This is a genomic window from Klebsiella sp. CN_Kp104 (genome assembly GCF_040064515.1).
Taxonomy (GTDB): Bacteria; Pseudomonadota; Gammaproteobacteria; order Enterobacterales; family Enterobacteriaceae; genus Klebsiella; species Klebsiella aerogenes.
Map to the genome: position 1 here is coordinate 341477 of NZ_JBEAII010000001.1, position 57671 is coordinate 399147.

At 56.7% G+C, this 57671-nt stretch carries 49 protein-coding genes and 1 pseudogene (2 of these 50 running past the window's edge); 19 read left to right on the forward strand and 31 right to left on the reverse strand.

Going from position 1 to position 57671, the window contains the following annotated elements:
- The 3 genes from ABLU80_RS01605 to ABLU80_RS01615 all read right to left on the reverse strand — a co-directional run.
- Positions 1–1016: the 5' end (the start) of a TonB-dependent receptor gene (locus ABLU80_RS01605; protein WP_348849623.1), read on the reverse strand. Its footprint begins 1207 nt before the window's first position; 1016 of the gene's 2223 nt are visible here — the first part of the coding sequence; its start codon is at positions 1014–1016; its stop codon lies beyond the left edge, outside the window.
- Positions 1017–1185: 169 nt separating this feature from the next.
- The gene (locus ABLU80_RS01610) at positions 1186–1977 is read right to left on the reverse strand and encodes a TonB family protein (RefSeq protein ID WP_348849624.1); all 792 of its coding nucleotides are present in this window, start codon (positions 1975–1977) and stop codon (positions 1186–1188) included.
- Complete coding sequence (locus ABLU80_RS01615) at positions 1974–2837, reverse strand: ChaN family lipoprotein (RefSeq protein ID WP_213796357.1); 864 nt, start codon at positions 2835–2837, stop codon at positions 1974–1976. Before ABLU80_RS01615 ends, ABLU80_RS01610 begins: the two co-directional genes overlap by 4 nt.
- A gap of 453 nt (positions 2838–3290) precedes the next feature.
- Here ABLU80_RS01615 and ABLU80_RS01620 point away from each other — a divergent pair, with 453 nt between their 5' ends.
- The 3 genes from ABLU80_RS01620 to ABLU80_RS01630 are packed head-to-tail and all read left to right on the forward strand — an operon-like array spanning position 3291 to position 6902.
- The gene (locus ABLU80_RS01620) at positions 3291–4274 is read left to right on the forward strand and encodes an iron ABC transporter substrate-binding protein (protein ID WP_227504742.1); all 984 of its coding nucleotides are present in this window, start codon (positions 3291–3293) and stop codon (positions 4272–4274) included.
- 23 nt (positions 4275–4297) lie between these two features.
- Positions 4298–5872: an iron ABC transporter permease gene (locus ABLU80_RS01625; RefSeq protein WP_348849625.1), complete on the forward strand. Its 1575-nt coding sequence runs from the start codon at positions 4298–4300 to the stop codon at positions 5870–5872.
- A gap of 1 nt (position 5873) precedes the next feature.
- Entirely contained in the window at positions 5874–6902 is a 1029-nt protein-coding gene (locus ABLU80_RS01630) for an ABC transporter ATP-binding protein (RefSeq protein ID WP_047041772.1), read from the forward strand.
- A 202-nt stretch (positions 6903–7104) separates the two neighbouring features.
- Here ABLU80_RS01630 and ABLU80_RS01635 read toward each other — a convergent pair whose 3' ends face one another.
- The gene (locus ABLU80_RS01635) at positions 7105–7938 is read right to left on the reverse strand and encodes an AraC family transcriptional regulator (RefSeq protein WP_045386382.1); all 834 of its coding nucleotides are present in this window, start codon (positions 7936–7938) and stop codon (positions 7105–7107) included.
- Between the two features lie 258 nt (positions 7939–8196).
- On the opposite strand from ABLU80_RS01635, the gene ABLU80_RS01640 reads away from it, so the two are divergent.
- On the forward strand, positions 8197–8964 hold the full coding sequence (locus tag ABLU80_RS01640; protein WP_032711363.1) for a phytanoyl-CoA dioxygenase family protein: 768 nt from the start codon (positions 8197–8199) through the stop codon (positions 8962–8964).
- Between the two features lie 13 nt (positions 8965–8977).
- Here the strand turns inward: ABLU80_RS01640 and ABLU80_RS01645 are convergent, their stop codons facing one another.
- The 5 genes from ABLU80_RS01645 to ABLU80_RS01665 are packed head-to-tail and all read right to left on the reverse strand — an operon-like array spanning position 8978 to position 13941.
- Positions 8978–9319 (reverse strand): PTS fructose-like transporter subunit IIB, encoded by a 342-nt coding sequence (locus ABLU80_RS01645; RefSeq protein ID WP_032711365.1) that lies wholly within the window; start codon positions 9317–9319, stop codon positions 8978–8980.
- Positions 9320–9334: 15 nt separating this feature from the next.
- Positions 9335–10210: a [formate-C-acetyltransferase]-activating enzyme gene (locus ABLU80_RS01650; protein ID WP_047080207.1), complete on the reverse strand. Its 876-nt coding sequence runs from the start codon at positions 10208–10210 to the stop codon at positions 9335–9337.
- Positions 10176–12473, reverse strand: coding sequence for a formate C-acetyltransferase (locus ABLU80_RS01655; RefSeq protein WP_086630922.1), 2298 nt, complete (start codon positions 12471–12473; stop codon positions 10176–10178). Before ABLU80_RS01655 ends, ABLU80_RS01650 begins: the two co-directional genes overlap by 35 nt.
- A gap of 50 nt (positions 12474–12523) precedes the next feature.
- Positions 12524–12844 (reverse strand): PTS fructose-like transporter subunit IIB, encoded by a 321-nt coding sequence (locus ABLU80_RS01660; protein ID WP_032711368.1) that lies wholly within the window; start codon positions 12842–12844, stop codon positions 12524–12526.
- 20 nt (positions 12845–12864) lie between these two features.
- Positions 12865–13941: a PTS fructose transporter subunit EIIC gene (locus tag ABLU80_RS01665; protein ID WP_086630923.1), complete on the reverse strand. Its 1077-nt coding sequence runs from the start codon at positions 13939–13941 to the stop codon at positions 12865–12867.
- Positions 13942–14250: 309 nt separating this feature from the next.
- Here ABLU80_RS01665 and ptsP point away from each other — a divergent pair, with 309 nt between their 5' ends.
- On the forward strand, positions 14251–16752 hold the full coding sequence (gene ptsP, locus ABLU80_RS01670; RefSeq protein WP_348849626.1) for a phosphoenolpyruvate--protein phosphotransferase: 2502 nt from the start codon (positions 14251–14253) through the stop codon (positions 16750–16752).
- A 37-nt stretch (positions 16753–16789) separates the two neighbouring features.
- Here ptsP and ABLU80_RS01675 read toward each other — a convergent pair whose 3' ends face one another.
- The 5 genes and pseudogenes from ABLU80_RS01675 to ABLU80_RS01695 form a co-directional block, all read right to left on the reverse strand.
- The gene (locus ABLU80_RS01675; RefSeq protein ID WP_047058251.1) at positions 16790–17755 is read right to left on the reverse strand and encodes a PDR/VanB family oxidoreductase; all 966 of its coding nucleotides are present in this window, start codon (positions 17753–17755) and stop codon (positions 16790–16792) included.
- 57 nt (positions 17756–17812) lie between these two features.
- A pseudogene (locus ABLU80_RS01680) lies at positions 17813–19261 on the reverse strand (NAD-dependent succinate-semialdehyde dehydrogenase).
- 18 nt (positions 19262–19279) lie between these two features.
- Entirely contained in the window at positions 19280–20404 is a 1125-nt protein-coding gene (yeaW, locus tag ABLU80_RS01685) for a carnitine monooxygenase, oxygenase subunit YeaW (RefSeq protein ID WP_032711373.1), read from the reverse strand.
- Positions 20405–20441: 37 nt separating this feature from the next.
- On the reverse strand, positions 20442–22049 hold the full coding sequence (locus ABLU80_RS01690) for a BCCT family transporter (protein WP_047080202.1): 1608 nt from the start codon (positions 22047–22049) through the stop codon (positions 20442–20444).
- A gap of 763 nt (positions 22050–22812) precedes the next feature.
- A complete protein-coding gene (locus tag ABLU80_RS01695) occupies positions 22813–23898 on the reverse strand; it encodes a tartrate dehydrogenase (protein ID WP_260841747.1) in 1086 nt (361 codons plus the stop codon).
- An 82-nt stretch (positions 23899–23980) separates the two neighbouring features.
- Here ABLU80_RS01695 and ABLU80_RS01700 point away from each other — a divergent pair, with 82 nt between their 5' ends.
- Positions 23981–24976, forward strand: coding sequence for a LysR substrate-binding domain-containing protein (locus ABLU80_RS01700; protein WP_260841748.1), 996 nt, complete (start codon positions 23981–23983; stop codon positions 24974–24976).
- Here ABLU80_RS01700 and puuE read toward each other — a convergent pair.
- The 5 genes from puuE to puuD all read right to left on the reverse strand — a co-directional run bounded on the left by puuE (position 24963) and on the right by puuD (position 30630).
- Positions 24963–26228 carry a 4-aminobutyrate transaminase gene (gene puuE, locus ABLU80_RS01705; protein WP_045386357.1) on the reverse strand — a complete coding sequence of 422 codons (1266 nt, stop codon included), beginning with the start codon at positions 26226–26228 and terminating at the stop codon, positions 24963–24965. The genes ABLU80_RS01700 and puuE overlap by 14 nt on opposite strands.
- Before the next feature lie 46 nt (positions 26229–26274).
- Complete coding sequence (locus ABLU80_RS01710; protein WP_348849627.1) at positions 26275–27555, reverse strand: FAD-binding oxidoreductase; 1281 nt, start codon at positions 27553–27555, stop codon at positions 26275–26277.
- 2 nt (positions 27556–27557) lie between these two features.
- On the reverse strand, positions 27558–29045 hold the full coding sequence (puuC, locus tag ABLU80_RS01715; RefSeq protein WP_063444458.1) for an aldehyde dehydrogenase PuuC: 1488 nt from the start codon (positions 29043–29045) through the stop codon (positions 27558–27560).
- A 249-nt stretch (positions 29046–29294) separates the two neighbouring features.
- The gene (gene puuR, locus ABLU80_RS01720; RefSeq protein ID WP_002898590.1) at positions 29295–29852 is read right to left on the reverse strand and encodes an HTH-type transcriptional regulator PuuR; all 558 of its coding nucleotides are present in this window, start codon (positions 29850–29852) and stop codon (positions 29295–29297) included.
- 25 nt (positions 29853–29877) lie between these two features.
- The gene (puuD, locus tag ABLU80_RS01725; RefSeq protein WP_161798760.1) at positions 29878–30630 is read right to left on the reverse strand and encodes a gamma-glutamyl-gamma-aminobutyrate hydrolase; all 753 of its coding nucleotides are present in this window, start codon (positions 30628–30630) and stop codon (positions 29878–29880) included.
- Between the two features lie 225 nt (positions 30631–30855).
- On the opposite strand from puuD, the gene ABLU80_RS01730 reads away from it, so the two are divergent.
- The 8 genes from ABLU80_RS01730 (at position 30856) to ABLU80_RS01765 (ending at position 41977) form a co-directional block, all read left to right on the forward strand.
- Positions 30856–32274 (forward strand): glutamine synthetase family protein, encoded by a 1419-nt coding sequence (locus ABLU80_RS01730; protein WP_015367262.1) that lies wholly within the window; start codon positions 30856–30858, stop codon positions 32272–32274.
- Positions 32275–32625: 351 nt separating this feature from the next.
- Positions 32626–34017, forward strand: coding sequence for an APC family permease (locus ABLU80_RS01735; protein WP_015367261.1), 1392 nt, complete (start codon positions 32626–32628; stop codon positions 34015–34017).
- A gap of 264 nt (positions 34018–34281) precedes the next feature.
- Entirely contained in the window at positions 34282–36792 is a 2511-nt protein-coding gene (vgrG, locus tag ABLU80_RS01740; protein ID WP_348849639.1) for a type VI secretion system tip protein VgrG, read from the forward strand.
- Positions 36792–38933 (forward strand): hypothetical protein, encoded by a 2142-nt coding sequence (locus ABLU80_RS01745; protein ID WP_348849630.1) that lies wholly within the window; start codon positions 36792–36794, stop codon positions 38931–38933. The genes vgrG and ABLU80_RS01745 overlap by 1 nt, the downstream gene beginning before the upstream one ends.
- 9 nt (positions 38934–38942) lie before the next feature.
- Positions 38943–39638: a hypothetical protein gene (locus ABLU80_RS01750; protein ID WP_032710191.1), complete on the forward strand. Its 696-nt coding sequence runs from the start codon at positions 38943–38945 to the stop codon at positions 39636–39638.
- A gap of 2 nt (positions 39639–39640) precedes the next feature.
- Entirely contained in the window at positions 39641–40327 is a 687-nt protein-coding gene (locus ABLU80_RS01755; RefSeq protein WP_045411907.1) for a hypothetical protein, read from the forward strand.
- A gap of 13 nt (positions 40328–40340) precedes the next feature.
- Positions 40341–40598 carry a PAAR domain-containing protein gene (locus ABLU80_RS01760; protein ID WP_045412213.1) on the forward strand — a complete coding sequence of 86 codons (258 nt, stop codon included), beginning with the start codon at positions 40341–40343 and terminating at the stop codon, positions 40596–40598.
- Positions 40598–41977, forward strand: a complete 1380-nt coding sequence (locus ABLU80_RS01765; protein ID WP_045411904.1) for a hypothetical protein — start codon at positions 40598–40600, stop codon at positions 41975–41977. The genes ABLU80_RS01760 and ABLU80_RS01765 overlap by 1 nt, the downstream gene beginning before the upstream one ends.
- A gap of 96 nt (positions 41978–42073) precedes the next feature.
- Here the strand turns inward: ABLU80_RS01765 and ABLU80_RS01770 are convergent, their stop codons facing one another.
- Positions 42074–42196 (reverse strand): small membrane protein, encoded by a 123-nt coding sequence (locus tag ABLU80_RS01770; protein ID WP_015367255.1) that lies wholly within the window; start codon positions 42194–42196, stop codon positions 42074–42076.
- 265 nt (positions 42197–42461) lie between these two features.
- On the opposite strand from ABLU80_RS01770, the gene ABLU80_RS01775 reads away from it, so the two are divergent.
- Together ABLU80_RS01775 and agp are read left to right on the forward strand one after the other, a co-directional pair.
- On the forward strand, positions 42462–42686 hold the full coding sequence (locus ABLU80_RS01775) for a hypothetical protein (protein ID WP_015704988.1): 225 nt from the start codon (positions 42462–42464) through the stop codon (positions 42684–42686).
- 443 nt (positions 42687–43129) lie between these two features.
- Positions 43130–44377 carry a bifunctional glucose-1-phosphatase/inositol phosphatase gene (agp, locus tag ABLU80_RS01780; protein ID WP_015704989.1) on the forward strand — a complete coding sequence of 416 codons (1248 nt, stop codon included), beginning with the start codon at positions 43130–43132 and terminating at the stop codon, positions 44375–44377.
- Between the two features lie 66 nt (positions 44378–44443).
- Here agp and ABLU80_RS01785 read toward each other — a convergent pair whose 3' ends face one another.
- Positions 44444–44671, reverse strand: a complete 228-nt coding sequence (locus ABLU80_RS01785; RefSeq protein WP_015367252.1) for a YccJ family protein — start codon at positions 44669–44671, stop codon at positions 44444–44446.
- A gap of 20 nt (positions 44672–44691) precedes the next feature.
- Positions 44692–45288, reverse strand: a complete 597-nt coding sequence (gene wrbA, locus ABLU80_RS01790) for an NAD(P)H:quinone oxidoreductase (RefSeq protein WP_015367251.1) — start codon at positions 45286–45288, stop codon at positions 44692–44694.
- Between the two features lie 391 nt (positions 45289–45679).
- On the opposite strand from wrbA, the gene ABLU80_RS01795 reads away from it, so the two are divergent.
- Both ABLU80_RS01795 and ABLU80_RS01800 read left to right on the forward strand, forming a co-directional pair.
- Positions 45680–45853, forward strand: coding sequence for a general stress protein (locus tag ABLU80_RS01795; RefSeq protein ID WP_015367250.1), 174 nt, complete (start codon positions 45680–45682; stop codon positions 45851–45853).
- Positions 45854–46010: 157 nt separating this feature from the next.
- Positions 46011–46937: a DMT family transporter gene (locus tag ABLU80_RS01800; protein ID WP_032707741.1), complete on the forward strand. Its 927-nt coding sequence runs from the start codon at positions 46011–46013 to the stop codon at positions 46935–46937.
- A gap of 37 nt (positions 46938–46974) precedes the next feature.
- Here the strand turns inward: ABLU80_RS01800 and rutG are convergent, their stop codons facing one another.
- From rutG to rutA, 7 genes are read right to left on the reverse strand one after another with little or no spacing between them, the layout of a single operon-like run.
- A complete protein-coding gene (gene rutG, locus ABLU80_RS01805; RefSeq protein ID WP_213796348.1) occupies positions 46975–48297 on the reverse strand; it encodes a pyrimidine utilization transport protein G in 1323 nt (440 codons plus the stop codon).
- Between the two features lie 21 nt (positions 48298–48318).
- Positions 48319–48813, reverse strand: coding sequence for an NADH-dependent FMN reductase RutF (gene rutF, locus ABLU80_RS01810; protein ID WP_020079167.1), 495 nt, complete (start codon positions 48811–48813; stop codon positions 48319–48321).
- A gap of 10 nt (positions 48814–48823) precedes the next feature.
- Positions 48824–49414 carry a malonic semialdehyde reductase gene (locus tag ABLU80_RS01815; protein WP_032714244.1) on the reverse strand — a complete coding sequence of 197 codons (591 nt, stop codon included), beginning with the start codon at positions 49412–49414 and terminating at the stop codon, positions 48824–48826.
- The gene (gene rutD / locus ABLU80_RS01820; protein ID WP_063445811.1) at positions 49411–50214 is read right to left on the reverse strand and encodes a pyrimidine utilization protein D; all 804 of its coding nucleotides are present in this window, start codon (positions 50212–50214) and stop codon (positions 49411–49413) included. The genes ABLU80_RS01815 and rutD overlap by 4 nt, the downstream gene beginning before the upstream one ends.
- Complete coding sequence (gene rutC / locus ABLU80_RS01825) at positions 50211–50603, reverse strand: pyrimidine utilization protein C (protein WP_348849632.1); 393 nt, start codon at positions 50601–50603, stop codon at positions 50211–50213. The genes rutD and rutC overlap by 4 nt, the downstream gene beginning before the upstream one ends.
- On the reverse strand, positions 50596–51306 hold the full coding sequence (gene rutB / locus ABLU80_RS01830; protein WP_032711383.1) for a pyrimidine utilization protein B: 711 nt from the start codon (positions 51304–51306) through the stop codon (positions 50596–50598). Before rutB ends, rutC begins: the two co-directional genes overlap by 8 nt.
- Positions 51306–52397: a pyrimidine utilization protein A gene (gene rutA, locus ABLU80_RS01835; protein ID WP_032707746.1), complete on the reverse strand. Its 1092-nt coding sequence runs from the start codon at positions 52395–52397 to the stop codon at positions 51306–51308. The genes rutB and rutA overlap by 1 nt, the downstream gene beginning before the upstream one ends.
- A 284-nt stretch (positions 52398–52681) precedes the next feature.
- Between rutA and rutR the strand changes: the two genes are divergently transcribed.
- On the forward strand, positions 52682–53320 hold the full coding sequence (rutR, locus tag ABLU80_RS01840; RefSeq protein ID WP_015367241.1) for an HTH-type transcriptional regulator RutR: 639 nt from the start codon (positions 52682–52684) through the stop codon (positions 53318–53320).
- Here rutR and ABLU80_RS01845 read toward each other — a convergent pair.
- Complete coding sequence (locus ABLU80_RS01845) at positions 53317–53712, reverse strand: lysozyme inhibitor LprI family protein (protein ID WP_015367240.1); 396 nt, start codon at positions 53710–53712, stop codon at positions 53317–53319. The genes rutR and ABLU80_RS01845 overlap by 4 nt on opposite strands.
- Before the next feature lie 166 nt (positions 53713–53878).
- A protein-coding gene (putA, locus tag ABLU80_RS01850) for a trifunctional transcriptional regulator/proline dehydrogenase/L-glutamate gamma-semialdehyde dehydrogenase (protein ID WP_015367239.1) crosses the window boundary here: on the reverse strand, positions 53879–57671 show its 3' portion. Its footprint extends 170 nt past the window's final position; the window shows 3793 of its 3963 coding nt (coding positions 171–3963); the start codon falls outside the window, past its right edge — the gene reads right to left on this strand; the stop codon is at positions 53879–53881.

Here is a 57671-nt window from a genome sequence, read left to right on the forward strand (position 1 = left end):
GACTTATTGGTGGTCGAGGAGTCGTTAAAATTATACAGCGACTCCGGTTTATATGCCTGATTGCCGCGACTGGTGCTGGCTAATACATTGAACTCGACCAGTTCATTGAGCGGCGCGTAGTTATAGCGCAGATAGTAGTCGTCGCTGCTAATATCGCGACGGGTAAAACTATTGCGGTAATTACGCCCGGAAAACTCGAAGCGGTTAAATTGATCGACGTTGAAATTGATTTTATATAGCTGCGAGCGCGGCTCCTGACGCAAATATTTATTATCCTCGCCGATAAACTCTTCGCTGCTGCGTCCGCCGCCGTTTTTATAGGTCGCATAGGTGCGGGTGCCGCTGATGCCGAGTAGCGCGCCAAGGCCGCCGCCGTTATCGAAGGTGTCGGTTTTGCCGGCTACCGTTACCATACCGGTGCGGCCGATTCCGTTATCGCCCACGGAAAAACGCGACAGCAGGCCGACCTGATGCCCCGGTTTTAACACGTCATCGATGCCGATCGTGCGCAGGTTGGCGCTGCCCGCCAGCGCGTTGACGCCTTGCGAACCGGCGCTGTTGCCGCGGGTGATATCCACTTCGGCCAGGAAGTTGGGGTCCAGCGGCACCCCGGCGGCGGTATTCGCCCCGCCGTGGTAGTTAGCTGGCGCCATGCCGAAGAAGGTCTGGGTGACACCATCCACCATGGTGTTTACCCGGCCCAGCCCGTTCATGCCGCGGATATTGACGCTGATGGTGCCCTGCAGCGGGTCGATTTGCGTATAGGTGCCCGCCATGCTGCGCAGCGAGGCATCGAGGCTTTGCAGATTCTTATTGAGCGTTCGCGAACTGTAGGCGCCGGGACGGGTATAGCTCTCCTCTGAGGAGCCAACCTGGCCGGCATTTTCCGCCAGCGGGTTATCGGTAATGGTGATAGGAGAGAAAACCGATTCTCCTTCGCTTTCGGCGGCGAAAGCCTGGCCGTTGACGATAAGTAGCCCAGTAACGAGCCCCGTGATTATTTGTGATTTTTCCATAATCCAATCCTGAGGTAATAAATAGTTAACGCACAAAAAGGGCAGCAGCGTGCATCGCTCTTATTGCTAAGTGCGATGACACATTGCCCAAAATAAAAAATTATTAGCGGTCAGTGACCGTTATAAATAACATCCAGGGTGCCTGAATAAATAACAGGGAACCCTGGGTTTATATTTTTAATAAGCCGAACTCCACCGGCAGGGTGACCTTATTAATACCGTTACGCAGCAACTCTTTTGGCGGTGGCGGAAGCGGACGCGCATTTTCCAGCGCCATCAGCGCGGCGCGATCCAGCGAATGGGTCCCTGACGAGTTCGCCAGCTGCGATTGCAACACCTCGCCGCGTTCGTTGACGCTGAAGGTAATAATGACGGTACCGGTACGTTTACGGCGGCGCGCATCTTCCGGGTAGTGGCGCATTTTGTTGATTTTGCCTTTCACCAGCGATTCCCAACTGATCTTATTGTCGCTCAGGCGCGCGGCATCGCTATCGAGCGGCGCGGTGGTGCGCTGAGTGAGGACGGCCGGCGCCGGGGGCGCGGCGAAGCTGGTGATGGTTGAGTTACCCTTTTCCTCTTGCTGCTGGCGGCGGGACTGTTTTTTTACCTCGATTTTCTTTTTACGCTGCGGTTGGGGTTTGCTGGCGGAGAGCTTTATTTGCGCATTGTCGTGAATGAGCAGCTTCGGCGCCTCTTTCACCGCGGCCGTTTCCTGCTCGGTCATCGCCTCGACTTTGCGCTGCTGGGTGACGCCCGGCGGCAGCTCGGGATGAATCAATGACACTTCCAGTTCCGGCGCGTACTCCACCATCACCGCGGCAGGGGGGGCGGCATCCGGCGGCGAGGCGAAATGAATGATAAAAGGCACCGCCAGCGCCAGGTGGCCAAGCACGCTGGCCGTTGTTCCCGTGAACCAGCGGGGGCGCGACGCTATCAATGGCGTGGAGAGAGGGATATTCATTTTTCCGCCGCCACCGACCAGATGTAATCAGCCTGCTTCGCCGTCGGCGTGGTGCCGTCGGTGGTCAGCAGTAACACCAGCGGTTTTTCCGCCTTGAGATCGGCCAGATGCAGCGGTACGCCAATATCTTTCGCCGCATGATAACCGCCGGCAATCAGCAGCGCCGGGCGCGGCGCGGCTTGCATTTGCGTCGCCATCAGGCGATCGCGCTGCTGCTGAATAGCGAGCATAGAGGTGACCTGCTCGCCATCTATTTGCCCGTTATGCATCAGATAGATAATGGCCGATAGCGATTCATGTACCTGCGGGCTGTTGGAGAGCGTTCCGCGGGGAAACGTGGGATGCTGATAGATGTCGCTCACCTGCTGGCGGCTAAGGTTGGCTGCCAGCAGTGGATAAGGTGCTTGCAGCGCGGTCATCACGACGTCGCGATAAAGCGCCCACGGCCAGCCGGGGTTCCAGCGCAGGGTTTCCGCCGCGCGAGTGGCGCTCACGGTCGTCCCGCTGAGGCTGGCCCGTTTGACCCGATTGACCGCCTCCTGCTGGCTTAGGTCGATCATCTCCATCAGCACGCTGCCCTGCGGGCGAAGGGTGTGGAGGTTCTGCAGCAGCCAGCGCTCAATCTGGTGATGCTGAGCGTTGGTATGTTCTTCGCCAACAATAACCAGCGGCGCCTGGGCGAGTTGGTTCAGCAATTGTTGCGGCGTCAGGGTGCGCCCGCTGGCGGTATCACGAATATTCGCCTTCTCTACCAGCGCGTGCTCCCCGGCAGGAGAGAGGGGGTGAACCGGGCTGTGACAGGCGCTCAGTAACCACGCGCAGCCTATAACCAGAGTCTTTAAAAGGGGTTCCTTAAACATAAAATATCCATTTTCGGCTTTTTAGTCGTCTTTTCTTCGTATCTTGCTGCTGGAACAGGATGATATGTGATGTTGAGAATGATTATCAAGATCATTCTCATTTAAAATTATTGGCAAGGGTGATGATTTCACCCGGCAAACAGCTGGCCGTTGCTGTGTCGCGGAGAGAATCTGTGAAGACGATCAAGATTTTAAACAGCGATAATATTTAAATCTGCTGGCTTAATGTTGTCTTAATATTTGTTTCGGTCGCGCGTTGAAATAAGCATTTTGTCATCAGGAAATTCTAATTGGCGGTGTTTTTCACTTTTTTAAAATGATGGTAATTGTTTTCATTATCATTCACATTCCTCTGTGATTTAATCCGTGCCAACCCGGTTTCTCCACGGCTTTTCGACTACCCATACTAAGGATTAGCTTATGAATTTCCGCTTATCGGCATATTGCGCGGCGATGCTCGCTGCTTCGGCTCTGTTTACCGCTCCGCAGGTTATGGCTGCTGACAATGGCGACGGCATCGTGGTGTATAACGCCCAGCATGAAAACCTGGTGAAATCCTGGGTTGACGGCTTTACCAAAGAAACCGGTATTAAAGTCACGCTGCGCAACGGCGACGATAGCGAATTGGGTAATCAACTGGTGCAGGAGGGGTCAGCCTCGCCGGCGGATGTCTTCCTGACCGAAAACTCGCCTTCAATGGTGTTGGTTGATAATGCCAAACTGTTTGCGCCGCTGGATGCCGCGACGCTGAATCAGGTCGCGCCGCAGTATCGTCCTGAGCACGGCCGCTGGATTGGCATTGCTGCCCGCAGCACCGTTTTCGTCTATAACCCGGCGAAAATCAGCGAATCTCAGCTGCCGCATTCGCTGATGGACCTGGCGAAACCTGAGTGGAAAGGGCGCTGGGCCGCCTCTCCATCGGGCGCAGACTTCCAGGCCATCGTCAGCGCCATGCTGGCATTGAAAGGCGAAAAAGCGACGCTCGACTGGCTGAAGGCGATGAAAACGAACTTCGTGGCCTACAAAGGCAACAGCACGGTGATGAAAGCGGTCAACGCCGGACAAATCGACGGTGGGGTTATCTACCACTATTACCGCTTTGTCGACCAGGCGAAAACCGGCGAGAACAGCAAAAACACCAAACTTTATTATTTCAAAAATCAGGATCCGGGCGCTTTCGTGAGTATCTCCGGCGGCGGCGTACTGGCGTCCAGCAAACATAAAGAGCAGGCGCAGGCCTTTATCAAATGGATCACCGGCAAGCAGGGTCAGGATGAACTGCGTACCAATAATGCCTTCGAATATGCGGTGGGCGTGAATGCCGCCTCTAACCCGAAACTGACGCCGCTGAAAGAGCTGGACGCGCCGAAGGTAGAGCCGTCAACGCTGAATAGCAAAAAAGTGATCGACCTGATGACCCAGGCTGGCCTGCTGTAATTTGATGCTGAAGTGATTTATCTATGTCTGTCCTGAGTCTGGTACTCGGAAAGAAAACAGGACGCCTGCCCGAGCGCAGGCGTCCTGCATTTCCGATGGTTGCCTTAGCTGTACTGTTTTCAATAATGGCGTTACTGCCGTTAGGTTTTGTGGCCGCGGTGGGGATTGAGACCGGCTGGCCGACCATTAAAGCACTGGTGTTTCGCCCGCGGGTAGCTGAACTGCTCAGCAATACGCTGTGGCTGACGCTGCTGGCGGTGCCCATCTCTATCGCACTGGGCGTGACTGTGGCCTGGCTCACTGAACGCACCGCGCTTGCCGGGCGTCAGCTGTGGTCGGCGCTGGCGGTCGCGCCGCTGGCTATCCCGGCATTTGTCCAGAGCTATGCCTGGGTCAGCGCGGTTCCCTCGCTGCACGGCCTGTCCGCCGGGGTGTTCCTCTCGGTGCTGGCCTACTATCCTTTTATCTACATGCCGGTGGCGGCGGTGCTCCGTCGTCTCGATCCGACGCTGGAAGATGTTGCCGCCTCGTTGGGTACGCCGCCGTGGAAGGTTTTCTTCCGCGTGGTGCTGCCGCAACTGCGGTTGGCTATCTGCGGCGGCGCGCTGCTGGTGGCGCTGCATCTGCTGGCGGAATATGGCCTGTATGTGATGATTCGCTTCGACACCTTCACTACCGCCATTTATGACCAGTTCCAGTCCACCTTTAGCGGCCCGGCGGCGAATATGCTGGCGGGAGTGCTGGCGCTGTGTTGTCTGGCGATTCTGCTACTGGAGAGCGTCTCGCGCGGCAAAGCGCGTTACGCGCGCATCGGCGCCGGCGCGGCGCGCGAACAGAAGCGTCGTCCGTTGGGCAACGTGGCCGCATGGGGCGCGCAACTGCTGCTGTTGACGCTGGTGATGCTGGCGATGGGGGGCCCGCTGCTGGTGCTGTGCCGCTGGCTATGGCTTGGCGGGGTGGAGAACTGGCTGCATGCCGATCTTTGGCATTCGCTGCGCCAGACCCTGCTGCTGGGAGCGGGCGGCGCGCTGCTGACCACCGCCTGCGCAATTCCTATCGCCTGGCTCGGCGTGCGTTATCCGCGCCGGCTGTTTCGCCTGCTGGAAGGCTGTAATTACATCACCAGCTCACTGCCGGGTATCGTCACCGCGCTGGCGCTGGTGACGGTCACCATCCACTATGCCCGTCCGGTGTACCAGACCGAGGTGACCCTGTTCCTCGCGTACCTGCTGATGTTTATGCCGCGAGCGCTGATTAACCTGCGCGCCGGTATCGCCCAGGCGCCGGTTGAGCTGGAAAATGTCGCCCGTAGCCTTGGGCGCAGCCCGGCCCGCGCCTTATGGAGCGTCACCATGCGGCTGGCCGCGCCGGGAGCGGCCGCTGGCGCCGCGTTGGTGTTTCTTGGCGTGAGCAACGAGCTTACCGCGACGTTGCTGCTGTCGCCGCTAGGCACCCGCACGCTGTCGACCGGTTTTTGGGCGTTAACCAGCGAGATAGACTACGTCGCCGCGGCGCCCTATGCGATGCTGATGATCGTGATTTCGCTGCCGCTGACGGCGGTTCTTTATGTGCAGTCGAAAAAAATTGCAGGGTTGTAACATGCTGGAATTGTCTTCTATCTCGAAATCTTTCGCCGACGCGCTGGTGCTCGATAACCTTAATCTGACCGTGGCGCCGGGAAGCCGTACCGCCATTGTCGGCCCGTCGGGTTCCGGTAAAACCACGCTGCTGCGGATTCTTGCCGGTTTTGAAACCCCCGACAACGGGCGAATCGTTCTGCAGGGCAATACCTTGTTTGCCGAAGGCGTGTTTGTGCCGGCGCATCAGCGCGGGATCGGTTTCGTGCCGCAGGAAGGGGCGCTGTTCCCCCATCTTAACGTCGCAGATAATATTGCCTGGGGACTCGATTGCAGTCGCGAAGAGAAACGCCGTCGGGTGGCCGCACTGATGGAGATGGTGGCGTTAGATGCGACATTAGCGAACCACTGGCCACATGAAATTTCCGGCGGCCAGCAGCAGCGGGTTGCGCTGGCGCGCGCGTTGGCCCAGCGGCCATCCCTGATGTTGCTGGATGAACCTTTCTCGGCGCTGGATACCGGGCTGCGGGCGGCGACGCGCAAAGCCACCGCCGATCTGCTGGCCGAGGCTGGCGTAGCCTCGATCCTGGTCACTCACGACCAGACGGAGGCGCTGTCGTTTGCAAGCCAGGTCGCGGTGATGCGGCAGGGGCGTTTCGCTCAGGTAGGGACGCCGTTCGAGGTCTACTCGCGTCCGGTTGACGAGGCCACCGCGCTGTTTCTTGGCGATGCGCTGGTGCTCGACGCCGAGCTCATGGAAGGGCGCGCCCGTTGCGCCATCGGCGAGTTGCCGACCGACGATCCTCACGCCAGCGGCCGCGGGCGCGTGATGTTGCGCCCGGAACAACTGCGGGTGTCGTCGTGCGCGCCGCAGGAGAGCGCCTTTCGCATCGTGGATGTCGATTTCGCCGGCCATATCTCGACGCTGACCGTGAGCGCGGCGGGGCAATCGATGCCGCTGGTGCTGAAAACCGTCAGCCAGGCCGCCTGGCAAGCTGGCGCCGCGGTTCGCCTGGACGTTATTGGTCAGGCGCGGATATTTTGCGCATAGCGGTGAAAAGCTGAACGTTCAGCCGGGATAAAAATTGATTTGGCGCGGAGATGCGTTAATTAGCTGCTGATGTAGCACATTGTGCTAATTACACTACCAGCGAAGGCTTTAGTATCCGCGCCACTGATCTCGTCGCCATGGAGTGGTAGGTCGTTGGAATATTTCCGCGGGGTCAGTCCATTCTTATTTCCCCTGGGGATGATTATCGTTGCTGCGCGCTACGGCAGTGCCGACGATATTCCGAGGGTGAACGTTCGGTATTACGTTTAAATACCCGGCAAAAATAGTTGCTATCGATAAAGCCGCAATTATGCGCAATTTCTTTTACTTTTAAATCGTAACCGCGTAATAGCTGCTTCGCTTTTTCCAGCCGCACGGCGGTTAAATATTCATTAAAGCCCACCGAGCCCGATTTCTGAAATATATGCGAAAGATAGTTCGGAGTAATATGAAAACGTCTGGCCACCGATTCGCGGGTCAGCGGCTGGCTAAGATTTTCCTGGAGATAATCCTGAACCGCTAAAAACAGATCGCGGCTGCGGCTAACGCGCATTTCCAGACCAACGAGTTGTTCAAGACAGTGGCTTAACAGCGCGGAAACCACCAGCCGGGCGGTGATTGGGTCTGGTTGCAGGCAGACCTCGTTTAGCGCCAGCAGCAGATAGGAGCCGACGCGTGGGCCCAGTCGGGCGACGTTCTGCTTTTCAGTATGCAGTTTTTTACCGTCCCAGCGCTGGATGCAAAAGCCGAGCTTTTGGCGGCCAAATAAAATGCTGAGGGTAGCCGCTGGGCCGGTCCATTCCGGCAGCGTCCACTTGCCCGCCTGTACGTAGAGTACCTGTGAAGTGGATAAGACCGCCGCGGATAGCGGTAGACCCTGTTCATGAAGCTCACCTTCAAGGACGATCTCCAGGCGCGGGAAGGGCACCTTCAGTGCCAGCGCCGGAACGGGAATATCCGGCTCCGGAAAGCGGACCTGCAGTCTGTCTTTTTGATTCACCAAACGATTTAGAATGCCCGCCAGATCATCAATCATCCTGTAGCCCCCGAGTTAAAATTATCTCGTTGATTATAATCTTTTTTATCCTGATGTTCCGCCTTACGGCGCGCTGTGGATGCATTATTTAATAGGTGAATATTTTCGACGAATTCACCCGCCCTCAATTATTGATAATGTTCACATTTTTGTAGCTGGCGTACGGATATCCAGTTTTTCGTAGTTTTTCCTTCCTGCCAGTTCGTGAGCCGCATCGTAGAGTTTGATTGTGTTATCTAAAAGTTAAAAGGAAGGCATATGGACTCACAATCGACGGTTTATCTGGCTGCGCTTGGCGCGAATCTGACGCTAAGCGAGCAGATGAAACATGAACTTGATACGCTTGGCTATACCGTGGCGCACAACGTCGTCGATCCCCAGTGGTTGAGCGAGATGCGCGAACGCATTGACGCGCTGGTGGAACAAGAAGGCGAGAACCTGGCAATGGAACACCATCAGGAAGCGACGGCGACGCGTATTGCCAACCTGATTAATAAGGGCGCTATCTGGGAGAAGGTGTGGTCGCATCCGCTCATTCTTTCTGCCTGTCGTTATATTTTCAATGGCGCTTTCAAAGTTTCCAGCCTCAATGCGCGTGAGGCGCTATATAACGGCGGTCATCAACCGCTGCATGCCGACTGGAAAAAGCCGCGGGTAGACTTCCCGAAAGTGCATTTGGTCAATACGATATGGGCTATTGACGACTTGAGCGCCGCCAACGGCGCGCCGCGGATTATTCCGTCGACCCATCTGCGCCCGGAGCTGCCGGAAGAGGTGCTGGAGGATCCCGAAAAGACGCATCCTGATGAAATTGTTTTTGCCGCGCCGGCCGGCAGCGTGATGATTTACAACGCGCACGCCTGGCACGGCGGCACCCGCAATCGTGAGGGCAGCAGAAGGCGCGTACTACATGGCTTATATATTGACCGTGCTGATACCGCGCAGCAGGACCAGCAGCGCTGGCTGACGCCGGAAACGGCGAGCCGCCTGACGCCCGCGCAAAAGTGGCTGCTCGACGTGCAATAAGCGCCATGGCCGGTCAGGGAATTTCCAGATACACGACCGGCTTTTTCATAATACTTTTGACGGCTTCAACAATCAGCTGCGGCTGCAGTAGAACAGTCTTAATGCTGGTTTTAATGGTGCGGACGCCGCTAAAACGCTTCGGGTCATCAATTTCGATATCCGTCACCAGTAGCACCACTTCGGCGCGGGCAATATCTTCAGCGGTGATCCGGTTTTCAACGCCGAGCGCGCCCTGTGTTTCGACTTTTAGATGCCATTTTTCATGATGTCCCACTTTCTCCAGCCGTTCGGCCGCCATATAGGTATGCGCAACCCCGCTCACGCAGGCGGTTACGGCAACAATGTTGAAGTCCATAACATCCTCCAGGCGTTAACCGCCGATAGTGACGTGATATCCTGCAGCTTCAGCCAGCGCTTGATAAGGATGAACATCAGCGTGCTGGGGGGCGCTGACGCCGGCCAGCGGCCAGGTTTTACCCAGCAGACGGTATTTTGACTCGCCATATTGATGAAACGGCAACAGGTGAATCTCCGCCAAACTGAATGGTGCGAGGAAATTTAAGATCTGCTTAAAATTCTCCGTGTTCATGGTGTAGCCAGGGATCAGCGGTACGCGTGGGATAAGATTCATTTTGCGGCTGGCCAACTGACTAAAGTTGTCCAGCACTCGCGGCTGATTCATCTGCAGTAGTGAATGGGCCCGCTCGCTATTCATGATTTTTAAATCAAACAGTATTTCGTCGCAGGCTTCGGCCACCGGGAGGAAACGGTTAAAGGCGCAGTCGCCCGCGGTTTCGATTGCGGTGCGGATCCCCCACTGGCGTAGGTGCTGGAGGAAACTGGCGGCAAATCCAGCCTGCATCAGTACTTCGCCTCCTGACAGGGTGACGCCGCCGCCGGAGGCGCGGAAGAAGACCTCGTCTTTAAGTACCTCGTGCAGCAGGGCATCTAACGTGACATCCCGGCCAATCTGCTCCCATGCGCCGGAGGGACATTCGGCGACGTCCTGCAGGCAGCGCGTGCAGCGCAGGCATTTACGCTCCCGGCGCACGCTCTGAATCTTTGGCGAGATCGATTCAGGATTGGCGCACCACGGGCAGGTATGAGGGCAGCCTTTGAAAAAGACTACCGTGCGGATCCCTTGCCCGTCGTTAAGAGAGTAGCGTTGGAGGTTAAAAATACGCGCCGTCCCGGCGCGCGTTTCGATAACCTCACAGCTGATGCGTGGTGCGGCGGATAATGTCATCCTGAATCTCCTTTGACAGCTCAACAAAGAAGGCGCTGTAGCCCGCGACGCGCACCACCAGGCCTGCAAAGTCCTGCGGCCGCTGCTGTGCTTCACGCAGGGTGTCGGCGTTGACTACGTTAAACTGGATATGCTGCAGCTTGAGCTTGCAGAAAGCCTGTAAAAAGTCGGCCAGTTTGTTCAGACCGCTGTCGCCGGCAAGCGTTGCCGGGGTGAATTTGACGTTTAATAGCGTACCGTTCGACAGCAGATAGTTATCCAGTTTACTCACCGATTTCAGCACCGCCGTCGGCCCCTGGGCATCCTGCCCAACCATTGGCGACAGGCCGCCGTCCGCCAGCTGTTCGCCGGCCAGCCGGCCGTCCGGCGTCGCGCCGACCACCGAGCCCAGCGGCACATGCGCGGAGACGGTATAGGAGCCAGGGGTAAAATGACCGCCGCGAGGGTTCAGATATTGTTCTACCTCTTTACAGTAAAAACGCAGCAGATCGGCGCTAATATTATCGACTTCGTCGATATCGTTGCCGTATTTCTCGTAACGGTTGATAAGCCTGGCGCGGATTTTTTCTCCTTCCGGCGTGCGGAAGTTGGTTTTTAGCACCGCCATCAGCTCGGTAAAACTGAGGCGCTGTTGCTCGAAGACCATGCCCTTCAGCGCGTGCAGCGAATCGCTCAGGTTCGCGATACCGATGCCCTGAACGCCGGAGAAGTTATAGCGCGCGCCGCCTGCGGTGATATCTTTGCCGTGCTGCACACAATCTTCGATAAAGGATGACAGCAGGGGCACCGGCGCCCAGTCGCGGTGGCCGATATCGCAAATGTTGCTGCCCTCGACCATCAGCTTGATGTAATGGCGGATTTTGTCGCGGATCTGGCTGATGAGGCCGTCCCAGCTGACTTCCGGCTGCTGTTCATTTTCCTGCAGGACAATTTCCATCACCTTCAGCAGATTAAACATCGCGATATCGTGCAGGCCGTAGGTACGCCCCGGAATAGAGAGCTCCACGCAGCCGACCACCGCGTAATCGCGGGCATCTTCCAGGGACACGCCGCGGTTGAGGAAGGCCGGGACGACCACCTCATCGTTGAAAATCTGCGGGATCCCGGTGCCCAGGCGAATGGTCTCAGCGGTTTTGCGCAGGAACGGACGATCAATCAGTTCATTGACCCGTACGCCCAGGTTCGGCTGCGGTAGCTGCACATTCTGGTAAGCATCGAGAGAAAGAAAGGACAGTACGTTTACCGCGCTACGTCCGGTTTCCGTCAGTCCGCCAAGCAGGGCGGTGTAACCGGTGGGGAAACCGGCGAAATAGCGTGCGCTGCTGGAAGATCGCAGCAGAACGATATCGTTGCATTTTACCCACAGCGACTCCAGCAGCTCCTTGAGATACGCGGGATCCTGGCCCTGATTCAGCGACGCCTGATAAAAAGGCAGCATGTACTGGTCAAAGCGCCCGAGCGAAATCGAGCTGGCGTTGGATTCATACTGCAAAATAATGTTCATGTACCAGAATAGCTGGCAGGCCTGGGCAAAATCCTGCGGCCGATGCTGGGCGTTATGGCGTGAGATGGCGGCGATGGTGGCCAGTTCCTGCTGACGCTGGGCATTTGCGCAGTTCGCGGCCATCTCTTCCGCCAGCGCGGCGTAGCGCAGAATATGGCGCTGAGAGGCTTCAAGTAAGATCAATACCGCCTGATAAAAGTGGTTATCAGGCTGCCGGGCACGGTGTGAATTTAGCTCGGCGATCAGCGCGTCAAGGCCATGATTCAGCAGCCGGGGATAGTCAATAATAATATGGCCCTGGCCTTTATCCGTCTGGTTAACGCTGAAAATCTGCGTGCTGATAGCGGCCTTTACTTCCTCGGTCATTTGACCGTTGATGAAATCTTTCATTGAGCGCTTTTCCCAGTAAGGGAACAGCGTTTTGCGGTAAATTCGTTTATCTTCTTCGCTTATTTCGAAGCGGTCCTGCGGGCGGGTCGGGAAGGTGTCGAGCTCGTTGAGCAGCCAGTAAGGGTCCATTTCCGGTGACATAATTCCCGCACGTGGTTTGACGGTGCGATTACCGGCAATCAGTTCATCCTCACGAATCGAAATAGCCACCTTATCAAGGATCCATGCCGTCGCTTTCGCCCGGCGAATAATCACCGGTTCGCCCTCCGTCTGCCGGTGGCTGGCGGTATAAAGTAATGCGCGTTCGAGGGAGATTTCGCGCGGCTGGGCGAACAGGCTGGCTTTCAGGCGTTGTGTACGATTCGTCATGACAAACTCCGTGTTGTGGCGAAGAGGCGCGTAGGCGCCTCTTTTGGGCTTCAGGCGTTCTGGGAAAGGTGGCTATCAATCTTGTTCATGATGGCGTCGGCGCGTTTTACCGCATCGCTGATATTGACGCGCACAATGGTTTTCCCGGCAAAACGTTCTTCAAACTTAATGCCGATATCTTTGGTCAGAATGACCATATCGGCCGCGGCGATCTCCTCCGCCGTCAGTTCGTTCTCAATGCCGATGGAACCCTGGGTCTCTACCTTAACCTGCCAGCCTTTGGCTTTAGCGGCGCTTTCCAGCGACTCGGCGGCCATATAGGTATGGGCGACGCCCGATGGGCAGGCGGTAACGGCGATAATGTGGGTCATAAGGTGTTCCTTCCAGTCTGTTAGTTAATTTCGAAATCAAGATCTAATTCATCGTCGGCTTGGGAGTCGGACGGTTGCTTTTTGGTGAAGGCTTTCAGGGCGATGACGCAGGCAGCGCTGACGCAGGCGCCGACAAATAAAGCGGTGACGAAGCCGAGTTTGCCCTGGACCACCGGCAGCACAATAAGCCCGCCCCAACCGGCATAGCACTGTGCACCCATCAGCGCGGCGGTGACGCAGCCGCAGGCGGCGCCAATCATGTTGGCGGGAATAACGCGCAGCGGGTCGGCGGCTGCGAAGGGAATCGCGCCTTCGGTCACCCCGACGCAGCCCATCACCAGCGCGGCTTTGCCGGTTTCACGCTCTTCGGCGGTAAAATATCTGCGGCCAATTAACGTCGCCAGCCCCATGCCCAACGGTGGTACGGCGATGCCGACCGCGGCGATAGCCACGACGCTATAGACACCCTGAGAGACGCAAATCAACATAAAGGCGTAGGCCACTTTGTTGACCGGGCCGCCCATATCAAAGGCCAGCATCAGGCCCATAATGACGGCCAGCACCACGATGCTCCCTTCGCGCATTCCCTGTAGCCAGCTGGTCAGGTTTGCGGTCAGCGCGCCAACCGGCTCGCCAAGCCCCCACATCATGATCCCGGCGGTGATAAAGGTGCCGACGATGGGAATGATGAAAATCGGCATCACCGAACGCAGAACCTTATGTACGGGGATTTTTTTCAGGTAATAGACCACCAGACCGCCAATCATTCCGGCTATCAGCGCGCCGAAGAAACCGGCGCCGAAGCCGTTACCGACCCAGGCGCCAATGGCGCAGGGGGCCAGCGCGGCGCGGTCAGAAATGGAGTAGCCGATGTAGGCGGCAAGAAAGGGCACCATTAGCGTCAGCCCGGCGACGCCGATATCAAAGAGCTTCTTCAGATTAGGGTCGGTGGCGGCATCGGGCACCGCGCCTTTGCCATATAACATGACGGACACCGCCAGCAGGATCCCCCCGGAAACGACGAAGGGGATCATGTGTGAGACGCCGGTCATCAGATGCTGGCGAGTATTTTTTAGTATGTGCACCAGTTCGTTCATTGCTTGCTCCTGAGCGCTGTAGGGCCCGTGACAGTATTGATGCCTCAACATTAGAAAAAGGGCCGGGCATTAAATAGTAGAGAAAAAGGGCATTTACTGGATATTTGTAAGGTGAGAAAAGAATTGCGATCCATCTCAAATCTTAGCTGTGACGGGAATCAGACACCTTGAGGCTGATGAATTGTGATGGTGAGCATAAAAAAGATGTATGTGTACAATAGTCCAGTAATTACCAGTTTTATCACGTAGTTCATCGCGCTCTCTTTCATTACCTTTGGCTGAAATAACGCATTGCTCAGGAGGAAGGCGATGGCACTGGTAATTGAATTCATATGTGATTTGCCAAATGGCGTGCATGCGCGCCCGGCAAGCCTGGTCGAAACGTTGTGTAACCGTTTTTCATCGGCGGTTGAGTGGCGGAATCTGCGTAGCGACGGTCGCGGGAATGCGAAAAGCGCGCTGGCGATCATCGGTAGTAACACCCTCAAGGGCGACACCTGTCAGCTGATTATCAGCGGGGAGGATGAAGACGAAGCGTTAGCCGCGTTAACCGCGTTTATTGAAAATGAGTTTCCGCACTGCGATGCGCCGCTGCCTGCCGCACAAGCGCTGGATATCCAGCCGGTGCCGGAATCGCTGTCGCGGCTGAATCCAACGCTATTTCCTGCGCACCCGGTGTGTGCCGGCAGTGCGGGCGGTAAGCTGGTTCATCTCAAATCACGCGATCTTCACGACCTTGGCGAACTGCCCGTCGCCGCCAGCCTTGAACAGGAGCAGGCGGCGCTGGATAACGGTTTGCGTCTGTTGGTGCAGGATATCGATCTGCGGTTACTGGACAATGACGGCACCGCCAGCGCGATTCTGCAAGCTCACCGTTCGCTGGCGACCGATGCTTCGCTGCGCCAGCACCTGCTTGGCGGTATTCTCACCGGCCTTAGCTGCGCACAGGCTATTGTCGCCACCGGCGAACACTTCTGCACCCAGTTCCGCGATTCCGGCAACAGCTATCTGCAGGAGCGAGTGCTGGATGTCCGCGACGTCTGCTTCCAGCTATTGCAGCATGTCTACGGTGAAGACCGCTTTCCGGCTCCGGGACAACTGCGGGAAGCGGCTATTTGTCTTGCTGATGAACTGACCCCAAGCCAGTTTCTGGAACTGGATAAGTCGCAGTTGAAAGGGCTACTGCTGCGTAGCGGCGGCACTACTTCACATACTGTCATTCTGGCCCGTTCGTTCAATATTCCTACCCTGGTAGGGGTTGACCTGCCGGCGCTGCTGCCGTGGGTTGATACTCAGGTACAGATAGATGGTAATGCCGGGCTGCTGGTGGTGGATCCCAGCCCAGCGGTGGCGCGCTATTATCAACAGGAGGCCTGGCTACAGGAGAAAATTCAGCAACAGCAGCAGGTATGGCTCAATAAAGCCGGACAGACGCAAGACGGCATCCGCGTCGAGATTGCCGCCAATATCGCGCATTCGGTGGAGGCGGTGGCGGCATTCAATAACGGCGCGCAGTCGGTTGGGCTGTTCCGCACCGAAATGTTGTATATGGACCGCCCTGGCGCGCCGTCGGAAAATGAGCTCTACAACATCTTTTGTCAGGCGCTGGAGCCGGCCAACGGGCGCAGCATTATCGTGCGGACCATGGATATCGGCGGCGATAAGCCGGTGGCGTATCTCAACATTCCCGCGGAAAACAATCCGTTCCTCGGCTACCGCGCGGTACGCATCTATGAAGAGTATCAGGCGCTGTTTCATACTCAGCTACGGGCCATTTTACGCGCCTCGGCGCACGGCTCGCTGAAGATTATGATCCCGATGATTTCATCAATGGAGGAGATTCTGTGGGTGAAAGAGCGGCTGGCGGAGGCCAAGCAGTCGCTGCGCGCCGAACAGATCCCGTTTGATGAAAAGATCCCACTCGGCATCATGCTGGAGGTGCCGTCGGTGATGTTTATCATCGATCAGTGCTGTGAAGAGGTCGATTTCTTTAGCATCGGCAGCAACGATTTAACGCAGTATCTGCTGGCGGTCGATCGCGATAACGCTAAAGTGACGCGTCATTACAACAGCCTGAACCCGGCCTTCCTGCGCGCGCTGGACTATGCCGTGCAGGCGGTGCATCGGCAGGGAAAATGGATTGGCCTGTGCGGCGAGCTGGGGGCGAAAGGGTCGGTGCTGCCGCTGCTGGTTGGCCTCGGTTTAGATGAATTGAGTATGAGCGCGCCGGCAATCCCGGCGACCAAGGCGCGGCTGGCGCAACTGGATAGCCGCGCCTGCCGCCAGCTGCTGAATCAGGCGATGCAGTGCCGTACCTCACTGGAAGTCGAGCATCTGCTGGCCCAGTTCCGTATGCGCCAGCAGGATGTTCCGCTGGTGAGCACCCAGTGCATTACGCTTAATAGCGACTGGCGCAGCAAGGAGGAAGTGCTGAAAGGGATGACTGACAATCTGCTGTTGGCCGGGCGTTGCCGCTATCCGCGTAAGCTGGAGGCAGATCTGTGGGCCCGCGAGGCGGTGTTCTCCACCGGTCTGGGCTTTAGCTTCGCCATTCCGCACAGTAAATCCGAGCATATTGAGCAGTCGACCATCAGCGTCGCGCGGCTGGCGCAACCGGTGATGTGGGGCGATGAAGAAGCGCAATTTGTCATTATGCTGACGCTGAACAAGCACTCGGCGGGGGACCAGCATATGCGTATTTTCTCACGGCTGGCGCGGCGTATTATGCATGAAGCTTTTCGTACCGCTCTGGTTAATGCGGCAACCCCCGAGGATATCGCCGAACTGCTGCGGTGCGAGCTGGAACTGTGATTGTCTCTCCGGCCAGCGCCGCTGGCCGGAGAGCGAGCTATAAATCCAGCACTAACCGGCCGCCTTTAGCGCGTGAGCAGCAGATCAGCATACTCTGCTGGCTGGCTTTCTCTTCATCGCTGTAATACTGATCGCGGTGGTCGGCTTCGCCCTCCAGAATCATCGTTTCGCAGGTGCCGCACACCCCTTCGCGGCACAGGCACTCCACCTTCGCCGCTTTGTTATTCTCGATCACCTGCAGAATGGTCATATCCTGCGGCACGGTAAATTCGCGTCCGGAACGCGCCAGCACCAGGGTAAATGCCTCTCCGCCTTTATCTTCAACGATAAATTGCTCAAAGTGCAGCTGGCTGGCGGGAACCTGATACCGTTCGGCGGCGGCTTTCACCGCCTCGTTAAGCGCTGCCGGGCCGCAGGTATAGATGTGGGTGCCGGGTTCGATATCGGCGAACAGGCGCGACAGGTCGAGACGGCTGCCGAGCGCTGATATGTGAATATCGACCCGGTCGCGCCACGGCGCGGCGCTGAGCGCATCGACGAAAGCATTATTGTCGGCGTCGTGGAAACAGTAGTGCAGCTGCCAGTCAGCCTGCTGCTGTTCCAGTTCAGGAATATGCGCTAAAAACGGCGTAATGCCGATGCCGCCGGCGATCAGCAGATGCTTGCGCGCCTGCGGTTCGATGGCGAACAGGTTGTTGGGGGTGGACACCGTCAGGGTATCGCCCGGTCGCACCTGCTGATGCATAAAACGCGAGCCGCCTTTGGAAGGCGACTCAAGACGCACCGCAATCTGCCAGCTGGTGGTATCCAGCGGCGAGCTCATGAGCGAATAGGCATTGCTGTAGCGCTGCTCGCCATCCTGCATCTGGACGATAATATGGCTACCGCCGCTGAATCCCGGCAGCGGGGCGCCGGTCGGCGACACCAGCGTAAAACGCTTAACCTGGGCGGTGATCTGTTCGACATCGCGAACGATCGTCTCAAACATTTGATAATCAGACATCGCGGAACTCCATCAAAAAATCCCGGCGTGGCCAGTGCCGTCGCCGGGAGAGGATATTTACAACCCCTGGCAGAGATACTTCATCTCCAGGTAATCTTCGATTCCGTGTTCCGAGCCTTCGCGGCCAAGACCCGACTGTTTCACTCCGCCAAATGGCGCGACTTCATTAGAAATCAGCCCGGTATTGATGCCGACCATGCCGTATTCCAGTTGCTCGGAGACGCGCCAGATACGGGCGGCATCGTTGCTGTAAAAATAGGAGGCGAGACCGTAGATGGTGTTATTCGCCTGCTCGATGACCTGCTGCTCATCCTCAAATTTCACCAGCGCGGCCACCGGGCCGAAAATCTATTCCTGCAGCAGCAGTGACCCCGGCTGTACGTCGCCGATAACCGTAGGGGTGAAGAAATTACCGCTCAGCGGATGCGCTTTTCCGCCGGTTAACAGCGTGGCGCCGCGGCTCATGGCGTCGTCGAGCAGGGACTGCACTTTGCGCCCGGCGTCGGCGTTGATAAGCGGGCCAATCTGGACATCGGACTCGCTGCCATCGCCGACTTTCAGGGCGGCGACGCGGGCAACGAACTTATCGCAGAATTGGTCGTAGACGGCGCGATGAATATAGAAGCGGTTGACGCAAACGCAGGTTTGCCCGGCGTTGCGGAACTTGGCGATCAGCGCGCCCTCGACCGCTTTATCGATATCGGCGTCGTCAAAGACGATAAACGGCGCGTTACCGCCGAGCTCTAAAGAGAGCTTTTTGATGGATTCCGCGCACTGGCGCATCAGCACGCGGCCGACTTCGGTCGAGCCGGTAAAGGAGAGCTTACGCACCCGCTCATCACCGGTGAACACCGCGCCAATCTCACGCGACTGGCCGGTGACAACGTTAATGACGCCCTGCGGGATCCCGGCCTGATTCGCCAGTTCCGCCATCGCCAGCGCGGTAAACGGCGTTTCATTGGCAGGCTTAATTACCATCGTACAACCCGCGGCCAGCGCCGGGCCGGCCTTACGGGTGATCATCGCCGCCGGGAAGTTCCACGGGGTGATCGCCGCGCAGACCCCCACGCCCTGGCGGAACACCATCAGGCGTTTATCGGCGCCGGGGGAGGGGATTATTTCGCCGTTGGCGCGTTTCCCTTGTTCGGCAAACCACTCGATAAACGAGGCGGCATAGGCGATTTCGCCTTCCGCTTCCGCCAGCGGCTTGCCCTGCTCGGCGGTCATTATCTGCGCCAGCGCGGTCTTGTTTTCGAGGATCAGGTGGTGCCAGTTCTTCAATAACGCGGCGCGCTGGGCGGCGGTAAGCACGCGCCATGCCGGCAGCGCGGCAGTAGCGGCATCCACCGCCTGCTGCGCTTCCGCTCGTCCCATATTGGGGATTTGGCCGAGCGTCGCGCCGGTGGAGGGATTGCTGACGGCAAGCGTCGTACCGTCGGCGGCATCGCGCCAGCTTCCGGCAATCAGCGCCTGCTGGCGAAACAGATTTGAGTGAAATACGGACATGGCCAACTCCTTCAATGATTACGGCTGGAATACCTGGGCGACCAGATTGTGGAAATGGGCGATCCCGTGCTCGGAGATCCCGCTGCCGCTGTTATCCGCCATAATGCGCCCCTGTCCGCGATAGCCGCGAGACTTCAGCCCCTTCTGCACGCTTTCTACCAGACGTAAATCTTCCGGGCGGAACACGTCGCGATACCATTCAATCAGCGCTTTCTGATCGTCGGTCAGCTCTTCGTTGGTGAAATAGATGTCGTAATTCTGCAGGGTGGTCTCTTCATCTACCGGGAATTCATAAATGACGGTCATCATGCCCTTGATTGGTGTAACGTTGAGCATAGTGCACGGCCACAGCCAGAAACCGTGAAACGCGGCGTCGGTGCCTTCTTCGAATTTAAATGACTGCTCGGACGGTTTGGCGAAGCCATACTGCAGCGTCCATTTGCCGTGCATGGTGTGCCAGTAACGGTCAACCTGCACGGAATCCGAGAAGCCCGGGTGCGCTGGGCCGCAGTGGTAACATTCCAGATAGTTATCGACGATATTTTTCCAGTTCGCCGGGGTCAGGGTGGTAAAGCGCGCCGCCAGCTTCAGCTCATGAACATCCGGGCAGGCTTCCAGCACTTTGTCCTGCAGCCCCGGTAGCTGCGTTTCCACGCTCTCCGCTTGCGGGTTCATATTGATAAACACAAAGCCGGCATACTCTTCAAGGCGAACCGGCACAAGCGTTGCCTTATCGCTATCGAAATTCTCCACGTTTTCGCAGTTGCGGGCGTGGGCGAGATTGCCGTCCAGCTTGAAGGCCCAGGCGTGATAGGGGCAGGTAATCACGTTTTTGGCTTTACCCTCGCCGCTCAGCAACTGGTGGCCTCGGTGCGGGCAGACGTTATAGAAGGCGCGCAGAATGTTGTCGCGCCCGCGGACGATAACGATATTTTCGCCGATGATCTCCCGGGTAATGTAGTCGTTCGGCCTGGCGACTTCGCTGCCGTGGGCGACGCAAATCCAGCTATTGGCGAAGATACGCTCTTTCTCGTGCTCAAACGCCTGGCTGTCGGTGTAAAAACGGGCCGGAATGGTCCAGGCGTCCTGTGGATTGGCGCAAAAGTTAATCGGCAGGGTAAAGTCAGGGCTTAAATTGCTCATGTAGGGTCACCTTGTGATTATTGTCAGTAAGCGTTTTTTACAGCGACTGGCCGTCGCCTTTGAGTACCGCGCCAACCGGCAGCGTCTCGGCTTTAACGATCGGCTCGGGCGTATGGGTTTCTATCTGATGCACAGGCACGTGGGCGTAGTCCTGTTTTAGCCAGCGTACGAAGCCGCCGGTCTTGATCAGTAAAATGGCAAGGAACGGTAAGGCGGTTAGCACCACGGTGGTTTTCATGGTTTCCAGCGAAGCGCCGGTAAACAGAATCGATAGCGGGATAAGGGTGATCACCACGCACCAGAACAGGCGCATGCCGCGATCCGGATCCTCGCCTTCGCGCAGGTTACGGGTACTGGTCGCCGCCATGGTGTAGGCCACCGCATCCATATGTGAAGCGAGGAAAACAATCATCACAAACAGATAGGCGGCGAGGAACAGTTTGCCCGCCGGCAGCGACATCAGCACCTGCTGGACGGCGGTTTCGCCGCCGAGGGTCTGCATGACCTGCGGCACGTTAATCACGTCGTTGACGAACTGATGCATGGCATAGCTTTCCATCACCCCGAAGAAGAACCAGCAGCCGGCGGTGCTGCCGAGGATGAGTCCCCAAATGACCTCTTTGATTTTGCGCCCGCGGGAGACGCGGGTGACGAACATCGCCACGCCAGGGGTATAGGAGATCCACCACAACCAGTAGAAGACGGTCCAGTTGCGGGTAAAGGCGCCGTCGCCGAGCGGGTCGGTAAACAGGCTCATCTGCAGGAAGTTTTGGCTCGTCAGACCGATGGCGTTGATGATGTTATTGGTGATGAATTCGGTCGGGCCAACCAGTAATACCACCAACGGCAGCAGGAACGCCCCCCATCCGACCATTTTGCTCAGACGCTGCAGGCCGTTGTTGATACCAATCCACGAACTCATGCAGAAAATACCGCCGGAGAGCAGGATCACAAACGCCTGGACGGTGAAGTTATCCGGCAGTCCGGTGAGAGCTGACAGGCCGCGGGTGAAGGTGGCGGCAGTGACTACCAGCGAAATGGTTAACGCGCCGACGGTGGCGATCAGGAACATCAGATCGACCAGACGGCCCCAGAAACCCTGCGGATTAACGCCGGTGATCGCCGAAATGATCCCGGAGAGGCTGAGGCCTTTATTTTTCCGCACGTGGAAGTGATAGGCCATGATCAGCGAGGCGAGGGTGTAGGTCGCCCACGCGCTAATGCCCCAGTGGAAGAAAGAGTACGGGATGCTGTATTCCAGCGCTTTTGCCGAATGCGGCGCAATATTCAGGCCAGGGGTCTGGTAGTAATAAGCCCACTCGGCAACACCCCAGTACAGCGTAGAGGAGCCGAGTCCGGCGCAGATAAACATAAACAGCCATGAGAGAGTGCTGTACTCGGCTTTGCCTTCGCCGAGCCGGATATTGCCGTATTTGCTGGTGGCCAGATATAACACCAGTCCCAGCGCCAGCAGCACCAGCACCTGTACCGCGGAACCCAGCAGGCGGGTGACGCCGTTAAAAATCGAATTAGCCGCCTGCGCGGTTTGTTGGGGGAAGAGACTTAATGTAGCGGCGATGAAAACAATGGCCGCCAGGCTGATGACAATCAGCGGCACATCTTTTTTCTTTACGTTGCTCAACATGAGTGATCTCCTGGGCACGGTTGCCCGTCGGTGGCTTTAGCCTGTCGTTGTTATCACGCTGTAGGGTCAGGGTTCGTAGCAAAATGCTATTAACAATTGGATTATTTCTTCGTTACATGAATTAAACAATTGGCCGATTCGTGAAGCAATAAAACACGGAACGGAAATAATAAAAGGTGAATTGGCGCAGGTTCTTTCCTTTCAGGAATCAATAAAGTTCGCCGCTGTGATGCGGTTCACTTGTCAATTGTGGGGTTTTCTGCATTCAGAGGAGAGAGGAGTTGGCGCGAGTTTTCCCGGGTAGCGGCTACGCCTTACCCGGGCTACGGTCCGAGCGACCTGCCTTTTATTTATTCACCACGCTGGCTGAAACTGCTGGTGTTGGTGGCCTCAAAATCGCTGAGACGTTCCCGGAAGGCCGGGGCAGCCCGCATGGATGCGGGCTGAGGGCCGTGTTTTGCAAGGACGCTGCCTCGGCCCGACCCGAAGCCTGCAGGGATAAGTCGAAGGTACCACGAAGTGGCGATTTTGGCGGCCAGAGCCCGGGAGTACAGAGGGCGGCGGCGACTGGCCGCCCTCTGTGCGCTCCCTGCGCCATGAGAGACATAACGCAGAAGAAATATCGGGAGCGCAATGTGCTCTGAATTAACACAAAGCACATGTTTTTCCCGGACCAAAACCGTTGCAAACCGATGCGATATCTACATGAGCGTGCCATTGTAGCCCCGGTAAGCGCAGCGCCACCGGGGGGCGGCCGGAGTAATTACGCCAAAATGGCCTTGCAGATAGCGTCGCTGACCTGCTGCGTTGAGGCGTTGCCTTTCATGTCCGGGGTTTTCGGCCCGCTGGCGATCACCTGCTCTATCGCCGCCAGAATGCCGTTGTGCGCGGCATGGTAGCGCTCGTTGCCGTTTCCGAGGAAATCGAGCATCATCGCCCCGGCCCAAACGGTAGCGATCGGGTTGGCGATATTTTTACCGTAAATATCCGGTGCCGACCCGTGAACCGGTTCGAACAGCGACGGGAAGGTCCGCTCTGGGTTCAGGTTAGCCGACGGCGCAATACCGATAGTGCCGGTACAGGCCGGGCCGAGATCCGACAGAATATCGCCAAACAAATTGGAGCCGACGACCACGTCGAAACGTTCCGGCTGCAGCACGAAGCGGGCGCAGAGAATATCGATATGCTGCTTGTCCCAGCGAATTTCAGGATAGCTTTTGGCCATCTCTTCCACACGCTCATCCCAGTAGGGCATGCTGATCGCCAGACCGTTGGATTTGGTGGCTGAGGTCAGCGTTTTACGCGGGCGGCTTTGCGCCAGCTCAAAGGCGTAGCGCAGGATCCGGTCAACGCCGCGGCGGGTGAAGACCGACTCCTGAATCACCACTTCATGCTCGGTGCCTTCATTGGCGCGACCGCCAAGGGCGGAATATTCGCCTTCGGTATTTTCGCGCACCACGTAAAAATCGATATCGCCGGCCTTTTTACCCGCCAGCGGACAGGGGACGCCGGGGAACAGGCGCACCGGGCGCAGGTTGACGTACTGATCGAACTCACGGCGGAACTTCAGCAGCGAACCCCACAGGGAGATATGGTCGGGGACGGTATCCGGCCAGCCGACGGCGCCGAAATAGATAGCATCGAAGCCCTGCAATTGCTCGCGCCAGTCGTCCGGCATCATCTTGCCGTGATGGGCGTAATATTCGCAGCTTGCCCACTCCATCTGTTCGAAGCTCAGCGACAGATCCCAACGCTGCGCGGCGGCTTGCAGCACGCGAATACCTTCAGGCAGAACTTCTTTACCAATTCCGTCACCGGGGATGGCGGCAATACGACAGGTTTTTTTCATTCCGGTTCTCACTTTTTAGCGATGATGTTTGACCACCTGCCTATCCTATAATTGACTGGTTCATAATTAATCACGCTAACTGGTGAAACATAAAACACAGATCATGAATAATCTGCCGCTGCTAAATGATTTACGCGTGTTCATGCTGGTCGCTCGCCGGGCCGGTTTTGCCGCCGCCGCCGAGGAGCTTGGCGTCTCACCAGCGTTCGTCAGCAAGCGGGTTTCGCTGCTGGAGCAAACCCTGCATGTGATGTTGCTGCACCGTACCACCCGCCGGGTCACCATTACCGAAGAGGGGGAGCGGATCTACGAATGGGCGCAGCGCATTCTGCAGGATGTGGATGAGATGATGGACGAGCTTTCCAACGTGCGTCAGGTACCGCAGGGAACGCTACGGATTATCAGCAGCTTCGGCTTTGGTCGCCGGGTGGTCGCCCCCGCGCTGTCGGCGCTGGCCCGCCAGTACCCGCAACTTGAGCTGCGCTTCGATGTCCAGGACCGGCTGGTGGATTTGGTCAATGAAGGGGTGGATCTCGATATTCGCGTCGGCGACGATATCGCGCCGAATCTGATTGCCCGCAAGCTGGCGACCAACCACCGTATTCTCTGCGCGTCGCCGCAGTTCCTTGCCCGCCACTCGCCGCCGAAACAGCTAAGCGACCTGGCAGCCTTACCCTGTCTGGTGATTAAAGAGCGCGATCATCCGTTTGGCGTCTGGCAACTGCACAGCAAAGAGGGCCAGCACGCGATCAAGGTAACCGGGCCGCTCTCCTCCAACCATGGTGAAATTGTGCATCAGTGGTGTCTGGATGGGCAGGGGATTGCATTACGTTCATGGTGGGATGTCAGTGAAAATATCGCCAGCGGCCATCTGGTACACGTGCTGCCGGACTATTATCAGCCCGCCAACGTCTGGGCGGTCTACGTGTCGCGGCTGGCGACCTCAGCCAAAATTCGCACCACCGTGGAGTTTCTGCGCCACTATTTTCAGCAGCACTATCCCCAGCAGTGTATCGTCAGCAGCGAGGAAAACAGCCGGCGACCAGCGCCGCCGGCGGAGGGCGTTACAGACGAGTGACGCTCTGCAGGATCGTCAGCGCGCGTGAGAATTGAGCATCCGGGATGGTCAACGGATAGAGGAAGCGAATGACGTTGCCATACTGGCCGCAGGTCAACAGCAGCAGGCCCTGCTCCAGCGCCTGCTGCTGGATTTTCTGCGCAATCGCCGCCGACGGTTCGCCGGTCGCCGGATCGAAGAACTCGGCGGCGATCATCGAACCCACGCCGCGCGCTTCCACCAGCGCCGGACACCAGCCCTTAACTTCCTGTAGCGTCGCCAGCAGGCGCTCGCCGAGGAACTGCGCGCGCTCGCACAGCGCTTCGTTATCAATGATATCCAGCACCGCATGCGCGGCCGCCACCGCCAGCGGGTTACCGGCGTAGGTGCCGCCTAAGCCGCCCGGCGCTGGGGCATCCATAATCTGCGCGTTACCAACCACGCCGGAAAGCGGCATGCCGCCCGCCAGGCTTTTGGCCATCGTCATCAGATCCGGTTTATCGGCATAGTGATCCATGGCGAACAATTTACCGGTGCGGGCGAAGCCGCTCTGTACTTCATCGGCAATCATTACGATGCCGTGCTCATCGCAGAGGCGGCGTACTGCGGCAACCAGCTCTTTCGGCGCGACGTTAAAGCCGCCTTCGCCCTGTACCGGTTCGAAAATAATCGCCGCCACCTGTTTGGCTTCGATATCGGCTTTGAACAGGCGTTCAAGGGCGGTAATCGAATCGGCGGTGCTGATACCGTGCAGCGCTGACGGGTACGGCACGTGGTATACCGAGCCGGGGAACGGCCCGAAGCCCAGTTTGTACGGCGCGACCTTACCGGTTAGCGCCATCGTCATATAGGTACGGCCATGGAAACCGCCGCCGAAGGCGATAACGCCGGGGCGTCCGGTATGGGCACGGGCGATTTTCACCGCGTTTTCTACCGCTTCCGCGCCGGTAGAGAAGAAGGCGGTTTTTGCCGGGCCTTTCACCGGCGCCAGTTCGTTGAGCTTCTCCGCTAGCGACACATAGCTTTCATAAGGCACGATCTGATAGGCGGTATGGGTAAATTGCTGTAGCTGCTGTTCAACCGCGGCGACCATCCGCGGATGGCGATGGCCGGTATTCAGCACCGCGATGCCGGCGGCGAAATCGATATATTCATTGCCTTCGACATCGGTCAAGGTGGCGTTTTGCGCGCTCTGGGCAAAGAAGTTGCACATAACGCCCACCCCGCGCGGGGTAGCGGAAAGACGACGCTGATGGAATTCATTGTTGCTCATAATAAACACCCTTTAGCAAAAGTTAATCACGGAACCGAACGGCAAATCAGACCCCAAGGCGATCGCGCAGGCTGTAGTAGGCGGCGCCCATGGCGGTAAAAGGAATTCGCAGGCTGCGCCCGCCCGGGAACGGGTAGTGCGGCAGTTTGGCGAAGGCATCGAAGCGCTCGGCATCGCCGCGCAGCAGTTCTGAAATCAAGCATCCGGCCAGATGGGTACAGGTCACGCCGTGACCGCTGTAGCCCTGCATGTAGTAAATATTGTTATCCAGACGGCCGAACTGCGGCATACGCGACAGGGTCAGCAGGAAGTTGCCGGTCCAGCGGTAGTCAATTTTCACCCCCTGCAGCTGCGGGAAGGTTTTCAGCAGCTTCGGCATAATCAGCCGCTCTACGTCGTCCGGGTCACGGGCGCCGTAGACCACGCCGCCGCCGTACAGCAGGCGGTTGTCGCCGGTAAGACGGTAGTAGTCCAGCAGGTAGTTACAATCTTCCACACAGTAGTTTTTCGGGATCAGCGAGCGGGCGAGCGCTTCCGGCAGCGGTGCGGTCGTCACGACCTGAGTGCCGCACGGCATGCTGCGTTTTGCCAGTTCCGGCTCAAGCTTGTCGCCGAGATAGGCGTTACCGGCGACGATCACGTAGCGCGCGGTTACCTGGCCGCGAGCGGTACTGATCACCGCCGGACTGGTGTGCTGAATTCGGGTCACCGGCGACTGCTCATACACCCGGCCGCCGTTAAGACGAATAGCGTCCGCTTCGCCGATGGCGAGGTTCAGCGGGTGAATATGGCCGCCGCTGTGGTCGAGCAGGGCGCCGACGTAGCGGTCGCTGTCTACTTCGCGACGAATGGCATGGCTGTCGAGCAGCTCCAGTTGGGTATTGCCGTAGCGCTCCCAGTTGGCTTTTTGCTCTTCCAGCGTTTCCATTTGCTTATGGTTCATGGCCACAAACAGGCCGCCTGGGCGGTAATCGCACTGGATCTGGTAGCGCTGGATGCGCTCGCGAATAATATCGCCGCCTTCAAACATCATGCTGCCGAGCATTTTGGCCGCATCCGGGCCGTAGTTCTTCTCAATAACGTCGATATCGCGGCTATAGGAGTTAACCAGCTGTCCGCCGTTACGGCCGCTGGCGCCAAAGCCGATACGCGCGCCTTCCAGCACCACCACGTCGTAACCCATTTCGGCCAGATGCAGGGCCGAGGAGAGGCCGGTGTAGCCGCCGCCGACGACGCAGACATCACAGGTGATTGATTCCTCCAGCGTCGGGAACGGTTCATATTTATTGGCGCTGGCGGCGTAGTAGCTAGTGGTATGTTCAGTCATGATCAAGACTCCAAAGCAATCCAGATGGTTTTCAGTTCGGTGAATTTTTCCAGCGCGTGCAGCGATTTATCGCGCCCGTTGCCGCTCTGCTTATAGCCGCCGAACGGGACGGTCATATCACCATCGTTGTAGTTGTTGACGAAGACCGAGCCGGCCTTCAGGCGGCGACTCATGCGGTGGGCGCGCGACAGATCGCGGGTCCACACCGCGGCGCCAAGACCGTAGTCGCTGTCGTTGGCCAGCTGCAGCGCCTGTTCTTCGCTTTTGAAGCGCGTGACGACCAGCACCGGGCCGAAGATCTCTTCGCGGCTGAGGGTTGAGGCCGGGTCGACATCAACGAAAATGGTCGGGCCGACGGCGGCAGGCCACGGATTTTTCCGCCCGTCGAGGAATAGCGTGCTTTTGGTCTCACCGCCGCGGATAAAGCTGTGTACGCTGTCGGCATGGGCGTTATCAATTAACATTCCCATGGTGGTTTCAGGATCAAGCGGATTACCCGGCTGCCAGTTTTGCGCCTGTGCTTTCAGTAATGCCAGGAACTCGTCGGCGATGCTCTCTTCCAGCAGCAGGCGGGTGCCGGCGATGCAGACCTGCCCCTGGTTATAGAAGATACCGCCGGCGGTGGCGTTGACCGCTTTTTGCAGATCCGGACAGTCGGCGAAGACGATATTGGCGCTCTTACCGCCCGCTTCCAGCCACACGCGCTTCATATTGCTGTCGCCGGCATCTTTTAGCAGCTGTTTGCCGGTACGGGTGGATCCAGTGAAGGTGATGACTTCAACGTCAGGATGCAGCGCCAGCGCCTGCCCGGCCTCGTGGCCAAAGCCGCTGACCACGTTTAACACCCCGTCCGGGAGTCCGGCTTCTTTCGCAAGCCCTGCCAGACGCAGGGCGGTGAGCGGCGATTTTTCCGAGGGTTTGAGGATTACGCTATTACCAGCCGCCAGCGCCGGGCCGAGTTTCCAGCAGGCCAGCAGCAGCGGGAAGTTCCACGGCACCACCGCGGCAATCACGCCAATCGGTTCACGAACGATCATTGCCAGCTCGTTGCCGCCGGTGGGCGCGACTTCGCCATAAACTTTATCCAGCGCTTCGGCGTACCAGCGAATGGCGCGGGCGGCGCCGGGAATATCGTCGCGCAGGCTGTGGCGAATCGGTTTGCCGGTATCGAGCGTTTCCAGCAGCGCCAGCTCTTCACGATGGGTTTCTATCAGGTCGGCAAATTTCGTGAGAACTGCTTTACGCCGGGCCGGAGAGGCCTGCGACCAGTCGCCGTTATCAAAAACCTGACGCGCGGCTTTCACCGCCCGTTCGACATCGGCTTTTTTACCGCGGGCGACCTGCGCTAATGTCTGCTGTGCGGCAGGGTCGATAGTCTCGAAGGTGGTATTATCGGCCGCGGCGCAATATTCGCCGTTAATAAATAAGCGCGTTTCAATGGCCAGGTTTTTCGCTTTTTCCTGCCAGTAAGCCAGGTGCTGAAAATTCATCATGACTCCTTAAAAACATCATCGGCAAAATATAGGGTTCGGCGTTTTCAGGGGCTCAGGGCGCAGGGCGTCCCCGGGGTAGAAAACCGTCTCTTCGCCATTCACTGGCGTTAATTATCTTTGGGCCGGCAGGAAATAAGATTTCCGCGCTGCGCAGGTATTATTACTGCGAGTTCTTCGCCGCGGCGGAAATATTACATCCGCCGCGACAGGCCTGAAGAAAGCCTGAAACCTGCTCAGGCTAAGAAATCAGAATGTGGTGGGGGTGTGGGCACTGATAATGCGGCAGATTCCTGCCGAGGTGTTGCTGAAGCTATGAGGGATGCCGGTATTAATGGCATAGCTCTGTCCAGCCACCAGGTGGTACGACTGACCGTTAATCGTCAGCACGATCTCACCTTCCAGTATGGTGCCTATCTCCTCACCCTGATGCTTAATTCTCTCCCCGGTTGTGGTCCCAGGCTGGTAAGTTTCAAAAATCATCGCCAGCGTACGGTTCGGATTTCCGTTATGAACCAGTTTCATTGAAACGCCCTGACTCCCCATTTCGATAAGATCGTCCTGATTAATGACGACCTGCGGTTCATCCGGCTTTTCGGGTTCAGAAAAGAATTCCGAGAGCGACAGCCCATATACTTTCAGCAGCTTTTGCAGCGTACTGATGGCAGGACTGACTTTGTCCTGCTCTATGGTGCTGATGGCACTATGTGTTAACCCAGACAGTTCGGCGGCACGACGCTGTGAAAGACCCAGCTGTTGGCGGATCTCTGACAGACGTTTCCCTGGCGCCAGTCCGTCATCGCTCATATTTGCATTTCCTTAACTGTAGTGGTCAGAGCCGCCGCTTTTCGGCGACATGGCTCTGACAGGCGGTGATAAAACCATCAAACAACATACGCGACAGGGCGTATTCGCTACTGTTCCATTCAGGATGCCATTGCACGCCCAGCGCGAAAGGGTGGTCGTTGACGCTGACCGCCTCAACCAGCCCATCCGGTGAACGGGCCTCCACGCGCAGACGCGAACCCAGCGTTTTTGCGCCCTGGCCGTGTAGCGAGTTTACCCAAAACGTGTTGCAGCCCGGTATTAACTGAGAAAGTAAACCTCCTTCCTGCACCTCCACCTGGTGGGACGGCGCATACTGCTGCTCCACCGGTAGTTCAGGATCTTCGCGATGCTCCAGCAGTTCCGGCTGTTCAAACAGACGACGATACAGAGTCCCGCCGGTGGCGACAACCAGTTCCTGCAGCCCTCGGCAGATGGCGAAAATGGGGATGCGCCTTTCGAGCGCGGCGTTAATTAGCGCCATGCTCAGAAGATCACGCCCGGGGTCGGCGTCAGGCTCATCGCCGTTTTCACCATAAAGGTGCGGCTGCACGTTGCTGGGGCTGCCTGGCAGGTAGATCCCGTCCAGTTTATCGACTAACGCATCCAGCAGTTCCGGCTCGGCCAGCGCGTGCGGCAGGGCAATCGGCAGTCCGCCAGCGTTAACAATGGCATTCAGGTACTTTTCTTGCAGAGTCTGGGTCTGGTGACCCTTAAGCCTGTTTCTACACATCACGACGCCAATAACTGGCTTGTACATTATATTTTCCATGATCGCCCTCACAAAGTGGACTAAATTATGACCGCCTGTGGCTGATAAACGGCCATATCGTTCAATATTTTCTCAATCTAGCAGTGGAAATAGCCGTTTGCAAACTTAATTTAACATTTGACAAACATTTTGTTTGCATACACATTCGAAGGGTGGACATTATATTTGACGTTTTCAGTCAGGGTCCGAAAACTAAAACAACGGCGGTGAATCATGGATACCAATATCGTAGAAGTTGAGAATTTTGTTCAGCAGACGGAAGAGAGACGGGTAAGCGCGTTCGCTAAAGAAGTGAAGCGCTACCTCGAAACCTACCCCAACACTCAGTATGTCGATGTACTCCTCACAGACCTGAACGGCTGCTTCCGCGGCAAACGCATTCCGGTCGCCAGCCTCAGCAAGCTGGAGAAGGGCTGCTACTTCCCGGCGTCCGTTTTCGCGATGGATATTCTCGGCAACGTGGTGGAAGAGGCCGGGCTTGGCCAGGATATGGGCGAACCGGACCGCAGCTGCGTCCCGGTATTGGGCACGTTGACCCCTTCGGCAGCCGATCCGGAATACATCGGCCAGGTCCTGTTGACCATGGTTGATGAAGATGGCGCTCCCTTTGACGTTGAGCCGCGGAACGTACTCAACCGCCTCTGGCAGCAGCTCCGCCAGCGCGGATTGTTCCCCGTGGTAGCGGTAGAGCTGGAGTTCTATTTACTCGATCGCAAACGCGATGCCGAAGGCTACCTGCAGCCGCCGTGCGCGCCTGGCACCGACGACCGTAATACCCAAAGCCAGGTCTATTCCGTTGATAACCTCAACCATTTTGCCGATGTACTGAATGATATTGACGAACTGGCCCAGTTACAGTTGATCCCGGCGGATGGCGCGGTGGCCGAAGCCTCTCCGGGACAGTTCGAAATCAACCTCCACCACACCGATAACGTGCTGGATGCGTGCGATGATGCGCTGGCATTAAAACGTCTCGTGCGTTTAATGGCGGAGAAGCATAAGATGCACGCCACTTTTATGGCGAAACCTTATGAAGAGCATGCGGGTAGCGGGATGCATATCCATATCAGCATGCAAAACAATAAGGGCGAAAACGTGCTGGCGGATGCGGACGGCGAGGATTCAGCCCTGCTGAAACGCGTGCTGGCCGGGATGATTGATCTGATGCCGGCGTCGATGGCGCTGCTGGCGCCGAACGTGAACTCGTATCGTCGCTTCCAGGCGGGCATGTATGTGCCGACGCAGGCGTCATGGGGGCATAACAACCGTACGGTAGCGCTGCGCATTCCGTGTGGCGATCGGCATAACCACCGCGTTGAATACCGCGTAGCCGGGGCGGACGCCAACCCGTATCTGGTGATGGCGGCGATTTTCGCCGGTATCCTGCACGGGCTGGATAATCCGCTGCCGCTGCAGGACGAGGTGGAAGGTAACGGTCTGGAACAAGAAGGCTTGCCGTTCCCGATCCGCCAGAGCGACGCCCTGTGGGAGTTTATGCAAAACGATCATCTGCGGGAGCGTCTTGGCGAGCGTTTCTGCCACGTTTACCACGCCTGTAAGAATGATGAGTTACTGCAGTTCGAGCGTCTTATCACAGAAACGGAAATTGAGTGGATGTTGAAAAACGCCTGATGTTCGCCCCGTAAGGGGCGCATTAGTTTAATCGGTAGCATCATACGGCCTGAGCGGAGCCTGGTCGTTCTTTTTTGCTGGGAGCCCAGCCATTTCCCGGATGTCGCGTTAAGGAGCGCAGGCGGCAACGGGGCTTCAGTTAACGACACAGTGTGTGACGAGGAAATGAGATGATGCAGATGTTCAAATATCCGCAGGGAGAAGGGGGCCTCTTTGGCCGCATTGGATGCCAACTTACCGCCGTTCATCGGTCCGTCTTACCCTTTTATTTACGCCTTACCCCCTTGCTAAGCAGGTTTGTTACCCGGTCTTTGTGCCCGCAAACTGTCGTCGGCATGGGGGGAATGCGTCATGGCTGCTAATCTTCCTGCAGAAAACGCCGCTCAGGCGGGAAAACCGCGTCTGCGTAAATCGCTCAAACTGTGGCAAGTGGTGATGATGGGGCTGGCTTATCTAACCCCCATGACGGTGTTTGATACCTTCGGCATCGTTTCCGGCATCAGCAATGGCCACGTTCCGGCCTCGTATTTGCTGGCGCTGGCTGGAGTGCTGTTCACCGCCATCAGCTACGGCAAGCTGGTGCGCCAGTTCCCGGAAGCGGGCTCGGCCTACACCTATGCGCAAAAATCAATTAGCCCGCACATCGGTTTTATGGTCGGCTGGTCCTCGCTGCTCGACTATCTGTTCCTGCCGATGATTAACGTCCTGCTGGCGAAGATCTACCTCTCCGCGCTGTTTCCGGAAGTGCCGCCGTGGGTGTGGGTGGTGACCTTTGTCGCCATTCTGACCGCGGCGAATCTGAAAAGCGTTAACCTGGTGGCCAACTTCAATACCCTGTTCGTGCTGGTGCAGATCTCCATCATGGTGGTGTTTGTGATTCTGGTGGTACAAGGGCTGCATAAGGGCGAGGGCGTTGGCACCGTCTGGTCTCTGCAGCCGTTTATCAGCGAGAATGCGCATCTGATCCCGATTATTACCGGCGCGACGATTGTCTGCTTCTCGTTCCTCGGCTTTGACGCCGTTACCACGCTTTCTGAAGAAACCCCGAATGCCGCGCGGGTGATCCCGAAGGCCATCTTCCTTACCGCGATGTACGGCGGCATTATTTTTATCGTCGCCTCGTTCTTTATGCAGCTGTTCTTCCCGGATATCCATCGCTTTAAAGATCCGGACGCCGCGCTGCCGGAAATTGCGCTGTATGTCGGCGGCAAGCTGTTCCAGTCGATTTTCCTGTGCACCACTTTTGTTAATACCCTGGCATCGGGCCTGGCGTCACACGCCAGCGTGTCGCGCTTGCTGTACGTGATGGGCCGCGATAACGTCTTCCCGGAGCGCATTTTCGGCTATGTGCATCCGAAATGGCGTACCCCGGCGCTGAACGTGATTATGGTGGGCATCGTCGCGCTGTCGGCGCTGTTCTTCGACCTGGTGACCGCGACGGCGCTTATCAACTTCGGCGCGCTGGTGGCCTTTACCTTCGTTAATCTTTCGGTATACAACCACTTCTGGCGGCGCAAGGGGTATAACAAAACCTGGAAAGATCGCTTCCACTATCTGCTGTTGCCAATGGTAGGCGCCCTGACCGTGGGGGTGCTGTGGTTGAACCTCGAGGCGACCTCGCTGACGCTGGGACTGGTGTGGGCCGCGCTGGGATTGCTTTATCTGACCTACCTGACCCGCCGTTTCCGTAAACCGCCGCCGCAGTTTGACGCGACGAAAGCGGAGCAGGCCTGGGAGTCGTAATTTGCTGTTAACACGACAACAAGGCAGCCAGGCCTGATGTCGAATAAGGGCTCCATGTTTATCATGGAGCCCTTTTTAATGACTTGAATATCTGCTTTACCCCATCTTTTTTTGTCGATTTTAAATGAACGGGTTTTATTTCCGCTGTGAATATAATGGCTCGATAATATTATATATTGCGGGATAATAAACTTATATTTTAATTTTGTGTTGCTGGGCGTATTATTTTTGGTCAGTGCTGTTTTATCAAAAGGATATTTGGTTATGACAGAACAAACTAAAATAATTCAATTGCAGGATACGTTAAACCGTTATTTGCTTTACTTTCCGCGAAGCAAAAGTACGGCTGTCGATGTGCATTCTTTTATAGGCGAAGAGACGCTCAGTAAGCCGTATCGTTATACCATCCGTTTTTCCAGTGCCGATGACAATATTCCGGCCGGAGCTGTTCTCAATCAGATCGCGCAGTTTTATCTTCGGGCGCCTAATCCGAACGCGCGTTGGCAGAACGAGGCTGCCTGGTTGCCGGTACGCCAGATTAACGGCGTAATAACACGATTTACCCGCCTGAAGTCGTCCTCAGATGAGGCGCTTTATGAGTGCGTGCTGGAGCATGAGCTTGCGCTGCTGGATAAAAATTATCGCTCAGCGGTGTATACGGATGTCACCGTGCCGGAAGTGGTTACGCAACTCATGAAAAATAGCGGCTACTTCAAAGGGTATAATATCGATTTCGACAGGCTGAGTTACACCTATCCTCGAAGGGAAATGATTATTCAGTGGAAAGAGACGGATCTGCAGTTTATTCGTCGGCTGTTGGCTGAAATTGGCATCTGGTTTCGTTTTGAGAATCACCATAAGGTTCAGACGGAAACCGTGGTGATTTTTGCTGACTCTGACAGTCGATACATTTACCGCGATAAAAAACTCCCCTACGTCCGCTATTCCGGGATGACCAGCTATGACGAGTACGTGACCGATCTGGAAGAGCAGCACTCGCTGATTCCTGAACAGGTATTAGTACGCACCTACAACTATCGCGATCCGTATTCTCCACAAGCTATTAAAACCATTATCAATAATGATATCCCGGAGGGGATTACGTCCGGGGGAGAGTATCACTACGCCGATCATTACCTCGCAGACGGCGATTTTCACGCAACAGAAGCTGAGACGGCCACGTTTTACGCCCGCCTACGCTATGAACGTCTACTGAATGAGCAGAACCGGCTCAGTGCAACAACCAGCGATCCGGCGCTGCGGCCTGGCGTTATGTTTCACCTTACTGGGCCGGTACCAGACGGCTTCAAACCGGGTTTTTTGATTACCACCATGACGATTACGGGCAGTCGAGCCCGGCATTATCACGCGCAGCTCGCCGGCATTCCGTATCTGTCAGGATACAACTTTCGACCGGAGTATCCGTCGCGACCTGTCATTGCCGGTACGGTGCCCGCGCGGGTGGCCTCTATCGGAAGGGATAAAACGTATGCCGGGGTGGATGCCAGGGGGCGTTACTGCGTGAAGTTTGATTTTGATCTCAATGAAAAACGCAGCGGCTTTGAAAGCGCACTCGTCCGGCTGGGCAGGCCTTACGCCGGCGACACTTACGGTTTTCATTTTCCGTTGCTGGATGGGACGGAAGTTGCCATTGCCTTTGAAGGTGGCGACCCGGACAGGCCTTTCATTGCGCATGTGATGCATGACGGCGCTCGCCCCGATCTGGTCACAAACCGTAATGATACCCGCAATATTATCCGCACGGCAGCGCTGAACAAAATCCGTCTGGAGGACCGCCGGGGTAAGGAGCATATCAAGATTTCGACGGAGCACGGCAAGGGGCAACTCAATCTGGGCCACCTTGTCGATGCGGAAGGAAAAAAACGCGGGGAAGGGCTGGAGGCCCGTACCGATGACTGGATGGCTTTGCGTGCGGCAAAGGGGGTGATGATCACCACGCAAGCGCAGCCGCGGGCCCAGGGGCAGCAGTTGGATATGACCGCCGCGATTACGCAACTGGAAAAAGCGCTCTCGCTGGCAATGACATTGCAACAAAGCGCACTAACGGCCGGCGCCAGTAATGTGGATACCGATCGGCAAAATACGCTCGGCCAGACGCTGAATAGACTCAGCGGTGCAGCTCTGCTGACCTATGGCGGGCAAGGACAGGCGCATGTGACCCCGGAAAGTCTGCAACTGTCCGCCGGACAGGATGTGATTACGACGGCAGGTCGTCACGCCAGTATGAACGTGATGAAGAAATTCTCGCTGGCCGTTGGCGAAAAACTCTCATTGTTTGCCCGCAAGCTAGGTATTCAGATGGTTGCCGGCGCCGGGGATATCACCACGCAGGCGCAGCGCGGCGCCATACATATGCTCTCTCAGCAGGATTTTACGCTAACCAGTACGGACGGGAGACTGCATGGCAGCGCCAAACAGGGCATACAACTGGTGTGCGGAGGCGGCGGGATCCGTATCAGCCCTGATGGCCAGGTTGAGATTTTCTCTCCTGTCGGGGTCGATATTAAAGGGCCGAATCTCAGGTATCTGGGGCCAGAAAGCGCGCAGGTGCAAGCACCTGCCTTTGATAAAGGAACCTTTACGCGTCGCTATCAACTGCATGCTTCTGACGATCCGGAACAGGTTCTGGCGAATCGTCCTTTCAGGCTCAAGAGCTCAACCGGCGAAGTGCTCGAGGGCGAGACGGACAGCAATGGTTGCTCTCCATTGCTCGATTCGGCCGATCTTGATTCGTACAAACTGGAGGTACTGTAATGACTGTCGAGAAAAAGAAGCCGTATTGCCCGCGTATTGTGTCTGAGAATGATGTAGGAGTGCATAAATCACTGGGGCTGGAAGCGCAGACCTGCAGGGTTGGCATTCCCCGACCGATGCCGGGGATAGTGATTTTGGTCCATGGCGTGAACGACGTCGGCGAGGCGTACCAGAACCAGGAGAAGGGGATTATTGCCGGACTGAAGAAACGGCTTAATCGGCCGGATTTTTACGCCCACGAATGGAAAGACTACCGAATCACCGTTCCCGGCCGTTCCCCCATCATCCCGTTCTATTGGGGGTATAAGCCTGTCACGCGTGAAGAGTACATGGGCGATCAACAGCGTTACCGGAATGAGGTCAGCAAGCTACAAGACAGCGCGCACCTGCCGTTTGACGCGTACCAGGAAGATAATGAGGCTAAAAAAGCCAGCCTGGGGAATGACGGAAAAGGTGTATTTAAGTACCAGAACGATAACTTTGGTAATGCGCTGGATGCGAACTTTGCCAAAGGAGGCGGGACGTTCGCGAACGCCACAACGAACATCCCGGATATGCTCGGACCGGGTGCGGGAGGGGTAGCGTTAGCCGCAGCTGGATTTAGCACGCTGTACATGAACGGCGGTGATTTTACGCACCCTATTTTCCCTAATCCACATCGTATTTATCAGTTTTTTGCCGCGCAACGTCTGGCCGATTTGATCCTGACAATCCGACGTGATCTGACGACGGCAAATGATGTAATTAACATCGTCGCGCATAGTCAGGGTACGATCATCACCATGCTGGCAAATATGCTGGTAAAACAGGCCGGATATGATCCAGTTAACTGTGTCATTTTGAATCACTCGCCGTATTCGCTGGAAGGGCGTCTGAGTGAAGATATTCAGCCCGGGCATCACCAGACGGATAACGCCCGGCAAACGACCTTTAAAAATTTTTGTGCGTTGATGGCAACTCAGTACAAAGGCGGTGAAATATCAGAAGCTAACCTGCTGGCAATGGAAGGGGCCTGTACGTTACGAAAAGCGTCAGATAGCCCACTGCGGCAGGATGAAAAGTACCGTCGGGACAATAATGGCAAGGTCTATAACTATTTCTGTCCAAACGATGGCACGGTATCGCTGAAGAATATTCAGGGAATTGGCTGGCGGGGGATCCCCAGGAACATAGCCAGTGCTATTCCCAATCTGTATCAACGGGTGTTCTATCAGCATGGGCAGACCGGAATCGCCCCGACCGGGAAGCCTTTTGAGTTACCGCCATTACATAAAAGGGATGCGGAATATAGCTCTCTCACCAACACGGCTTATACCGCGCATGATGTTGTCGTTAATGGAGAAGAACTGCCGCAGCCGTTCGTCTTTAAACTGCAGGGGCAGGATAACCATCCGGACAATGATCCGAAAACGAGCGATAAACCGTATACCGCGTATATCGATCCGGACAGTCCGGATGCCTATATCTCCTATTCAGCAAAAGCCTACGCTATCAAACGAACTCGCAGCGCCACCTATTCGCTTAGCCGTTACGCAAGCCTGAGTTGGCGCCCTGGCCATATTCTGACGGCGGATGAGCTGAAAATGGAAAGCTATGAGCGAAAGGTAGAAGTTATTCATGGTGAGGTCATTGGAACGAAAGACTTTTCTCAACTTACGCTGACATGGCTTAAACCTCGCGAAGAGCTTGAAAACGAATGGCAGAAAGCCGACCCGGTGGGTTACAGCCAGCACTCATCGATCGTTATGAGCGAATTTGCCCCATCCCATGCTATGGCGTTTGACCTGGCAATTGGTCCATGTCGTTCATTTGACTATAAAGCGGGTAAGTTCTGGGAAGATCTACTGCATCGTGCAGACTGGCGCGATCCTTTGAATGGAAATATCGCGGCTAAAGAATATTACCGTACAGGGAGGCTTCCGGGGGCTCAGACAAAGAATCATATGAATAAGCCGGATGAGGTGCTTCCACATGGCAATTATGGGGTGTTAAACGAATTTAACAATGCGACCAGGGTGAGGCCATCCCGCGACCTGGCTGCCGGTAATCAGGAAGTGGCAAACCTGCAGTGGGAGATGCCGAAACCCAAAAGTGACAGGGAACTGGGTATAGGAAACCAACGGTCAGCGCTCGATATCTAGGGAATATTTATGAAGCAGAGATACACATCAGGGACTGTTCTGGCGGCCATGCTTATGGTCGTTGGATGTCAGGCGCAACAGCCGCCGACGCAGGTCATTTATCGTTTCGATGACCACCGTTATCTGGAGCTGAAGGGGTGGGACTGTGAAGGTGAGCTTTGGTATACGGATAGCCAAAGGAAAATTCACTCGCAAATATACTCGCAGTTTTATCGCGTTTTCACCAGGAAGTTAGTCCATCCATCAGAGCGATACATCGCCATTATTGGTTGGGGGGCAGATGGTTTTCGAATATCAAAGGATTATGGTCAAACATGGTCCGATGCTCATTTTTCTCCGGGGCATAATGAGCCAAATGGCGATAATTACGCGCCTTATGATGACGTTCTCTCTTTCACCGTCGTCAACGACCAGGGTTTTTTGCAGACCAGGCACCGCCTGTATATGTCGTCCAAACCGTTCGACGATCCACGTCTGGCGGCTGGTGGCCCGGGTATCCAATATGTCATTGAAGGGGAAACTCACACTATTACCCCCCAGTTTCCCGGCTGGTCATGGGGGATGGTTTATATGACCAAACAAGGACTTGAGAACGATACGGCAAAATACCACACCAATTACCAGGGACTCCCCGACAGAGTACCCGAAGTAAAAGGCTACACCGGCTGGGATCGTATGCGTTGTGATATGGATGCGGGGAGATAGCCATGAAAGGATTATTCACCGCTCTGGCGGCCATGCTTATGGCCGTTGGATGTCAGGCGCAACAGCCGCCGACGCAGGTTATTTATCGTTTCGATGACCACCGCTATCTGGAGCTGAAGGGGTGGGGCTGTGAAGGTGAACTCTGGTACACGGATACACTGAGGGGGATTCATACCGAGCCGGTAAGTCAGTTCTATCGAATTTTTACCAAAAAATTTATCCACCCTTCTGATCGCTATATTGCTATTCCTAACTGGGAAATAGATGGGTTTATTGTCTCGAAAGATAACGGTCAAACCTGGAGTCCTGTCGGATATTCGCCGGGTTATAACGAGCCGGATGGGATGAATTCTCCCCCTCGAGATGATGTTCTCTCTTTCACCGTCGTCAACGACCAGGGTTTTTTGCAGACGAAGCACCGACTGTATATGTCGTCCAAACCGTTCGACGATCCGCGTCTGGCGGCTGGTGGCCCGGGTATCCAATATGTCATTGAAGGGGAAACTCACACTATAACCCCCCAGTTTCCAGGTTGGTCATGGGGGATGGTTTATATGACCAAACAAGGGCTTGAGAACGATACGGCAAAATTCCACACCAACTACCAGGGACTCCCCGACAGAGTACCCGAAGTAAAAGGCTATACCGGCTGGGATCATATGCGTTGTGATATGGATGCAGGACGTTAAGGGAGCAAAAATAATGAAAGGTGTCATTAGGTTAAATGATCCGCTGGCGGGCGGAGGAAAAGTGATCACATCATCTGGTGCTGAATTTATGGGAACCCCTGTCACCCTGAAAGGTGACAAAGTTCAGTGTGCTACGCACAAAGGGACTTTCGCTATTACTGAGTGCCACCCCTTTTGGACGATGAACGGTCGCGGTGTGGTGGTGGATGGCTGTAAAGCTGAATGTGGATGCGCGATACGAACGACGCTACAAACTGTGGGAGCGGTGTAATGGAATGGTGGCTATATTCTGAGCAGGAAGATATTCAGGATGAGATGCCTGTATTGGCTGTCGTGATGATTTATGTAGCGCTTATCGCGGTATGCCTGTTTATACAGGCGCTAGTCTGGCCTGAAAATAAACCTGTCACGTTTGAGTTCTTCATTCCTTCCGTATTACTTCCTGCCTGTGTTTTGACCACGATATTGTTCTTCGTGAAGATGGTATTGAGTGCGACAGTGTGTTACGCAGAAATACGCAAATATATTGCCAAATCCTGGGAGGTGGAGCTTAAAACCTATGCCCGAAAAAATATCGCGCTAGCCGCCTGGACTGCTCTAACCCCTTTAGAACAGCCTGCGCTCAATATGCTGAAACTGGAAGGGGAGTTTCCGTTAGCGCCGAAAACCCCACTCAGGATAGAAATTGAAGATCTTTTCGAGCAGACCCGTAATGAGCAAATTTTCACGAAATTGCTTACCCCAATAGCTATGATGTTGAACGGTAATAATTACCGCGGAATTGAAATTATCGTCTGGGTACGTGGGGGAGATAATTTCTGTGTAGATGCATTGAGGAGGGTGCTGGAGCATCTGAATATCCCTAACGCCAACGCCTGTGAAATCGAATACCTTACCGAGTGTCCAGAGTACGGCATGGTGGATAAATGGATCGCTGCGCCCGATGACAACGTCATTAACCGAATCGTCATTACTGTCGATATGCATGAAGAAGATAGCGATTCTAAAAGCATGGAAAGCGCCTGTGCGTTTTTGTTCACTAATCACTATGTCAGAGGAGCAGGCGAAAAGCCGGTATATCTTTATCAGCCGATGTCCGGCGTTACTGATGTAGAAGAAAAGATGCCGGTCTATTTGGAGGTTAAGTCCGTTACTGCACCTAAAACACTGTGGTATACAGGATTGTCCAGAGTGGATAAATACCCATTATTGCAGGCGTTAGATGCAAAAAATCTGGCGTCAGAACGCCTGGATATGGAGGCCTCACTAGGGGAAAAGAGTGCCGGTTATCGATGGCTGGCTTTGGCGCTGGCTGCCGATGCCGTTAGGTATGCGCAAGGCGAGCAGCTGGTGGCGACATCTGAAAATAACAAGTTTGCTATTACTTCCTTGTCTTCAAAGAAGACGAATTTACCCGACAAAGCTAAGTGGGGCCATACGATACCGCCAGTTGTGCACAGCGTTATAGTATCGGGAGGCCTGATGATTTCGTGGCTGTTTTATAATGTGAGTTTTACGCCTAAACCTGAACATATCTCTACGCTGTGGATCGTGGCGAGTATAGTCATTCCTGCAATTATCGCTTTTGGCGCTGGTTTGTCATTGACTGTTTTAGCCGTCAATAAGGCATATCAACATATGGGGTATTGAGCTGAATCTTATTGTATAGACGGGAAGAAGCCGACCGTGAGATCGGCTTCTTCCCTGGTAATACGCAGCCCGGGTGTAAAGATTGGCAAAGTGAAGTTATTTCTTTTTTTTATCGGTTGGCAACTGACCGGCGCGACGTTCTTTGATGTAAGACACCAGGCTGTAAACGGCGACACCCAGTAGAGCGATCGCCACGATAAAGAGCAAGAAACCCGACATAAATTAACCTAATAATTTGTTTAAACAGAAGAAAAAATAACGCCTCACGAAGACGATAACATCGGGATGTTTCCGAAAGATGACCTAAAAGTGCCAAAGGCATCCAGCATGGCTCATTATGTTAAAATATTGATGGTGTTAATGTATTGTGACGCTATGTGCGCGCCTTAGCGTCTGATGTAACACTCCGTTAAGTCATTTTACAGACGGATGGGATTGCGGCTGTTACGCTAACCGTTGAATGAGAATTTTCTGAGAGTAATGCATGTTTAAAACAAGTCTCGCCGGCCTGCTTGCTTCGGCGCTTATGCTGACGGCTTTTGCCAGTTGGGCGCAGTCGGAAAGCCAACAGGTTCGCGAACGAATTGTCGAGCAGGTGTTAAAACCCTGCGAAGGTAAAAAGGCCGGGGATAAAGTGGTGATGGTCGACCGCCGGGGCGGTGAACATGAAGCGATTTGTACGCTGGCGGCGGTGCCATTACCGGAATAGGTAGCCGCTTTCGCCACTCCCTCTGCGACACTCATCCTGACTCTGTTTTATGCCTTCGGTAGCGGTTAAGATCATACCAACTGAGGTACTCGCGGGTTATGGCTTGCGCTTTATCCGTGCGACCTGCCGTTAATTTATTCACCATGCAGGCTGAAACTGCCGGTGTTGGCGGCCTCAAATCCCCGGTGGCGCTGCCGCTTACCGGGGCTACAGTGCTTTGCGATTTGGTAGCCCGGAGAAGGCGCAACGCGCCGCGTCCGGGAAAACCCCTTAAAAAAGTTGCCAACCGATAACCGTATCTACGGTCCTGAATCTGCCGCTCCCGGCCATCTCTGAAGTGTTAAAAAAGCGACCGACGCCTCAGTTTGTGAGCCATTGCCCGCAAAAATGTCATAAATCCGTCACAATGATGGCGATGATAATAAATGACTGAGGATGAAGGGATGAAAAAAAGTCTACTCGCCGCCGCGGTGGCCGGGGCCGTATTGTTATCCGCCGGCGCCCAGGCGCAGGACGCCGTTGCGCCGGAAGGGTATCAACTGCAACAGGTGCTGATCATGAGTCGCCACAACCTGCGCGCGCCGCTGGCCAATAACGGCAGCGTACTTGAGCAGTCGACGCCGAAATCCTGGCCGCAGTGGGATGTGCCAGGCGGCCAGTTAACCACCAAAGGCGGCGTGCTGGAGGTCTATATGGGCCACTATATGCGTGAGTGGCTGGCGCAGCAGAAGCTGGTGACCAGCGGCGAATGCCCGCCGGAAAATGCCGTCTACGCCTACGCTAATAGCCTGCAGCGGACCGTCGCCACCGCGCAGTTCTTTATTACCGGCGCTTTCCCTGGCTGCGGGGTGCCTGTGCATCATCAGCCGCAGATGGGAACGATGGATCCCACGTTCAACCCGGTCATTACTGACGATTCAGCCGAATTCGCGCAAAAAGCGGTGCAGGCAATGGAAAAAGAGCGTCAGGGGATGCAGCTCGCTGAGAGCTACAAGCTGCTGGAAGAGATGACCGACTATCGTAATTCGCCATCCTGTAAAGAAAAGCATGTCTGCTCGCTTAGCGACGGTAAAGATACCTTTAGCGCCAAATATCAGCAGGAGCCAGGTGTTTCCGGGCCGCTGAAGGTCGGTAACTCGCTGGTGGATGCCTTCACCCTGCAGTACTACGAAGGTTTTCCGAAGGATCAGGTGGCGTGGGGCGAAATTGCCAGCGATAAGCAGTGGCAGGTGCTGTCAAAGCTGAAAAATGGCTATCAGGATAGTCTGTTTACTTCCGCGGAAGTGGCGCGCAACGTCGCTAAGCCGCTGGTTAAATATATCGATAATGCGCTGGTGGGCGATGGCGCCGCTAAGGCGAAAGTGACGCTGCTGGTCGGGCATGATTCCAACATCGCTTCGCTGCTGACGGCGCTGGACTTTAAACCCTACCAGTTACCCGGCCAGTATGAGCGCACCCCCATCGGCGGCAAGCTGCTGTTCCAGCGCTGGCACGATAGCGGCAGCAATCGCGATTTAATGAAGATTGAGTATGTCTATCAAAGCACTGAACAGCTGCGCAACGCGGATGCTTTGAGCCTGCAATCTCCACCGCAGCGGGTCACGCTGGCGCTTAACGGTTGTCCGGTTGATGACCAGGGATTCTGCCCGTTGGAGACGTTCAAAAAGGTCATGAACGAGGCGGCAAAATAAAACAAAAAACCCGGAGCAGTCCGGGTGATGAATGAGCGCGGGCGCAATGCCCGCGCAATTGCGCTATCAGACGTTTTTACGTTCGATGGTCTGTTCGCCCCAGAAGAGGCTGTCTTTATCGGTTTTGGCGAAAGCTCGCGACAGCACCTCATCGCTGCCTTCTTCCCAAATTTTCTCCGCCAGCTTTTCATCGTAATTCGCGAGTTCGAAAATGGCTTCGGCGATTTCCAAAGAGGTATTACGTAAGCTTGCCCATTCGCCCACGTGGTGGGCCTTCGCTTCTTGATTCGGCATGCAACTCCTCCTGTTGAAGGTTAGCCGTGTAATTTCACAGCTACATTGGCGACGTGCTCACCCTGGTAGCGAGCGATAGCCAGCTCTTCCTGGCTTGGCTGACGGGAGCCGTCGCCGCCTGCGATGGTGGTTGCGCCATATGGCGTGCCGCCGCGTACCTGGGAGACATCAAACAGCTCCTGCGCGCCGTAGCCAATCGGCACAATGATCATCCCATGATGGGCAAGGGTAGTCCAGGTTGAGGTAATTGTCTGCTCCTGGCCGCCGCCGGTACCGGTTGAACTAAAGACGCTGGCGACTTTGCCATACAGCGCGCCGGAAGCCCACAGGCCGCCGGTCTGATCCAGGAAGGTGCGCATCTGTCCCGACATATTGCCGAAACGGGTAGGGGTACCAAAGATGATGGCATCATACTCCGCCAGTTCCTGCGGTGTGGCGACGGGCGCATTTTGTGTTTTCCCGCCTGCTTTGGCAAACGCTTCAGCCTGCATAGTTTCCGGCACGCGCTTCACAACCACCTCAACGCCGTCAACTTTATTTGCCCCTTCGGCAACGGCATGAGCCATGGTTTCGATGTGTCCATACATGGAATAATAAAGCACCAGAATTTTAGCCATTTGCATCACTCCTCGGTTGCGTAATTGTCCAGCCAAACGACTGGCTACCTATAAAGATAAGACCTGTGGCGCAGAGTGCAAATCCAACAAACATTTGTTTGATTTATAACAAAATGGCAAAGATTAATTTGCAACATGCCTCGTAGCAAATAGATACATTTTGCGCAGGGCTGATTTCAGCTGTAAGAAGAGATGCTTAGCGGTTGCGATCGCCGCTGGCGTCTGGTTTTGACGATTAAATGTTGCGGAATGTGACTATTTGCTTGGGGAATGAGTTTCATTTACTACGCTTATAAGCACGCGATGCATAATGGCCATGCCATATGCCGCGGGGGCTTAGGCCCTGAACTCACCTAATGCAATATGATGTCAAACCCAATGGAGGTCAGTAATGGCAAACCATCGTGGCGGTTCCGGCAATTTTGCCGAAGATCGTGCCAGAGCATCAGAAGCAGGTCGTAAAGGTGGCCAGCACAGCGGGGGGAACTTTAAAAACGATCCTCAACGCGCCTCGGAAGCTGGCAAAAAAGGGGGTAAAAATAGTCACGGCAATCGCAATAGCTAGCCGGGACTGTCTTTTATGATGCGGTGTTAATCTCCCCCGACCCTGCCGCATCACCCTCGCCGCCGACGTATGTCGGCGGTTTTTTTGTCTATGGGTGTTGCTTTCGGCCTGAAGCGCCTGCGAAACTGGTTAGCTATTTATTGCTATTGGTCGCCTCATGTCTTCGCTCAAACTCTCGATAACGCCGCAGGAACTGATCCTGATTGTGATCACCATGTTCTGGGGCGGTACCTTTCTTGCCGTACAGTACGCCGTGAACTTTAGCGGGCCGTTTTTCTTCGTCGGCCTGCGCTTTGCCACCGCCGCGCTGGCGGTGGCGCTACTGTCGCTGCGTACGTTACGCGGCCTGACCTGGCTTGAGGTTAAGGCCGGTGTGGCGATCGGCGTGGCGATTGCGCTCGGCTACAGCCTGCAAACCTGGGGCTTACAGTCCATCTCCAGCAGTAAATCGGCGTTTATTACCGCCATGTATGTACCGCTGGTGCCGCTGTTGCAGTGGCTGTGTCTTGGGCGCATGCCTGGCGTCATGTCCTGCGTGGGCATCGTGTTGGCGTTTATCGGGCTGATCCTGCTGGCGGGGCCGGAAAACAATCTGCTGGCTTTGGGGATTGGCGAAATGATTACCCTGGCAAGCGCGGTGGCTATCGCTGCCGAAATCATTTTAATCAGCGCGTGGGCGCGTCAGGTCGATGTGCGCCGGGTGACGGTGGTACAGCTGGCGACCGCCTCGCTGGTGGCTTTTGCCGCGATGGGGCCGGCAGGGGAGTCTATCCCGCCGATGCGCCCGGAACTGCTGGCCGTCGCGCTGGGACTGGGGATTTTCAGCGCCATTATTCAGGTCACCATGAACTGGGCGCAGCGTAGCGTATCGCCGACGCGGGCGACGCTGATTTACACCGGCGAGCCGGTTTGGGCTGGCGTGTTTGGTCGTATCGCCGGCGAGCGTCTGCCGCTGCTGGCGCTGGTGGGCTGTCTGTTTATTCTCGCCGGGGTGCTGGTCAGCGAGCTGAAGTGGAAGAAAAAATCACGGCCGCAGATTGCGGCAGAGGAAGCGCCAGAACTTGCTGAGCGGCGCGAGCCCTAATTATGGCCCCGGCGCGCGTCGCCGGGGCGAACCCTCGTTATATCGTGGTGGCTTTTGCCACCTTTTCCTGATGCTGACGGCGGTTAAGCAACGCATGCAGTAAAATAGCGCCGAAAGTCGCCGTCCCAATCCCGCCCAGGCGAAAACCCCCCAGCGATAAAGTAAAATCGCCTGCGCCCAGAACTAGCGTCACCGCCACCATGATTAAATTCGCATTCAGGCTGAGATCGACCCGATTCTGCACCCATATCCGCGCCCCGGTGACCGCAATCAAACCAAAGACCACGATTGACGCGCCGCCAATGACCGGGCCTGGAATCGTATGAATCAGGGCGCCGAACTTGGGCGAAAAGCCGAGCAGGATGGCGATCAGCGCCGCGGCGACAAACACCAGCGTTGAATAGACTTTGGTCACCGCCATAACGCCGATGTTCTCCGCATAGGTGGTGACGCCGCTACCGCCGCAGGTGCCGGAAAGCAGGGTCGCCAGCCCGTCGCCGACAAACGCGCGCCCCATCCAGGGATCCAGATTGCGCCCGGTCATTCCCGATACGGCCTTTAAATGCCCCAGGTTTTCCGCCACCAGAATGATGGCCACCGGCGCAATCAGCAGCATCGCCTGGCTGTCAAAGGTGGGGGAAGTAAAGTGCGGGACCCCAAACCATGCTGCCTGGGCGACAGGGGCAAAATCCAGCGGTTTGCCAAGAGCGAATACGTTGGCCAGCAGCGCATAGAGCGCACAGGCGATAATAAGCCCCATCAGGATCAGTAGACGCTGCAGCAGTCCTCGGGTAAAGACCGCGACGGCGCCGATACAAAGCACCGTCAGCATCGCCATCCAGCTGTCGAAGGCGTTGGCGGAAACGCTGTGCACGGCAATCGGCGCCAGGTTTAGACCGATCGCCATCACCACCGCGCCGGTTACCGCGGGCGGCATCAGTCGCTCTATCCAGCCGGTACCGATTTTCATCACCACCAGACCGATCAGGGTATAGAGCAGCCCGCAGGCGATAATGCCGCCGAGGGCGATGCTGAGATGAGGATTCAACCCCTGGCCCGTAAAGCCGGTCACGGTGATGACCACGCCGACGAAGGCGGCGCTGGAGCCAAGATAGCTCGGTACCCGGCCGCCGGTGACGACAAAGAACAGCAGAGTGCCCACCCCCGACAGCAGGATAGCCAGGTTGGGGTCAATCCCCATCAATAAAGGCATCAATACGGTCGCGCCAAACATCGCCACGGCGTGCTGCACGCCCATGATCAGCGTTTGCCCGGCGGATAAACGTTCATCCGGGGCGACAACGCCGGCATCTGCGGCGGGGGTGGTTAACTGCCAGCGAGGAAAATCGAAGAGTGCCATGATGATATCCCGGGTGAGAGGTTAACAAACGGGCCGCATAAGCGTGTGATAGCCGCGGTCAAACCACATCAGGCCGCGCGGTTCCGGCTGGCGGGCGATAGCCACGACCTGGCAAAACAGAATGTCATGGGTGCCGACCTGTAGCCGCTGGTCGATTCGGCAGTCGAAACTGACCAGCGCCTCTTTCAGCCGCGGGCAGCCGGTCGCGCCGGTTTGCCAGTCGGCGGCGGCAAAGCGCTCATCCATTGCCGTTTTACCGCCAAAGAGCGTCGACAGGGCCTCCTGTCCGGCCGCGAGGGTATTGACGCAAAGGGCCTGATGTTCGCTGAATACCGGCCAGACCGAAGCCGAACGGTTGAGGCACACCAGCAGCGTCGGCGGGGTATCGGTTACGCTGCATACCGCGCTGGCGGTAAAACCGGCGCGTCCGGCAGGCCCTTCGGTGGTAATAATGTTGACCGCCGCGCCGACATGGGCCATGGCGTCACGAAAACTGTGTTGATCCGCTACGTTCATTACCGTCTCCTTATGCCAGCAGGCAGGCTTCATCAAAACTCAGGCGCGGCAGCCGGTCGTACAATTTGCCGGGGTCGCCATAGCCGATATTCACCAGTAGATTGCTTTTCCAGCCGCTGTTGGCGAAAAACGCCGCATCGACTTTCTCGCGGTCGAACCCCGACATCGGGCCGGTGTCGAGACCCAGCGAGCGGCAGGCGAAAATCAGATACGCCGCCTGCAGCGAGCTGTTGCGAAAGGCGGTTTCCTCGGCCAACTGCGGACTGGAAGTAAACCAGCTCCGGGCGTCGCCGTGCGGAAACAGCGCGGGCAGGCGCTCGTAAAACGCGTTATCCCAGGCCACGATGGCGGTGACCGGCGCCTGCATGGTTTTTTCCACATTGCCGCTGGAGAGCGTTGGGCGGAGTTTCGCTTTGCCCTCGGCGCTGCGCACAAAAACGATTCGCGCCGGTGAACAGTTGGCCGAGGTCGGCCCCATTTTCATCAAGTCGTAAATCTCCTGCAGCTGCCGATCGTTAACCGTCTGCTCCCGCCAGCCATTGTAGGTCCGGGCATGGGTGAATAGGGTCTCGCAAGCCTTTTGGTTGATTGCTTCGCTCATATATTCTCCTCGGCGACCGGCAGCAGGGTCGTCAGGCCGTCGCGTAAAATAGGGTTAAAAGTGTCGCTGTCGGTAACGTTACAGGCATGGCCGCCCCAGGCCATTTCCACGAGTCGGCTACCGGGAATCGCCGCCTGCAGCATTCGCGAGCAGGAGGCGGGGACCAGCAGGTCGTCGGTGGCGCTGATGATGAGCGTCGGGCAGGTGATAGCCGCCGCGCGGCGCGAAAAATCCGCCTGTTTCAGGGCCTGCAGCCTTTTCAGTAGATTCTCCTTGCCCTGGAAATGGCTAATAGCCAACGCGTCTTCCGCTTCGAGACGCGGCAGGCGGGCCGCCATCCACTCCGCCGGATAGAGAAACAGCGGCTGAGCCTCGACCCACGCCTGGGCGCCGCCGGCATGCAGCAGGCGTTCGCGGACCTGAAAGCAGCGGCGGGTATGCGGGGAAAGCGTTAGCCAACCGTTTACCAGCACCAGCGCGCTGACCGCGCGCGGATAGTCGAGCGCCAACTGCATCCCAATCAGCGCTCCCAGGGCGTGGCCAACCAGCGCGAAGCGCATGATGCCCGCCGCCTGCACGGCGCTGAACAGCTCCTGCGCCATCGTCGCCATGCTGTAATTTTCCGGCAACGGGCCGCGGTTCTCCCCGGTACCGTTATGGTCATAGCACACCAGTTGATAATGCTGTTCCAGCGCCGCCCGCTGCGCCAGCCAGTACGCGCTACCCCCGCCAAGCCCGGCGCTCAGCACCACCACCGGGGAGCCGGGCCACGGCGGCGGGGCAATATTGAGCCTCATCATGTTGGAGTACCGATATGGGCGACGCTGGCAATTTCCACCAGCGCATCGGGTTTCACCAGCCCGCACTGAATACAGAAACGCGCCGGTTTATCACCGGGGAAAAACTCGGCGTAAACCTCGTTAATCGCGGCGTAATTTTGCCAGTCGGTGATAAAGATACTGTTGAAAGTCACATCCGCCATACTGCCCCCCGCCGTTTCGATAACGCTTTTGATAATCTCCAGCACGTGACGGGTTTGCGCCTTTGGGTCGCCGGGGTAGAGCACATTGTTTTGCTTATCGAACGGCAGAGTGCCGGAGACATATACCACTCCGTCGGCGAGCGTCCCTGGAACAAAGGGGGCAATCGGCGTAGTGGTGCCGGGGGGAATAATCACCTGTTTAGGCATAGCGTTTCTCCTCGGTAAAAGCGAGCGGGGCGGCGGGTTCTATGGCGCGACAGAAGCTGCCGACGTCGCTGACCCAGCCGAAAAAGGTTTCAATGTTGAATAACGCCGCCTGTTGCGCGAAGGCGGGACCTGCCTGATGGGTGGCATCCTCCAGCACCACGCCGAAGTATTCGAGGAAGAAACCATCGCGCAGCGTCGATTCGACGCAGACGTTGGTGGCGATGCCGGTGAATACCAGGTGGCGAATACCGCGGCTGCGTAGAATGCTGTCGAGCGGGGTATTGAAAAAGCCGCTGTAGCGGGGTTTCGGCAGGACGATATCGCCCTCCCGGGGACGTAATTCGTCAACCAGTTGATAATCCCAACCGCCTTTTGCCAGCAGCTTGCCCTGTAGTTCCGGGCGTTGGCGCATGGTCTTCAGCGCGTTAGATTTATGGTAATTCGGCGAGCCGGGGCCGCCGGCTTCCACATACTGTTCGTCCCAGCCATTCTGGAACCAGATAATTAACATGCCGGCGGCGCGGGCGGCGGCCACCGCGAGATTAATATTATCGATAACCGGCCGGGTGGCGGAGACGTCAAAACCGGCGAGATCCAGGTATCCGCCCTGGCTTGCATAGGCGTTTTGCATATCGACCACGATCAGCGCGCTGTGCTGCGGCGACAAGGTCAGCGATTCCGGGCGAGCGGGAAGGGTAATCATCAGGCCACCTCGCGGGTAATGGGAGCAATATGGTCACGGCAGCGCATCAGCGGCTGAATACGTTCGCCGAAGGCGTCAATGCCCTGCAGGAAATCATCGAAGGTCAGCAGTACGCCGTCGGTACCGGGGACCGCCGCCACCTCATCGAGCATACGGGCGACGTTGGCATAGGAGCCGACGAGGGTGCCCATGTTGATGTTGACCGCGGAGGTGGGGTCGGCCATCTGGCGGACGTTGGTATCGCTGCCGGAGCGGGTATCTTTCTGGCTCTGTTCGGTCAGCCATGCCAGCGCCTCTTCATCCGCGCCGGCCTTGTAGTGTTCCCATTTAGCGCGGGCCGCTTCGTCAGTTTCGTCGGCGATCACCATAAACAGCACGTAGGAGCCGACCTCGCGGCCGGTTTTTTCCGCCGCCTGCATCATACGTGCGGCGGTGGGCGCGAAGGCGGCGGGGGTATTAACCCCTTTGCCAAAGCAAAAGTTGTAGTCGGCGTGTTGGGCGGAAAACGCCATGCCGGCGTCGCTTTGCCCGGCGCAGATAACCTTCATCGGCTGCGATGGACGTGGGCTAACCCGGCAGTCGTTCATGGTGAAGTAATCACCTTTAAAATCGCTGCGCCCGGTGCCCCACAGATCGCGCAGAACCGTAACGTATTCAGTCAGGTAGTCATAGCGACTGGCGAAGTATTCATCGCCGGGCCAGATCCCCATCTGGTCATATTCCGGTTTTTGCCAGCCGGTCACCAGATTCACGCCAAAACGTCCGCCGGAGATAGAGTCGATTGTCGAGGCCATGCGGGCGACGATGGCCGGAGGGAGCGTCAACGTCGCGGCGGTGGCATAAATCTCTATCTTCGACGTCACCGCCGCCAGACCGGCCATCAGGGTGAACGATTCCAGGTTATGATCCCAGAACTCGGTCTTCCCTCCGAAGCCGCGTAGTTTGATCATGGAGAGCGCGAAGTCGAAATGGTAGTGCTCGGCCTTCTGAACTATCGCCTTATTCAGTTCGAAGGAGGGCATATACTGCGGTGCATGGGTGGAAATTAACCAGCCGTTATTACCAATGGGAACGAAAACACCGATTTTCATAACTACCTCTCTGTCGTCATGGAAGATGAAATTGCGCGGTGCGGCATCCTGCCTCTTCCCGAACCACCTCGCAGTGGAAATAAAGCAAAGGTAATGCCAGTTTTAAAAAAGTGTTTGTTATTAATGTGTTGTGAAATGGTTACTGGATTTAAGGATAAAAATGTGGACCGAATGGTCAAAATCAGTGCACGAAAAAACGGCAGTCATGCGCGATTGGAGTGCGCAGGGTCGTGTCGGCGAGGGGCTTTTGCTATGCTGAAGACGACTACTGAAGGAGAAGACGTATGGCACAGGGCGCCGTGAAAAAAACCGGCAAGCGTTCACAGGCGGTGAGCGCCAAAAAAGAGGCCATTCTGGCCGCTGCGCTGGAGACCTTCTCGCAGTTCGGCATTCACGGTACGCGGCTGGAGCAGGTCGCTGAACTGGCCGGCGTATCGAAAACCAATTTACTCTATTACTACCCATCAAAAGAGGCGCTGTACGTTGCTGTACTGCAGCGGATCCTCGCCATCTGGCTGGCGCCGCTGCGGGCATTTCGCGAAGATATCAGCCCGCTGGTGGCGATCCGCGAATATATTCGCCTCAAGCTTGAGGTATCGCGCGATCATCCTCAGGCTTCCAGGCTGTTCTGTCTGGAGATGCTGCAGGGGGCGCCGTTGCTGATGGGCGAACTGACCGGCGATCTGAAGGCGTTGATAGATGAAAAGTCGGCGATAATCTCGTCATGGATTGATAGCGGCAAGCTGGCGGCGGTCGATCCGCAGCACCTTATCTTTATGATCTGGGCGACAACACAGCATTACGCCGATTTCGCCACTCAGGTGGAGGCGGTAACCGGCGCAACGCTGCAGGATGAGTTGTTTTTCCAGCAAACCGTGGATAACGTGCAGCGGATGATTATCGAAGGGATCCGCGTACGTTAATTAGCTGGCGGCAGCGGGCAGTTTTGGTCGCCGTCTTCGCACTGAAGCAGCGAGGCGAGGAAGGCCTCGCGCTCGACGCTCTTATCGGTCATGCACTGGCTTATCAGCATCGGTTGCATACTGCCGCCTTCCGCGCCGGAAGCGAGAAACGCGCAGTCGGCATCACGCAGGGAAATCCACGCCTGCTGGGCTTTTTTCAGCAATTCCTGCTGTTGGCCGGAGGCGCGTTTCAGCGCCTGTTGCCAGGTCTCATTCAGCTTTTTATCGGCCGCCTGATATTGCGCGGCGGCGCACTGATTCATTTCGGTTTGCGTGTTGGCGTTGCTGCAGTCATCCGCCCACGCCGCGCCGCTGGCCAATAGGGCAGCGGCGGCAATTAAAGTGCGTTTCATCGTTCTACTCCCATAAAAAAAGCTCCCGTCCGGGAGCCTTAATTAAGCACAGCTGTCGTCGGCTGTCATTAGTTGAACGCGCCGTAGATTTCCCGGATGGCGGCCCGGCTACCCTTTGGCGGGGTTATGTAGCCCCGGTAAGCGTAGCGCCACCGGGGAGCCCGTTTTAGCCGATGGTCATCAGGCTGGCGTTACCGCCTGCCGCGGCGGTGTTGACGCTCAGCGAACGCTCGATATACAGGCGCTCCAGCAGCAGATTGGTTTCGCCGCGGGCAAAGCCCTGCACCGATACAATCGCCCCGTCGCGCGCCGCCACCTGCTCACACAGCTCGCGCAACTGATCGGAATCGCCGTGATAAATGACCGCGTCGAAAGCCTGGCTGGTCAACTGATCCGCTTTCGCAAAATGAATGCGCTCGCTGACCTCACGCGGCAGTTTCTTCGCCAGTTCGCGCTGCAGGGCGCTATCCGGCCACAGCACTTCACAGCCAACCGCCATTGCCGCAGCCAGTTGAATCAGCGCGTCCTGCTCGTTATCCGCCACGCACAATACGCGCTCGCGCGGCATCAGCGTCAGGGTATTGCGCTCGCCGGTTGGTCCTGGCAGCAGACGTTGGGTGCCGCTTTGCGCCAGATCGCTGTATTGCTGACACAGCGCCTGCAGTTCAGGACGGCCAGCCGCCCACTGCTGCAGCGCCTGCAGCGGTTTTTCCAGCAGCGTTTTCAACTGGGCGTCCAGCGGACGCTCCGCATCCTGGCGGGCGAAAGTGACGCCGACCGCGTCCTGTGGGCGACTGGAGAGCAGACGATACAGGTACAGCGGGCCGCCGGCTTTCGGACCGGTACCCGATAACCCTTCGCCGCCGAACGGCTGTACGCCGACCACCGCGCCAACCATATTGCGGTTGACGTACAGGTTGCCGACTTTCGCGCTGCCGGTGACCTGAGCGATGGTTTCGTCGATACGGGTATGCACGCCGAGGGTCAGACCGTAGCCGGAGGCGTTAATCTGCTCGACCAGCTTATCCAGTTCGTTACGGTTATAGCGCACTACGTGCAGAACCGGGCCGAAGACCTCTTTTTTCAGTTCGTCGAAGCTCTCGAGTTCGATAAGCGTCGGCGCCACGAACGTACCGTGATTCCATTCGCGGGCATCTTCGCTATTTTCACGTACCGCCTGGAAGACATTGCGGCCTTTCGCGCGCAGCGCCTGAATATGGCGCTCGATATTCTCTTTGGCTTCCGCGTCGATTACCGGGCCGATATCGGTGGTCAGACGACCCGGATTCCCCATCCGGCATTCGCTCATCGCGCCGCGCAGCATGGTTAACGTATGGTCGGCGACTTCTTCCTGCAGGCAAAGCACGCGCAGGGCGGAACAGCGCTGGCCGGCGCTGTCGAAAGCCGAGGCCAGTACGTCGATCACCACCTGCTCGGTGAGCGCCGACGAGTCGACGATCATCGCGTTCATGCCGCCGGTTTCCGCAATAAGCGGCGTCGGACGGCCCTGCGCATCAAGGCGGTTAGCGATGTTGCGCTGCAGCAGCGTCGCTACTTCGGTAGAACCGGTAAACATTACGCCGCGAACGCGTTCATCTGAGGTTAGCGCGGCGCCGACGGTTTCCCCTCGGCCCGGCAGCAGTTGAATCACCCCCGGCGGTACGCCGGCTTCCAGCAGAATCGCTACGCCTTGCGCGGCGATAAGCGGCGTCTGCTCGGCCGGTTTGGCCAGCACGCTGTTGCCTGCCGCCAGCGCCGCGGCAATCTGGCCGGTGAAGATCGCCAGCGGGAAGTTCCACGGGCTGATACAGACGACCGGGCCCAATGGACGGTGGGTTTCATTATCGAAATCGTCGCGCACCTGACCGGCATAATAGTGCAGGAAGTCGACCGCTTCGCGCACTTCAGCAATGGCGTTGCTGAAGGTTTTGCCAGCTTCGCGCACCAGGATCCCCATCAGGGTCGGCATCTGGCTTTCCATTAACACGGCGGCGCGCTCAAGAATGGCGGCGCGTTCCTGCGGCGGGGTGGCGAACCAAATTGGCGCGTTATTGATAGCGCTGGTCAGCGCCAGCTGCACTTCGGCATCGCTGGCTTCGCGGACGTAGCCGACGATATCTTTCGGTTCCGCCGGGTTGATGACCGGCTGCATTTCGCCTTCGGCCACCGGCTGCTCCAGCATCGGTAGCGCCTGCCACTTGTGCAGCGCGCTGTTAAGCAGCGAAGAGGAGAGGGAGGCCAGACGATGTTCGTTAGCCAGATCCAGACCGGCGGAGTTGCTGCGGCCGTGACCGTAGAGATCGCGCGGTAGTGGAATTTTCGGATGCGGCAAGCCGGCCTGGCCTTCCTGCTGCGCCAGTTTTTCGACCGCGCTGACCGGATCGGCCACCAGTTCGTCCAGCGGCAGGGTATTATCCGCGATACGGTTAACGAAGGAGGTATTGGCGCCGTTTTCCAACAGACGACGCACCAGATACGCCAGCAGCGTTTCATGGGTACCGACCGGCGCGTAGATACGGCACGGACGGTTTAGTTTGCCGTCGGCGACTTTGCCCACGACCTGCTCATACAGCGGTTCGCCCATGCCGTGCAGGCACTGGAACTCATACTGGCCAGGATAGTAGTTTTGCCCCGCCAACTGGTAGATAGCCGCCAGCGTATGGGCGTTATGGGTGGCAAACTGCGGATAAATCAGGTTCGGTACCGCCAGCAGCTTTTTGGCGCAGGCTAGATAAGAAACGTCGGTGTAGACCTTACGGGTATAAACCGGATAGCCTTCGAGGCCTTCCATCTGCGCGCGTTTGATTTCGCTATCCCAATAGGCGCCTTTCACCAGGCGGATCATCAGGCGACGGCGGCTGCGGGTCGCCATGTCGATCAGCGAATCAATCACAAACGGGCAGCGTTTCTGGTAGGCCTGAATAACAAAGCCGATTCCGTTCCAGCCGGCCAGCTCCGGTTCGAAGCACAGTTTTTCCAGCAGATCGAGGGAGATCTCCAGACGATCGGCCTCTTCGGCGTCGATGTTAATACCGATGTCGTACTGGCGCGCCAGCAGCGTCAGCGATTTCAGCCGCGGATAGAGCTCTTCCATGACCCGATCATACTGCGCGCGGCTGTAGCGCGGGTGCAGCGCGGAAAGTTTAATCGAGATCCCCGGCCCTTCATAAATGCCGCGGCCGTTAGAGGCTTTGCCGATGGCGTGGATCGCCTGCTGATAAGAGACCATATAGGCCTGCGCATCGGCGGCGGTCAGCGCGGCTTCGCCAAGCATATCGTAGGAGTAACGGAACCCTTTCTCTTCCAGCTTGCGGGCGTTAGCCAGCGCTTCGGCGATGGTTTCCCCGGTGACGAACTGCTCGCCCATCAGGCGCATCGCCATATCGACGCCTTTGCGGATCAGCGGTTCGCCGCTCTTGCCAATAATGCGGTTCAGCGAGCGGGAGAGGCTGGTCTCGTTATGCGTCGACACCAGTTTCCCGGTAAACAACAGTCCCCAGGTGGCAGCATTGACGAACAGCGATGGGCTGCGGCCGATATGCGATTGCCAGTTGCCGTTGCTGATTTTGTCGCGGATTAGCGCATCACGGGTGGCTTTATCCGGAATACGCAGCAGCGCTTCGGCCAGGCACATCAGCGCCACGCCTTCTTGTGAGGAGAGTGAGAATTCCTGCAGCAAGCTTTGCACCATCCCGGCGCGGCCGCTGGCGGTTTTCTGATTACGCAGTTTTTCCGCCAGTTGGTAAGCCAGCTTGTGCGCCTGTTCGCCTAACGGCTGCGGCAGACGGGCCTGTTCCAGCAACATCGGTACCGCATCGGTTTCCGGGCGACGCCAGGCCGCGGTGATCGCCGCGCGGCTGACCGACTGCGGCAGGATTTGTTCGGCGAATTCGAGGAACGGCTGATACGGCTCGTCCGCCGGAGCGCCTGCTTCATCACTTTCATTGGCGGCGCCGGAG

Bases quoted from the DNA above. Each gene is read 5' to 3' on its own strand.
- ABLU80_RS01610 (WP_348849624.1), bottom strand. From the start codon at position 1,977: ATGAATATCCCTCTCTCCACGCCATTGATAGCGTCGCGCCCCCGCTGG.
- ABLU80_RS01615 (WP_213796357.1), bottom strand. From the start codon at position 2,837: ATGTTTAAGGAACCCCTTTTAAAGACTCTGGTTATAGGCTGCGCGTGG.
- ABLU80_RS01620 (WP_227504742.1), top strand. From the start codon at position 3,291: ATGCTCGCTGCTTCGGCTCTGTTTACCGCTCCGCAGGTTATGGCTGCT.
- ABLU80_RS01625 (WP_348849625.1), top strand. From the start codon at position 4,298: ATGTCTGTCCTGAGTCTGGTACTCGGAAAGAAAACAGGACGCCTGCCC.
- ABLU80_RS01630 (WP_047041772.1), top strand. From the start codon at position 5,874: ATGCTGGAATTGTCTTCTATCTCGAAATCTTTCGCCGACGCGCTGGTG.
- ABLU80_RS01635 (WP_045386382.1), bottom strand. From the start codon at position 7,938: ATGATTGATGATCTGGCGGGCATTCTAAATCGTTTGGTGAATCAAAAA.
- ABLU80_RS01640 (WP_032711363.1), top strand. From the start codon at position 8,197: ATGGACTCACAATCGACGGTTTATCTGGCTGCGCTTGGCGCGAATCTG.
- ABLU80_RS01645 (WP_032711365.1), bottom strand. From the start codon at position 9,319: ATGGACTTCAACATTGTTGCCGTAACCGCCTGCGTGAGCGGGGTTGCG.
- ABLU80_RS01650 (WP_047080207.1), bottom strand. From the start codon at position 10,210: ATGACATTATCCGCCGCACCACGCATCAGCTGTGAGGTTATCGAAACG.
- ABLU80_RS01655 (WP_086630922.1), bottom strand. From the start codon at position 12,473: ATGACGAATCGTACACAACGCCTGAAAGCCAGCCTGTTCGCCCAGCCG.
- ABLU80_RS01660 (WP_032711368.1), bottom strand. From the start codon at position 12,844: ATGACCCACATTATCGCCGTTACCGCCTGCCCATCGGGCGTCGCCCAT.
- ABLU80_RS01665 (WP_086630923.1), bottom strand. From the start codon at position 13,941: ATGAACGAACTGGTGCACATACTAAAAAATACTCGCCAGCATCTGATG.
- ptsP (WP_348849626.1), top strand. From the start codon at position 14,251: ATGGCACTGGTAATTGAATTCATATGTGATTTGCCAAATGGCGTGCAT.
- ABLU80_RS01675 (WP_047058251.1), bottom strand. From the start codon at position 17,755: ATGTCTGATTATCAAATGTTTGAGACGATCGTTCGCGATGTCGAACAG.
- yeaW (WP_032711373.1), bottom strand. From the start codon at position 20,404: ATGAGCAATTTAAGCCCTGACTTTACCCTGCCGATTAACTTTTGCGCC.
- ABLU80_RS01690 (WP_047080202.1), bottom strand. From the start codon at position 22,049: ATGTTGAGCAACGTAAAGAAAAAAGATGTGCCGCTGATTGTCATCAGC.
- ABLU80_RS01695 (WP_260841747.1), bottom strand. From the start codon at position 23,898: ATGAAAAAAACCTGTCGTATTGCCGCCATCCCCGGTGACGGAATTGGT.
- puuE (WP_045386357.1), bottom strand. From the start codon at position 26,228: ATGAGCAACAATGAATTCCATCAGCGTCGTCTTTCCGCTACCCCGCGC.
- ABLU80_RS01710 (WP_348849627.1), bottom strand. From the start codon at position 27,555: ATGACTGAACATACCACTAGCTACTACGCCGCCAGCGCCAATAAATAT.
- puuC (WP_063444458.1), bottom strand. From the start codon at position 29,045: ATGAATTTTCAGCACCTGGCTTACTGGCAGGAAAAAGCGAAAAACCTG.
- puuR (WP_002898590.1), bottom strand. From the start codon at position 29,852: ATGAGCGATGACGGACTGGCGCCAGGGAAACGTCTGTCAGAGATCCGC.
- puuD (WP_161798760.1), bottom strand. From the start codon at position 30,630: ATGTACAAGCCAGTTATTGGCGTCGTGATGTGTAGAAACAGGCTTAAG.
- ABLU80_RS01730 (WP_015367262.1), top strand. From the start codon at position 30,856: ATGGATACCAATATCGTAGAAGTTGAGAATTTTGTTCAGCAGACGGAA.
- ABLU80_RS01735 (WP_015367261.1), top strand. From the start codon at position 32,626: ATGGCTGCTAATCTTCCTGCAGAAAACGCCGCTCAGGCGGGAAAACCG.
- vgrG (WP_348849639.1), top strand. From the start codon at position 34,282: ATGACAGAACAAACTAAAATAATTCAATTGCAGGATACGTTAAACCGT.
- ABLU80_RS01745 (WP_348849630.1), top strand. From the start codon at position 36,792: ATGACTGTCGAGAAAAAGAAGCCGTATTGCCCGCGTATTGTGTCTGAG.
- ABLU80_RS01750 (WP_032710191.1), top strand. From the start codon at position 38,943: ATGAAGCAGAGATACACATCAGGGACTGTTCTGGCGGCCATGCTTATG.
- ABLU80_RS01755 (WP_045411907.1), top strand. From the start codon at position 39,641: ATGAAAGGATTATTCACCGCTCTGGCGGCCATGCTTATGGCCGTTGGA.
- ABLU80_RS01760 (WP_045412213.1), top strand. From the start codon at position 40,341: ATGAAAGGTGTCATTAGGTTAAATGATCCGCTGGCGGGCGGAGGAAAA.
- ABLU80_RS01765 (WP_045411904.1), top strand. From the start codon at position 40,598: ATGGAATGGTGGCTATATTCTGAGCAGGAAGATATTCAGGATGAGATG.
- ABLU80_RS01770 (WP_015367255.1), bottom strand. From the start codon at position 42,196: ATGTCGGGTTTCTTGCTCTTTATCGTGGCGATCGCTCTACTGGGTGTC.
- ABLU80_RS01775 (WP_015704988.1), top strand. From the start codon at position 42,462: ATGTTTAAAACAAGTCTCGCCGGCCTGCTTGCTTCGGCGCTTATGCTG.
- agp (WP_015704989.1), top strand. From the start codon at position 43,130: ATGAAAAAAAGTCTACTCGCCGCCGCGGTGGCCGGGGCCGTATTGTTA.
- ABLU80_RS01785 (WP_015367252.1), bottom strand. From the start codon at position 44,671: ATGCCGAATCAAGAAGCGAAGGCCCACCACGTGGGCGAATGGGCAAGC.
- wrbA (WP_015367251.1), bottom strand. From the start codon at position 45,288: ATGGCTAAAATTCTGGTGCTTTATTATTCCATGTATGGACACATCGAA.
- ABLU80_RS01795 (WP_015367250.1), top strand. From the start codon at position 45,680: ATGGCAAACCATCGTGGCGGTTCCGGCAATTTTGCCGAAGATCGTGCC.
- ABLU80_RS01800 (WP_032707741.1), top strand. From the start codon at position 46,011: ATGTCTTCGCTCAAACTCTCGATAACGCCGCAGGAACTGATCCTGATT.
- rutG (WP_213796348.1), bottom strand. From the start codon at position 48,297: ATGGCACTCTTCGATTTTCCTCGCTGGCAGTTAACCACCCCCGCCGCA.
- rutF (WP_020079167.1), bottom strand. From the start codon at position 48,813: ATGAACGTAGCGGATCAACACAGTTTTCGTGACGCCATGGCCCATGTC.
- ABLU80_RS01815 (WP_032714244.1), bottom strand. From the start codon at position 49,414: ATGAGCGAAGCAATCAACCAAAAGGCTTGCGAGACCCTATTCACCCAT.
- rutD (WP_063445811.1), bottom strand. From the start codon at position 50,214: ATGATGAGGCTCAATATTGCCCCGCCGCCGTGGCCCGGCTCCCCGGTG.
- rutC (WP_348849632.1), bottom strand. From the start codon at position 50,603: ATGCCTAAACAGGTGATTATTCCCCCCGGCACCACTACGCCGATTGCC.
- rutB (WP_032711383.1), bottom strand. From the start codon at position 51,306: ATGATTACCCTTCCCGCTCGCCCGGAATCGCTGACCTTGTCGCCGCAG.
- rutA (WP_032707746.1), bottom strand. From the start codon at position 52,397: ATGAAAATCGGTGTTTTCGTTCCCATTGGTAATAACGGCTGGTTAATT.
- rutR (WP_015367241.1), top strand. From the start codon at position 52,682: ATGGCACAGGGCGCCGTGAAAAAAACCGGCAAGCGTTCACAGGCGGTG.
- ABLU80_RS01845 (WP_015367240.1), bottom strand. From the start codon at position 53,712: ATGAAACGCACTTTAATTGCCGCCGCTGCCCTATTGGCCAGCGGCGCG.